The organism is Sulfitobacter maritimus, from assembly GCF_013346665.1.
GTDB lineage: Bacteria > Pseudomonadota > Alphaproteobacteria > Rhodobacterales > Rhodobacteraceae > Sulfitobacter > Sulfitobacter maritimus.
Map to the genome: position 1 here is coordinate 1 of NZ_JABVBB010000021.1, position 56,744 is coordinate 56,744.

The 56,744-nt window shown below is 57.3% G+C and carries 55 protein-coding genes and 1 tRNA gene (1 of these 56 running past the window's edge); 32 read left to right on the forward strand and 24 right to left on the reverse strand.

Translation table 11 applies throughout. The features are described 5' to 3' along the window. Positions 1-38: 38 nt before the first annotated feature. The 3 genes from HTT03_RS01980 to HTT03_RS18955 form a co-directional block, all read right to left on the reverse strand. A protein-coding gene (locus HTT03_RS01980) for an IS3 family transposase (protein WP_174858008.1) occupies positions 39-1,168 on the reverse strand; the annotation gives its coding sequence in 2 pieces (ribosomal slippage) (positions 39-925 and positions 925-1,168; 1,131 coding nt in all). 554 nt (positions 1,169-1,722) lie between these two features. After that, positions 1,723-1,813 (reverse strand) — tRNA-OTHER (locus HTT03_RS01990). 103 nt (positions 1,814-1,916) lie between these two features. Beyond that, positions 1,917-2,105 (reverse strand): antitoxin Xre/MbcA/ParS toxin-binding domain-containing protein, encoded by a 189-nt coding sequence (locus HTT03_RS18955; RefSeq protein WP_174858208.1) that lies wholly within the window; start codon positions 2,103-2,105, stop codon positions 1,917-1,919. Positions 2,106-2,718: 613 nt separating this feature from the next. Between HTT03_RS18955 and HTT03_RS02000 the strand changes: the two genes are divergently transcribed. From HTT03_RS02000 to HTT03_RS02010, 3 genes are read left to right on the forward strand one after another with little or no spacing between them, the layout of a single operon-like run. After that, positions 2,719-5,022, forward strand: a complete 2,304-nt coding sequence (locus HTT03_RS02000; RefSeq protein ID WP_174858209.1) for an N-6 DNA methylase — start codon at positions 2,719-2,721, stop codon at positions 5,020-5,022. Then, entirely contained in the window at positions 5,022-6,332 is a 1,311-nt protein-coding gene (locus HTT03_RS02005) for a restriction endonuclease subunit S (protein ID WP_174858210.1), read from the forward strand. Before HTT03_RS02000 ends, HTT03_RS02005 begins: the two co-directional genes overlap by 1 nt. Continuing rightward, positions 6,329-9,598, forward strand: coding sequence for a type I restriction endonuclease subunit R (locus HTT03_RS02010; RefSeq protein ID WP_174858211.1), 3,270 nt, complete (start codon positions 6,329-6,331; stop codon positions 9,596-9,598). The genes HTT03_RS02005 and HTT03_RS02010 overlap by 4 nt, the downstream gene beginning before the upstream one ends. 630 nt (positions 9,599-10,228) lie before the next feature. On the opposite strand, the gene HTT03_RS02015 is transcribed toward HTT03_RS02010, so the two are convergent. Beyond that, positions 10,229-11,380 (reverse strand): GIY-YIG nuclease family protein, encoded by a 1,152-nt coding sequence (locus HTT03_RS02015; protein WP_174858212.1) that lies wholly within the window; start codon positions 11,378-11,380, stop codon positions 10,229-10,231. An 869-nt stretch (positions 11,381-12,249) separates the two neighbouring features. Here HTT03_RS02015 and HTT03_RS02020 point away from each other — a divergent pair. Beyond that, entirely contained in the window at positions 12,250-12,453 is a 204-nt protein-coding gene (locus tag HTT03_RS02020; RefSeq protein WP_281361039.1) for a helix-turn-helix domain-containing protein, read from the forward strand. A 113-nt stretch (positions 12,454-12,566) separates the two neighbouring features. Here HTT03_RS02020 and HTT03_RS02025 read toward each other — a convergent pair whose 3' ends face one another. The 5 genes from HTT03_RS02025 to HTT03_RS02045 form a co-directional block, all read right to left on the reverse strand. Beyond that, the gene (locus tag HTT03_RS02025; protein ID WP_174858214.1) at positions 12,567-12,998 is read right to left on the reverse strand and encodes a hypothetical protein; all 432 of its coding nucleotides are present in this window, start codon (positions 12,996-12,998) and stop codon (positions 12,567-12,569) included. Position 12,999: 1 nt separating this feature from the next. Continuing rightward, complete coding sequence (locus HTT03_RS02030) at positions 13,000-15,147, reverse strand: hypothetical protein (protein WP_174858215.1); 2,148 nt, start codon at positions 15,145-15,147, stop codon at positions 13,000-13,002. Beyond that, positions 15,140-16,702 (reverse strand): site-specific integrase, encoded by a 1,563-nt coding sequence (locus tag HTT03_RS18635; protein WP_174858216.1) that lies wholly within the window; start codon positions 16,700-16,702, stop codon positions 15,140-15,142. The genes HTT03_RS02030 and HTT03_RS18635 overlap by 8 nt, the downstream gene beginning before the upstream one ends. Next, a complete protein-coding gene (locus tag HTT03_RS18870; protein ID WP_174858217.1) occupies positions 16,699-17,991 on the reverse strand; it encodes a tyrosine-type recombinase/integrase in 1,293 nt (430 codons plus the stop codon). Before HTT03_RS18870 ends, HTT03_RS18635 begins: the two co-directional genes overlap by 4 nt. Before the next feature lie 152 nt (positions 17,992-18,143). Continuing rightward, a complete protein-coding gene (locus tag HTT03_RS02045) occupies positions 18,144-18,665 on the reverse strand; it encodes a single-stranded DNA-binding protein (RefSeq protein WP_174858218.1) in 522 nt (173 codons plus the stop codon). A 192-nt stretch (positions 18,666-18,857) separates the two neighbouring features. Between HTT03_RS02045 and HTT03_RS02050 the strand changes: the two genes are divergently transcribed. Both HTT03_RS02050 and HTT03_RS02055 read left to right on the forward strand, forming a co-directional pair. Beyond that, entirely contained in the window at positions 18,858-19,454 is a 597-nt protein-coding gene (locus tag HTT03_RS02050) for a lytic transglycosylase domain-containing protein (RefSeq protein WP_174858219.1), read from the forward strand. Positions 19,455-19,601: 147 nt separating this feature from the next. Further along, positions 19,602-20,129: a hypothetical protein gene (locus HTT03_RS02055; protein ID WP_174858220.1), complete on the forward strand. Its 528-nt coding sequence runs from the start codon at positions 19,602-19,604 to the stop codon at positions 20,127-20,129. A 105-nt stretch (positions 20,130-20,234) separates the two neighbouring features. On the opposite strand, the gene miaA is transcribed toward HTT03_RS02055, so the two are convergent. Next, a complete protein-coding gene (gene miaA, locus HTT03_RS02060; protein WP_174858221.1) occupies positions 20,235-21,125 on the reverse strand; it encodes a tRNA (adenosine(37)-N6)-dimethylallyltransferase MiaA in 891 nt (296 codons plus the stop codon). Positions 21,126-21,256: 131 nt separating this feature from the next. Here miaA and pyrH point away from each other — a divergent pair, with 131 nt between their 5' ends. The 13 genes from pyrH (at position 21,257) to lpxB (ending at position 33,510) form a co-directional block, all read left to right on the forward strand. Then, positions 21,257-21,997 carry a UMP kinase gene (gene pyrH / locus HTT03_RS02065; protein ID WP_174858222.1) on the forward strand — a complete coding sequence of 247 codons (741 nt, stop codon included), beginning with the start codon at positions 21,257-21,259 and terminating at the stop codon, positions 21,995-21,997. A 137-nt stretch (positions 21,998-22,134) separates the two neighbouring features. Further along, positions 22,135-22,701: a ribosome recycling factor gene (gene frr, locus HTT03_RS02070; RefSeq protein WP_174858223.1), complete on the forward strand. Its 567-nt coding sequence runs from the start codon at positions 22,135-22,137 to the stop codon at positions 22,699-22,701. A gap of 54 nt (positions 22,702-22,755) precedes the next feature. Beyond that, entirely contained in the window at positions 22,756-23,493 is a 738-nt protein-coding gene (gene uppS, locus HTT03_RS02075) for a polyprenyl diphosphate synthase (protein WP_174858224.1), read from the forward strand. 11 nt (positions 23,494-23,504) lie between these two features. Continuing rightward, positions 23,505-24,296: a phosphatidate cytidylyltransferase gene (locus tag HTT03_RS02080; RefSeq protein ID WP_174858225.1), complete on the forward strand. Its 792-nt coding sequence runs from the start codon at positions 23,505-23,507 to the stop codon at positions 24,294-24,296. Between the two features lie 6 nt (positions 24,297-24,302). Further along, complete coding sequence (gene dxr, locus HTT03_RS02085; protein WP_174858226.1) at positions 24,303-25,484, forward strand: 1-deoxy-D-xylulose-5-phosphate reductoisomerase; 1,182 nt, start codon at positions 24,303-24,305, stop codon at positions 25,482-25,484. 4 nt (positions 25,485-25,488) lie between these two features. Beyond that, complete coding sequence (gene rseP, locus HTT03_RS02090) at positions 25,489-26,841, forward strand: RIP metalloprotease RseP (RefSeq protein ID WP_174858227.1); 1,353 nt, start codon at positions 25,489-25,491, stop codon at positions 26,839-26,841. A gap of 141 nt (positions 26,842-26,982) precedes the next feature. Beyond that, positions 26,983-27,108 carry a hypothetical protein gene (locus HTT03_RS18805; protein WP_281361036.1) on the forward strand — a complete coding sequence of 42 codons (126 nt, stop codon included), beginning with the start codon at positions 26,983-26,985 and terminating at the stop codon, positions 27,106-27,108. A gap of 160 nt (positions 27,109-27,268) precedes the next feature. After that, entirely contained in the window at positions 27,269-29,653 is a 2,385-nt protein-coding gene (bamA, locus tag HTT03_RS02095; RefSeq protein ID WP_174858228.1) for an outer membrane protein assembly factor BamA, read from the forward strand. Next, positions 29,625-30,233: an OmpH/Skp family outer membrane protein gene (locus HTT03_RS02100; RefSeq protein WP_246253330.1), complete on the forward strand. Its 609-nt coding sequence runs from the start codon at positions 29,625-29,627 to the stop codon at positions 30,231-30,233. The genes bamA and HTT03_RS02100 overlap by 29 nt, the downstream gene beginning before the upstream one ends. A gap of 85 nt (positions 30,234-30,318) precedes the next feature. Beyond that, the gene (fabZ, locus tag HTT03_RS02105) at positions 30,319-30,789 is read left to right on the forward strand and encodes a 3-hydroxyacyl-ACP dehydratase FabZ (protein ID WP_174858229.1); all 471 of its coding nucleotides are present in this window, start codon (positions 30,319-30,321) and stop codon (positions 30,787-30,789) included. Then, positions 30,786-31,568 (forward strand): acyl-ACP--UDP-N-acetylglucosamine O-acyltransferase, encoded by a 783-nt coding sequence (gene lpxA / locus HTT03_RS02110; protein ID WP_174858230.1) that lies wholly within the window; start codon positions 30,786-30,788, stop codon positions 31,566-31,568. The genes fabZ and lpxA overlap by 4 nt, the downstream gene beginning before the upstream one ends. Next, positions 31,565-32,362: an LpxI family protein gene (locus HTT03_RS02115; protein ID WP_174858231.1), complete on the forward strand. Its 798-nt coding sequence runs from the start codon at positions 31,565-31,567 to the stop codon at positions 32,360-32,362. The genes lpxA and HTT03_RS02115 overlap by 4 nt, the downstream gene beginning before the upstream one ends. Beyond that, on the forward strand, positions 32,359-33,510 hold the full coding sequence (lpxB, locus tag HTT03_RS02120) for a lipid-A-disaccharide synthase (RefSeq protein ID WP_174858232.1): 1,152 nt from the start codon (positions 32,359-32,361) through the stop codon (positions 33,508-33,510). Before HTT03_RS02115 ends, lpxB begins: the two co-directional genes overlap by 4 nt. Before the next feature lie 6 nt (positions 33,511-33,516). Here the strand turns inward: lpxB and mnmA are convergent, their stop codons facing one another. Beyond that, the gene (gene mnmA, locus HTT03_RS02125; RefSeq protein WP_174858233.1) at positions 33,517-34,659 is read right to left on the reverse strand and encodes a tRNA 2-thiouridine(34) synthase MnmA; all 1,143 of its coding nucleotides are present in this window, start codon (positions 34,657-34,659) and stop codon (positions 33,517-33,519) included. A 120-nt stretch (positions 34,660-34,779) separates the two neighbouring features. On the opposite strand from mnmA, the gene sciP reads away from it, so the two are divergent. The 5 genes from sciP (at position 34,780) to HTT03_RS18810 (ending at position 40,370) form a co-directional block, all read left to right on the forward strand. Then, positions 34,780-35,058 carry a CtrA inhibitor SciP gene (sciP, locus tag HTT03_RS02130; RefSeq protein ID WP_174858234.1) on the forward strand — a complete coding sequence of 93 codons (279 nt, stop codon included), beginning with the start codon at positions 34,780-34,782 and terminating at the stop codon, positions 35,056-35,058. Between the two features lie 94 nt (positions 35,059-35,152). Next, positions 35,153-35,860, forward strand: coding sequence for a response regulator transcription factor CtrA (ctrA, locus tag HTT03_RS02135; RefSeq protein ID WP_174858235.1), 708 nt, complete (start codon positions 35,153-35,155; stop codon positions 35,858-35,860). A gap of 75 nt (positions 35,861-35,935) precedes the next feature. Continuing rightward, positions 35,936-38,056, forward strand: a complete 2,121-nt coding sequence (gene ligA, locus HTT03_RS02140; RefSeq protein ID WP_174858236.1) for an NAD-dependent DNA ligase LigA — start codon at positions 35,936-35,938, stop codon at positions 38,054-38,056. Beyond that, positions 38,053-40,143, forward strand: coding sequence for an ATP-dependent DNA helicase RecG (gene recG / locus HTT03_RS02145; RefSeq protein WP_174858237.1), 2,091 nt, complete (start codon positions 38,053-38,055; stop codon positions 40,141-40,143). Before ligA ends, recG begins: the two co-directional genes overlap by 4 nt. A gap of 98 nt (positions 40,144-40,241) precedes the next feature. Beyond that, positions 40,242-40,370, forward strand: a complete 129-nt coding sequence (locus tag HTT03_RS18810) for a hypothetical protein (protein WP_281361037.1) — start codon at positions 40,242-40,244, stop codon at positions 40,368-40,370. A gap of 212 nt (positions 40,371-40,582) precedes the next feature. Here the strand turns inward: HTT03_RS18810 and HTT03_RS02150 are convergent, their stop codons facing one another. Then, the gene (locus tag HTT03_RS02150) at positions 40,583-41,026 is read right to left on the reverse strand and encodes an iron-sulfur cluster assembly scaffold protein (protein WP_174858238.1); all 444 of its coding nucleotides are present in this window, start codon (positions 41,024-41,026) and stop codon (positions 40,583-40,585) included. Positions 41,027-41,101: 75 nt separating this feature from the next. Between HTT03_RS02150 and hisI the strand changes: the two genes are divergently transcribed. After that, positions 41,102-41,461: a phosphoribosyl-AMP cyclohydrolase gene (gene hisI, locus HTT03_RS02155; RefSeq protein WP_174858239.1), complete on the forward strand. Its 360-nt coding sequence runs from the start codon at positions 41,102-41,104 to the stop codon at positions 41,459-41,461. A gap of 9 nt (positions 41,462-41,470) precedes the next feature. Here hisI and gluQRS read toward each other — a convergent pair whose 3' ends face one another. The 4 genes from gluQRS to HTT03_RS02175 form a co-directional block, all read right to left on the reverse strand. Further along, complete coding sequence (gene gluQRS / locus HTT03_RS02160) at positions 41,471-42,328, reverse strand: tRNA glutamyl-Q(34) synthetase GluQRS (protein ID WP_174858240.1); 858 nt, start codon at positions 42,326-42,328, stop codon at positions 41,471-41,473. Next, positions 42,325-42,939, reverse strand: a complete 615-nt coding sequence (locus HTT03_RS02165) for a class I SAM-dependent DNA methyltransferase (RefSeq protein WP_174858241.1) — start codon at positions 42,937-42,939, stop codon at positions 42,325-42,327. Before HTT03_RS02165 ends, gluQRS begins: the two co-directional genes overlap by 4 nt. A 38-nt stretch (positions 42,940-42,977) precedes the next feature. Further along, complete coding sequence (trmFO, locus tag HTT03_RS02170; RefSeq protein ID WP_174858242.1) at positions 42,978-44,318, reverse strand: methylenetetrahydrofolate--tRNA-(uracil(54)-C(5))-methyltransferase (FADH(2)-oxidizing) TrmFO; 1,341 nt, start codon at positions 44,316-44,318, stop codon at positions 42,978-42,980. A 240-nt stretch (positions 44,319-44,558) separates the two neighbouring features. Further along, positions 44,559-45,344, reverse strand: a complete 786-nt coding sequence (locus HTT03_RS02175; protein ID WP_174858243.1) for an enoyl-CoA hydratase — start codon at positions 45,342-45,344, stop codon at positions 44,559-44,561. A 58-nt stretch (positions 45,345-45,402) separates the two neighbouring features. Here HTT03_RS02175 and HTT03_RS02180 point away from each other — a divergent pair, with 58 nt between their 5' ends. Continuing rightward, positions 45,403-45,828, forward strand: coding sequence for a PaaI family thioesterase (locus HTT03_RS02180; protein ID WP_174858244.1), 426 nt, complete (start codon positions 45,403-45,405; stop codon positions 45,826-45,828). Positions 45,829-46,067: 239 nt separating this feature from the next. On the opposite strand, the gene HTT03_RS02185 is transcribed toward HTT03_RS02180, so the two are convergent. Then, positions 46,068-46,298 carry a YjiS-like domain-containing protein gene (locus HTT03_RS02185; protein ID WP_174858245.1) on the reverse strand — a complete coding sequence of 77 codons (231 nt, stop codon included), beginning with the start codon at positions 46,296-46,298 and terminating at the stop codon, positions 46,068-46,070. A 93-nt stretch (positions 46,299-46,391) separates the two neighbouring features. Between HTT03_RS02185 and HTT03_RS02190 the strand changes: the two genes are divergently transcribed. The 5 genes from HTT03_RS02190 to HTT03_RS02210 all read left to right on the forward strand — a co-directional run bounded on the left by HTT03_RS02190 (position 46,392) and on the right by HTT03_RS02210 (position 49,910). Then, entirely contained in the window at positions 46,392-47,807 is a 1,416-nt protein-coding gene (locus HTT03_RS02190) for an aminotransferase-like domain-containing protein (RefSeq protein ID WP_174858246.1), read from the forward strand. Positions 47,808-47,967: 160 nt separating this feature from the next. Next, the gene (gene rplM, locus HTT03_RS02195) at positions 47,968-48,429 is read left to right on the forward strand and encodes a 50S ribosomal protein L13 (RefSeq protein ID WP_174858247.1); all 462 of its coding nucleotides are present in this window, start codon (positions 47,968-47,970) and stop codon (positions 48,427-48,429) included. Positions 48,430-48,431: 2 nt separating this feature from the next. Further along, entirely contained in the window at positions 48,432-48,932 is a 501-nt protein-coding gene (gene rpsI, locus HTT03_RS02200) for a 30S ribosomal protein S9 (RefSeq protein WP_174858248.1), read from the forward strand. Between the two features lie 178 nt (positions 48,933-49,110). Further along, entirely contained in the window at positions 49,111-49,446 is a 336-nt protein-coding gene (locus tag HTT03_RS02205) for an ArsR/SmtB family transcription factor (protein ID WP_174858249.1), read from the forward strand. Then, on the forward strand, positions 49,443-49,910 hold the full coding sequence (locus HTT03_RS02210; RefSeq protein WP_174858250.1) for an SRPBCC family protein: 468 nt from the start codon (positions 49,443-49,445) through the stop codon (positions 49,908-49,910). The genes HTT03_RS02205 and HTT03_RS02210 overlap by 4 nt, the downstream gene beginning before the upstream one ends. A gap of 107 nt (positions 49,911-50,017) precedes the next feature. Here the strand turns inward: HTT03_RS02210 and HTT03_RS02215 are convergent, their stop codons facing one another. Further along, on the reverse strand, positions 50,018-50,692 hold the full coding sequence (locus tag HTT03_RS02215; RefSeq protein ID WP_174858251.1) for a TorF family putative porin: 675 nt from the start codon (positions 50,690-50,692) through the stop codon (positions 50,018-50,020). 227 nt (positions 50,693-50,919) lie between these two features. On the opposite strand from HTT03_RS02215, the gene HTT03_RS02220 reads away from it, so the two are divergent. Further along, entirely contained in the window at positions 50,920-51,915 is a 996-nt protein-coding gene (locus HTT03_RS02220; RefSeq protein ID WP_174858252.1) for an LLM class flavin-dependent oxidoreductase, read from the forward strand. 306 nt (positions 51,916-52,221) lie between these two features. Here the strand turns inward: HTT03_RS02220 and HTT03_RS02225 are convergent, their stop codons facing one another. The 6 genes in view from HTT03_RS02225 to HTT03_RS02250 are tightly spaced (at most 55 nt apart) and all read right to left on the reverse strand, a layout consistent with a single transcriptional unit that may run on beyond the window. Continuing rightward, on the reverse strand, positions 52,222-52,839 hold the full coding sequence (locus tag HTT03_RS02225; protein WP_174858253.1) for a TetR/AcrR family transcriptional regulator: 618 nt from the start codon (positions 52,837-52,839) through the stop codon (positions 52,222-52,224). Continuing rightward, entirely contained in the window at positions 52,832-53,701 is an 870-nt protein-coding gene (ppk2, locus tag HTT03_RS02230; RefSeq protein WP_174858254.1) for a polyphosphate kinase 2, read from the reverse strand. The genes HTT03_RS02225 and ppk2 overlap by 8 nt, the downstream gene beginning before the upstream one ends. 49 nt (positions 53,702-53,750) lie before the next feature. Further along, a complete protein-coding gene (locus HTT03_RS02235; protein ID WP_343035643.1) occupies positions 53,751-54,689 on the reverse strand; it encodes an alpha/beta fold hydrolase in 939 nt (312 codons plus the stop codon). A gap of 25 nt (positions 54,690-54,714) precedes the next feature. Further along, positions 54,715-55,632, reverse strand: a complete 918-nt coding sequence (gene metA, locus HTT03_RS02240) for a homoserine O-acetyltransferase MetA (protein WP_174858256.1) — start codon at positions 55,630-55,632, stop codon at positions 54,715-54,717. 55 nt (positions 55,633-55,687) lie between these two features. After that, the gene (locus HTT03_RS02245; protein ID WP_174858257.1) at positions 55,688-56,548 is read right to left on the reverse strand and encodes an ATPase; all 861 of its coding nucleotides are present in this window, start codon (positions 56,546-56,548) and stop codon (positions 55,688-55,690) included. A gap of 13 nt (positions 56,549-56,561) precedes the next feature. Continuing rightward, positions 56,562-56,744: the 3' portion of a DMT family transporter gene (locus HTT03_RS02250; RefSeq protein ID WP_174858258.1), read on the reverse strand. Its footprint extends 750 nt past the window's final position; the window shows 183 of its 933 coding nt (coding positions 751-933); its start codon lies beyond the right edge, outside the window; its stop codon occupies positions 56,562-56,564.

Genomic DNA, 56,744 nt, shown 5'->3' on the forward strand with positions numbered 1-56,744 from the left:
TGGACCTGTCCCGCTTTCGTGCCGCCCCAAGTGCTCGTTTAAGCCACTTTCCGTTCGAAGGCGACGGGGCTTTTCCAGCCCAGTGCTGAGTGGCGTCGCCGTGGGTTGTAGAAGCCGTTGATGTATTCAAAGATCGCCATCTCAGCTTGCCGCCGTGTTTCCCATGACCTGCGCCAAATGAGTTCAGCTTTGATGGTTTTGAAGAAGGTCTCGACGACAGCATTGTCGTAACAATTGCCCTTGCCAGACATCGACACCTTGAAGCCTTGCTGGCGCAGAAGTTTCTGGTAGTCGTGCGAACAATATTGCGACCCGCGATCCGTATGGTGGATGCAGCTCTTGGGCGGTGCCCTGAACGCAATTGCCATCTTCAAAGCCCGTATTGCCAAGTCTCGTTTCATACGGTTGCTGACCGCCCAGCCGATCACGCGCCTTGAATGCAGGTCGAGGATGACAGCCAAATACAGCCATCCCTCACGCGTCCAGACATAGCTGATGTCACCGGCCCATTTCTGGTTCGGTTGGTCAGCCATAAAATCCCGGTCCAGCAGGTTTGGCGCAATATTGAACTTGTGATCACTGTCTGTCGTCACCTTGTGTTTACGGGTTCGCACCACGGATATGCCGTTCTGGCGCATCAAACGACCCACACGGCGGTGACCGATATTCAGGCCGATCTCCTTCAGTTCTTCTGTCATGCGCGGCCTGCCATAGCTGCCCAGGCTGAGACGGGATTGTTCTTTGATGTGCGCCAAGGTGACCAGATCAGACCGCTGTCTGCGGCTGGCAGGACGGCTTCGGAATGCTCGCAAACCGCGCGAACTGACACCGACAACGTGACACAAGCGGTTCACGGGGAAGTGGCTCCGGTGTTCCTCGACAAACCTAAATCTCATTGCTTTAGGCCCGCAAAGAACTGGGTGGCCTTTTTTAGGATTTCCCTCTCCTCCTTGAGAAGACGGTTCTCGCGCCGAAGTCGCTCATTCTCTTGGGCGAGGCTCAAATCCTCTTTCGACACCACGTCTGTGCCTCGGTGCGCGGTGATCCATTTGTTAAGCGTCGACATGCCAACACCCAGATCGTCAGCCACCTGCTTGCGCGTCAGCCCACTCGTCAGTGCGATACGCACCGCATCCTGGCGGAATTCGTCCGTCCGTTTCAGTCCCATAGTTCATCTCCTTTGTTGCAGTAAATGCTATCAAAGGAGCGGCATCAAACTGCGACAGGTCCACTCTTATGCTGACCTACTCTATGGTTCTGCATTTTGTGCAGGAGAATGGAGCCCAATGAAGGGGCTGCTTAGGATTCATAGTCGTTATCAGGTCGGCCGCTAGGAAGTAACGTAGGCGAGGCGCGGTACGGCTCGCTACAGAACGGAGTAGCCGCTTGTGACTGTTTATCGAAATTCTAGCTCAGGCAACGCGCTTGGCAGTCAGACAGGCAACGCGCTTGGCAGTCAGAAAGGAGCCGAGCGGTGGCTAACAGAACCTACCATGGGTCTCGATATTCGGCGTCCGATTGGCCTCTTATCCACGCCAGCCGTCGAATCTGAAAGTGATGGACGCCTGAATAGCAGCTAGAGCGATGACTCTACAATCTACGATGATCCGGCTTTCAAGTTGAATAAGTCCAATTCCCGCTAGTCCTGAAAGAAGACAAAGTAGGAGTTACGACTAACTTAGGAATGTGAGGGCCATCGTCTAAGGGAGGCTCTTCTTTTGGTGGTAGGAGCGGGCGGACTCGAACCGCCGCGCCAACAGTAATCTGCTGTCTGAAAGGGTTTATAAGTCCCGTTGCACACCATGTCGCTCCCAAGAATCCGGCTGAAAGGTCAGCTGGATATTCGGGAGCTCAGCAATATTGGTGCAGCATAGAACATGTGGTTACCGTCCATGATTTTTGCACCGGCGTCAATATCAGACCGGAAAGCCAGCTTGTGCTTCTCGCAACATCCTCTCAATCTTCAAGCGTCCTTCTGCCGTGCCTGTGAGGTCGATTGGCCGCCGCCCTGCCAACAGGGGCGACTTGCGCGTCATCCACTCTACCGCCTTTTCGGCTGAGCCCATAACCTCAACGCAAAACGCCATCAATTCCGCTTCACCCATCCATCACCTCCGACATTGATCTTAGGTTTCTAGAGCGCAGCCGCAAAGGGTTCAGAACTATGATCTCGGAATGCCTACGGGTCTGCACGCTAGGCCTCTTCACGAGATCCTTAACGCGAGATCTCGATAACCTGCGCGTGGCTCGGATCCTGATCGAACGATGGAGGAACCACTGCAACACAAGCCGACCACACAGCGTCCTGCGCTACCCTCCATCGATTCCGGAAGCAGTCGTTTCGATGGATCAGCAGCCTTAACTGCACTAGCATTGAAACTGGGCCACCCCGGGGTGGGGCTCCACAACCTTAAGGGCTGAGTTCAAAGAGTTAACTCCTCAGCCCCCGCCACACACTAGCTCTCAGGTGGTGAGCTGCTGCTGGTTCAAGCTGAAGCGATAGACCTAACCCGGCTTTGGGTGCAAGATCGCAAACGGCTCAAGCCGGAGTTTCGGTTGGGCGTTTTCTACCCTCCCTCAGCTTTTTTTGCGAAGTCATTGGAAGAGGTCTGATCCATTCCCAACGTCATCATAGATGCTGGGTGGTGCGGTCGTCTGTACAATAATTCAGCATCCATCTACGGTCATCAAAAGATAAAAAACAGGCGGACGGAAGAAGTGTCTCAATCTACCAATAACCTAGCCTCTTACATCTGGTCCCTCGCTGATCTCCTTCGCGGGGATTTCAGGCAGAGCCAGTATGGGCGAATAATCCTACCCTTTACTCTTCTGCGGCGCCTGGAGTGTGTATTGAAGGAAACTAAAGGCAAGGTTCTTGCAGAAGCTGAGCGGATTGAAACACTTGGATTGCCGGAGGAGGCCAAGGAGAAGCTGCTGTTGAGAGCCGCTGGGCTGTCTTTCTACAACACCTCTAAGATGGACCTCACGAGCCTTGGTGCAAATGGCATAAAGGACAACCTTGAAAGCTACATTCAGGCTTTTTCAAAGGACGCCCGAGAAATCTTTGAGCACTTCAAATTTGGAGAGTTCACCGCCCAACTTGCTGATGCAAACCTCCTTTATAAGGCAGTGCAGCAAGTCAAAGGTGCAGACCTCAGCCCAGACGTCATTTCTAACCACGATATGGGTCTGGTTTTTGAAGAGCTCATCCGGCGATTTGCCGAAAGCTCCAATGATACGGCAGGGGAACACTTCACTCCGCGTGACATTGTCGATCTGACTACCTCACTGGTCTTCATGGAGGATGATGAGGCTTTAACGAAAGAAGGCGTCATCCGCACCATATACGACCCCACCGCAGGCACTGGTGGCTTTCTATCAGCTGGCATGGAGTATGTGCTTAAGCTCAACCCCGCTGCGGTCATGCGTGCCTTTGGACAAGAACTGAACCCCGAGAGTTACGCGATCTGCAAGGCTGACATGCTCATCAAGGGTCAGGACGTGACTAACATCAAATTGGGCAACACGCTTTCTCAGGATCAGCTGGCAGCTGAGCGGTTTGACTACATGCTCGCCAACCCGCCGTTTGGAGTTGATTGGAAGAAGATCGAGAAAGACATTAAGGACGAGCATACGATCAAAGGCCATGATGGGCGCTTTGGGCCGGGCCTGCCACGAGTCTCTGACGGTTCGCTCCTCTTCCTGATGCACCTCATTTCGAAGCTTCGAGACATCGACAAGGGGGGTGGCCGTATTGGCATCATCCTGAATGGCTCGCCTCTCTTTACAGGGGGCGCAGGTTCAGGCGAAAGTGAGATCCGCCGCTACATCCTTGAGACTGACCTTCTTGAGGCTATCGTCGCCCTGCCAACCGATATGTTCTACAACACGGGCATCGCGACCTACGTCTGGATTTTGACAAACAAGAAAGAACCTAGCCGCAAGGGAAAAGTACAGCTGATCAACGGAACCGAACTCTACAGCAAAATGCGTAAATCCCTCGGGTCCAAACGCAAGTGGATGGACGACAGTGACATTGCTACGATCACGCGCTGCTTTGGTGGTTTCGAGGCTATTGAAGCCAGACCACTCGATAAGCCTGCCGAAGGGAAAAAGAATCGAGGACGTCGGCCTGCAAGCCCCAAGGCTGAAATAGTCAGAACCTTCGCTGCGAAGATTTTTGACACCTATGAGTTCGGCTACCGCCGTCTGACAATCGAACGACCCTTGCGGGAGAGCTTTCAGTTCAGCGACGAACGAATTGAAACCCTGCGCTTTGCCCCCAAACCGCTGCACGCCATTACACAGTGGATATACGAAACATATGGCAGGTCTTGGGATGAAGATGGCGCGAACTATGGCGTCTTAGAGGCGGACGAAATTGAAATCCGAGCTCACATTAAAGCCGATTTCCCCGAACTGAAAGAAAAGCAGGTTAAGGAGGCGCTAGACCCGAGAACTTGGCGCAACCAGCTGGCCGTTCTGCAAAAGGCCCGTGCGTTGCAGGCGAACATTGGGAGAGACCAGTTCGACGATATGAATGGGTATGAAAAGATATTGAAGGCTACAGGCGTAGCGTTGGATGCATCGGCCAAGAAGCAGATAACTGCCGCCGTCAGCTGGAGGAACCCCGAGGCCGAGAAGGTTATCAAGAAGGTTCACAAGGAAGCTTCTGCCAATCCTCTTTACGGGCTCTTTGCGGTGGACGGGCAAACGATTGAATACAAACCGGATGGTGATTTGCGTGACAATGAGAACGTACCGCTGGACCCATCGCAGCCCGTAAATGCGGTGAACGAAGCCTACTTCAAGGCCGAGGTTCTACCCCATGTGCCCGACGCGTGGATCGACGCCCGCAAGGTAGATGCGATTGACGGAGAAATCGGCATCGTCGGCTATGAAATCGCGTTCAATAGGCATTTCTATACTTATCAACCACCCCGCGATCTGGCCGAGATTGATGCGGAGCTTGATGCCGTCAGCGCAGAGATCATGGCGCTACTGCAAAAGGTGCACGTGTGATGGGGGGGCGTTACCGGCGCCTTTCCGGATGCCAGTCCACAGGTGTCGAATGGCTCGGCAACATCCCGAAATCCTGGCAGGTAAAGCGCCTAAAACATCTTGCAAAAATCAGGAACGGGCAAGACTATAAAAACGTGGAAACTGAGGAAGGCATACCTGTCTATGGGTCAGGCGGTCCATTCACCTTCGCATCTACATATTTGTATGACAAAGAATCGGTTTTGCTAGGCCGAAAAGGAACAATCAATAAGCCTCTTTTTGTTGACCACCCTTTTTGGACAGTCGACACGATGTACTACACCGAGATCGACGAAGAGACACCTGCTAAGTTCTTATACTACTTGGCGACAACTATTCAATTTGGAAGGTACTCCACCAGCACCGCTCTGCCGAGTATGACGCAAGAGCACCTAGCAAATCACTCCTTTGCGCTTCCCAAAGATAAAAACGAACAAGCACAGATCGCGGCATTCCTGGATCACGAGACAGCCAAAATTGATGAGCTAATTGCTAAGCAAGAGCGACTAATCGCGCTACTAGAGGAAAAGCGCCGAGCAGTGCTGCGCCATGCGGTGACCCGGGGCCTGAACCCAGACGCTCCCCTGCGTCCTTCTGGCATTGACTGGCTCGGTGATGTTCCGGCGCATTGGGAAATGAAGCCGCTGAAATACCTTTGCAGCTTCACCGGAGGTGGAACACCAAGCAAGGACGTGAAGATGTACTGGACCGACGGTTTGGTTCCTTGGGTTTCACCGAAAGACATGAAGACCTTTTACTTATCAGATACTCAAGACCGAATTACACCAGCCGCTGTAGGCGGTTCATCGACCAACTATATTGAAGAAGGGGCTTTATTAATGGTCGTTCGCTCCGGAATTCTCCAGAGGACGATACCAATTGCGATCAATAAGGTCCGGGTGACACTCAACCAAGATATGAAGGCGCTAAGGTTTAGCGGCTTAGTAGATGTTGAGTATGCTGCCAACTACATCTTGGGGCACCAGGAAGTGCTGTTGCATGAATGGTCAAAGGAGGGTGCCACCGTAGAGAGCATTGAGCACGAGTATCTTTGCAATCACCTTTTTCCAGTACCTCCCATTGAGGAGCAAACTCAAATAAGAAAATTTCTGGATCAACAGAAAGTGGACATGGACTCCCTTCTGGCGAAATCCAGATCTGCCATCACCCTACTCAAAGAACGTCGTACGGCCCTCATCTCAGCCGCTGTCACCGGTAAGATCGACATTCGCGGCTGGCAGCCTCCAAAAGATATTTTAGATCAAGACACCGCACAGAAAGCATTTGCATGAGTATTTCGACAGGCAAGGCAAAAGAGGATATCTTTCAGGACGAAATGATTGACCAAATGGTGGCGGCGGGCTGGCGGCTTGGCACCCCTGCCGGATATGACCGCGAACGGGCGATATACACCGAAGACCTGATCGGATTTGTTAGAGATACCCAGGACGCGGCATGGCAAAAGCACTGCAAGAACTATCCCGGCAACCCTGAACAAAAGTTGTTGGAAAGGGTGACCACCCAACTGAACAAGGCCGACCCTAACGCGACAGGCACCCAGCTGCGCACCTTCGGCACGTTGGGTGTCCTCCGACACGGTGTGAAAGATCGCAACGCAAAGTTCTATCTCTGCCAGTTTAAGCCCGAACACGATCTCAACCCGGACACGCTTGCTCGCTACAAGAAAAACCGCCTGCGCATCGTGCCAGAACTGACTTATAGCCCCCATGCCACCGCTGCTCAACTGGCGGAAACAGGCGTTCAGGCTAAGAGGTGGCGCATTGATTTAGTGCTATTCGTAAACGGTTTGCCCGTCGCAACGCTGGAATTGAAGTCTGAGTTTAAACAGTCGGTCCAGAACGCGATCAATCAATACAAGACGACGCGTCTGCCGATTGATCCCGCGACCAAAAAGCCAGAGCCGCTACTGACCTTCAAGCGAGGTGCCTTGGTGCATTTCGCGGTGAGCCAGTACGAGGTCTATATGGCCACCAAGCTGGCTGGCGCGGACACTTACTTTCTGCCGTTCAACAAGGGCACAAAGGAAGGTGGCGCAGGGAATGACGTGCCCGAGGATGAAACCGTCTATGCCACGAGCTACCTCTGGCAGGAAGCGCTGCAACCTGATGCGCTGTTAAGTATCTTGGCCCGCTACATGCATCTTGAGATCGTTGAGAAAGAAGACTGGCAGGGCCGAAAGATAAAAAAAGAGACCATGATCTTTCCCCGATATCACCAATGGGATGTGGTCGAGAAGCTCGTAAGGGCTGCCAAAGATGAAGGACCGGGCAATAGGTATTTGATTCAGCATAGTGCTGGGTCCGGTAAGTCGAACTCAATCGCATGGACCGCGCATCAGCTGTCATCGCTTTTTGACACTGACGGCGATAAGATCTTTCATTCGGTAATCATTGTGACTGACCGCACGGTGCTCGACGATCAGTTGCAGGATACGATCTATCAATTCGAGCACCAAGACGGTGTAGTCGGGCGTATCAATCGCAATGAAGGTGAGGGTTCGAAGTCTGAAAAGCTGGCCTCTGCACTTGAACAATCACAGCCTATTATCATCGTCACCATTCAGACCTTCCCGCACGTCCTGAAGGCGATTGAGGACAGCACTAGCTTGAAAGGGCGGAACTATGCGATCATCGCAGATGAGGCCCATTCCTCGCAGACGGGCTCAACAGCTCGAAAGCTGAAAGAAGTGCTTATGCTCGATGGTCGTGAGGAGGGGGAGGAGTTGACATCTGAGGACATCCTTGATGCCGCTGTAGCGTCCAGACGCGTGTCCCCAAACCTCAGTTTTTTTGCATTCACTGCTACGCCAAAGACTAAGACGCTGGAACTGTTCGGGCGTCCACCGAATCCAGCTGAACCGCCGTCAAAAACGAACCTACCGGAAGCTTATCACGTATATTCAATGCGCCAGGCCATCGAAGAGGGGTTCATCCTCGATGTTCTAAAAAACTACACCAGCTATAAGGTCGCCTATAATCTTGCGCTCAAAATGCGGGAAGCAGACACAGAGGTAGATAGCAAAAAGGCTAAGCTAAAACTGAACCAGTGGGTGCGTTTGCACGACTACAATATTTCCCAGAAAGTTCAGGTGATTGTGGAGCACTTCAGGAACAACATTATGGGCCTGTTAGGCGGTCAAGCTAAGGCGATGGTTGTCACGAGTTCCCGCAAAGAAGCTGTTCGGTATAAGCTATCCTTTGACAAATATATCGCTGGAAAAGGCTATGATAAGCTTCACGCGATGATAGCTTTCTCAGGTGAAGTCGAGTTTGGCGCGAGCGACCCGAACTCTGAGGGTTTGCTTGGCGAAAAGTTCACGGAATTGGGCATGAACCCTGGCCTCAAAGGTCGCGAGATGCGCAAGGCGTTCGATACTGAGGATTATCAGGTGATGATCGTCGCCAATAAGTTCCAGACCGGATTTGACCAGCCAAAGCTGTGTGCCATGTACGTGGACAAGAAGCTGGCAGGGGTGGAATGCGTCCAAACCCTGTCACGGCTCAACCGCACATACCCCGGCAAGGAAATCAGCGGGACCTACGTTCTCGACTTCTTCAATGAGCCAGAAGAAGTCTTGAATGCCTTTCAGGAATACTATCAGACTGCCGAACTGATCGACGTGTCTGATCCAAACATCATCTATGATCTTTCTGAAAAGCTGCGCGCGTTTGGTGTTTTTCAGTGGTCGGAGGTCGAGCGATTTTGCGAAGCGTATTTGCAGAAGGATAAAAGTAATGCCGCTATTTCGAATATCTGTAAGCCAGCGGTCCAGCGTTGGACGGTCAGGTATAAATCGGCACTAGAGGCTCACCAAACAGCGTTCCAGATGTTTGAGCGTGCTAAAAAAAGTGGTGACCCAGTTCTGATCGCGAATACTGAGAAAACCTTCAAGGACTGCAAGAAAGAGAAGGATTCACTTGAACTCTTCAAGAAAGATCTTGGAACCTTCGTCCGCTTCTACGAATTTATCTCCCAGATTGTGGACTATGATAACAAAGAACTCGAAAAACTGAGCTTATTCGCCCGCCATCTGGGTCCATTACTGCGTGAGGCGGCCGTCAATGACGACGTCATTGACTTAGACCACGTCGCTCTGAGCCATTACCGGCTATCCAAAATCAAACAACAAAATTTGGGCTTGTCTGTTAAAGGTGGTGAAGGGCTAAAGCCAGGTATCGGTCTCGGTAGTGGTGTTGCGAAGGACAAGTCGGAAGAATTTCTTTCGCAAATCATTCAAAAATTGAATGACCTGTTCGCGGGAGATGGTCTAACAGAATCAGATATGGTGAATTATGCTGAGACAATTACCGCGAAGGTTCGGGAAAATGCGCGGGTGATGACGCAAATAGCTAACAACACCCGCGAACAAGCCATGTTGGGTGATTTTCAGAAGGCAGTCGAAGACGCTATCCTCGACAGCAGCCAAGCGCATCAAAAGCAAATGCTGAAGCTGCTTTCCATGCCTGAGCAGAGCAGTGTTTTCGCCCATATCATCTACGAAATGTTGAATCGACATCCGATGACGAAAAAACCGTGACGTGCTGCGAAGCAGCTAATTGCTAAATTTAACTTGCTATGAATTTTGGGCGGGGGTGTTCAAGGCACTAAAGAACTGGCCTTCGCGGAGACTACCGTCCGCGTCTCGCGCCCGGTGGGAAAAGGTGAAACCGCTTCTTCTAGGTCCTATAGCGAGATGACGCGCCACGGATTGAGGGTTGATATTCAGGACGGCTTTGACGGCCTTAATGAACCATCTTCGTCGCATGCGCCTTCGACTGCTAGTTAAACCGCTCCAGCTGGGTCATCGTCTGGGAACCTGTGTAACATAAGGGCAAGGCTGCTAGGACGCTCTTTGTGCTGGAAGGTTCTGCTGAAACCCCGTTCAATTATTGCCACGGTAGTGGCGTAGCTGTGGAGTTTATAGCTTGCTATTGGGGTTTCTGACTAGTTCCGATTGAAGCCCAAGTCGCCGCACCATATTTGAGTGGCTCTGCGCCCTGAAAAAAGGGGCGGGTCAGGCCGTATGAAGCTGGATTTTGCGGCTACTCTTTCTTGGCTGGGAGAGGAGTGGAAACGCACGAAAGCAACGAAATTCATGGAGGCTCAGAAGATTCTCACTGAGTGCCCTCTCTGGGGCGAGAGCCAGATACGCTGAGACGCAAGAAAATCAGTTCGATCTTCCTGCACGATCTCGCCGACGTGCATAGCCGGTACTAAAGTAGTACTCGGTTGCCTCTTCCGCAAAGGATCGACGCTCAGAAGCATTCTCAAAATCCAATCCTTGGCAGGCAATCCTCTCTAAAACACTTCGAGCAGGCAGCTTTCTTGACTGTTGTATTCTCTCAAAAATATTCTCACATGCCCATTCTAGATTTTGGTAATGAAAATCCCGCCTGCACTTTTCCAGATGGCTCTTGTATCCGTATATTTTGGGCTTCGGAACCGGAGCCATTAACCTTCTGATACTCCCTTGCCCGGCTCTGTCAGCCTCAAATTTTGACCTAATATCTTCTGCCCAAGAATTATACTTGAGATACTTTCCCATACGCAAATCCACGATAAATGGTTCTGCGAATTCAGCCCACTTGTTCGGCTGCTGCAAAAGTGGCTTAACCGTTCTTGGGTTGCCGAATAAGCCCTTTCTCCAACGCTCAGCGTAGAATCCTGTTGCACATTTGACTGCGTGGATCGCGTCCTTTGGGGGGCATTCGAAAGCTTCTCCTGCATATAGCTTTTCCTGTAATATCGCGTGCGCATCGTATTCGATCATTTCGTTCGCGGGATGCGCGATTGCGAAAACAATTTGATAGGGTAGGTGAACCGTATAAAAGCGATCTGTCATAAGATCCCTAACGCGCCGCGTTAGGTCGTTCGTCATACCTACCTTGCACAGTTCAGGGGTCGAAGGGCTACGAACCACATACACATACCCCGCTTTCTTCTCACGGAGCTTCTTCTTTTCCGCCTTTTTCCGTAGGGCGGTTGTGCCGTTACTATCCTCTATCTTGCAGATCGCATCTTCAACTGCTTGGAGGCGGTTGTTTAACGGTACAATCTTGAGGTTCAACTCGGAGATCTGATCGGTAGTCCGGTTGCTCCTGGCAGGGCTTTGCGTTTTTTTTAGTTCGTATAGTTCGCTTCGTCTTGCTCTTAACAACTTCAATTTTGCAGACAGTTCATCTCTTTCTGCCCTGAGCTTTCCCTCAATTCGTTGGTCGGGTATGATCTCCTCCTTGCCGACATTCAACACGCCTTGGATGCCAACTGTATTATTGAGTGTGCTAGGACTATTATCGTTCTTAAAAAAACGTTTGAACAATTTTGTCCCCTTTCTAGCTCGTCTTCCTGTGAGGTCGCCACCTAGAGCGTTTCTGTGTGACGCCATTCTACAGCTTAGGCTCAGCACACATATCCAATAGGTAGCGGTAGCGGCAAGAGCGATTGCTGAGAGGGAACACCTCCAAGCATAGGTCGTATCGGGCCACAACGCGACGCCCGTCCTATGTAGATCACCTTAGCTTACTACTAGCGCGATATCACTTTGATAGGTTTTCCCAGAGAAAGCTATAAGGCTCACCGCTTTCATAGCCGTATGGTCGTGAGCAGTACAACTCTGGCTGTCTTTTAGCTTCCAGCCGAGAGACTACAACTAAATTTGAGCCAAGGATCCTAAACGTGCTGTTCAGCCCGCCTTCCGCTTACTGGTTCTCAACACATGATTATCCAGAGGATGCGTTCCAAGTCTCTGACAAAGGTGAATTCCCGTAGACGTAATAACGTTCTTCTGTGACCAGCCCCCATTTCTCTAGAAGCAATGCATAGACACGGGGAACATGGGGCTCCTCCAAATAAAAAATGGATTGAGACCCGCGTCGTCCTCGCTTGGTCAGATACACAACGCGGCCAGAGAAAGAGGCGCTTTTCAACGATCCAGGAACAATCAGGCCTTTTCGGAGGGCTAACGCTCCTTGCTTTTCTGACAATCTACCATACCACATTAAGTGAAAGGGAAGGAAAACGCCTGGGCGCGTGCTCTGTCGCGTCTGAAGAATAGCCTGCTCGGTCACGAATCGCTCCTGTTTTGGGAGCATCTTGTGACTCAGCTAAGGGTGCTTGTCGAGAGGTTTAGGGGCGAGCACATTGGCAGGCGCAGTTCATACAGATGCATACCGATTGCTACGGCAGGAATTGGTCGGGCTGCGACAGGCGGCGGGCATGTCGCAGGCTAAACTTGCGGAAGAACTCGGAAAGCCAGCATCCTATGTCGCGAAGTATGAACTCGGCGAGCGGCGGCTCGACGCTGTCGAACTCTGCGTTATACTAAGATTAACTCGTGCTGACCCTCGTCAATTCTTCGTCAAGCTATACGACGCATCACCAGACAAATTGTGACAACGGTAGTAAGCCGCGCGTGATTGTCGTGCTACGCAGGGTTGGATTCCCTTGCTTCCTATCAACTCTACGAGGGGCGTAGATTGATACACCTGTCGATTTCAAGCTACCTTTCACCTTCTTGCGCGGTTAGATCTAGGGAGCGGCTTATTCAGCTGCTTGTTCAGGGCAACCATGTCGACATTGGGCATCATGTAGAGATTGTATTGCCACCGCGCGAATTGCTCGACGTACAGTTCCCGTTCGCGCTCCAAACGAGCGACTTGCGCTTTAAGCTTCTCAACTTCGGACAGGGCAGCTTCTAGAGTGTAATCGACGCTATAGGCGGAGTTCGTTGCCTTTGCGGACTTCAGTTCCGCTTTTCGAGCACGGACTGCCTGAACAAGTTGAGGATAGCTTAGAAGCGTGTGCCTGGAGATGCTCGGTACGCCGATGATTTGAGCTACCATTTTGCCAACAAGTGGCCAAGTTAACTTACCTTGCCAACCATCTAACTCTAGGAGGATACGAGACATTGCGTCTTCATTGATGAGTTTGGTCTTCATCTTATGTTCCTAACAGCCCCCGCAAATAGTCATCGGATAGCTTCTCATCCGACAGATCAGCGGTGTCGGTTTCATACCCGGCGTTTTGGAGCGCCCTTTTAGTTTGGCTCGTATCGTATTCTTTGGGTACCCGGATTAATGTTCCCTTTGGCGTTTCTGGGTCTTCCAACTTCAGGCGCTGCGTTCTAATTAGCGCCAATCGATAACCGAAGTGATCAACCCAGCGAGATGCCCCAAAATAATCTAAGCCCTCCGCCTCACGGGCTCGATTGAACTCGGCCTCGACCAGTTTTTCTTCGACCCGAATTTTTTCGAGATTGTCGGTCAGGCCCTTGATTACGCAGTGCTCTTTACATGTTAGACAGTTCCCGCCCTTAGTGCAGGGCTCCATAGCAAAGTCATGTTCGCAAAAGCCCCACTTGGTTATTTCAGCGACTCCAAGCCTGCCTTTGTATCCAAGCGCTTCGTAGGACACTGGGCCATGCAGTTGTGCTTGCTGTAGAGCGTTTTGCGAAACTCGGGATAATTCGAGAACCTCTCGCTCTCTTTGTTCTCTCTCCGCTGGCGTTCTCAGATCATAGTGGCGGTTATCGTCGACCCGAAGCCTCCCAGCCCACTGAGCAAGTTCGAAGCTGTCCATGTTCCCGCGTTCTGCGTTTGTCGAAAGCCAAACTCTAAGTTGATGACTGGTCAACCTAATTTCAGATCCGTCTTCATTTTTCAGGCCGAAAGTACTAAAGATAGACGCGGTTCGACCTCCGCTTTTGTTTGGGCGGCTTGCTAGTGCATGGTTGACCAGTTCAGTACCCAGTGTTGGTACGGCTAGCTTATATGGCCTCGTATTAAATTGACGGTTGGCAGCGAACTCCCAAGTGAGGACCAGAGAATCTTGCAGTTTTATCTCCGTTCCTAAAACATTTGGAAAATTTTTTGGTAGTACCCGTCTGGCGAAATCACCAAGGTCATTATACGTAATGGTCTCTTTTCCATCGACGTGATCCCAAAATCTCTTGTTTAGCTCCGGTGAGCCCACATTTATTCCGAGAGCAATCCTTTTGGTGATACCTCTAGTGATTTTGAGCTGAGCATCAGAGGCCTTTGGATTTGCCGTGAGGCCGAGGGCAGCGTGAATCTGATATCCGTTCAGGGGGGCGGTTTGCTCGAAACCCTCGGCAGTACAGCACCCTTGATGTACATAAAAGCCATCTTTTCTGTCATGGTAGAAAGCTGCTGCTCTCCTTGGCTCCTCGCTTATATCCCGAAGTCGCTTTACCGCTTCTTCAACTACGGGCTCCATAACTTTTGGCACCCATTTTATTGTTTCGCTAAAGCCTTTTGCTGAATGCCAACGGACACCCATGCGGCGCTTAGTTTCTCCACCGTCTTCGTACTCTTCCTCTGTTAAGCAGTCACGAGTTAGATAATTAAGTTCGGACACCCGACCGGGCGCAAAGATCAGCATGATAATCAAACTGGTCACATATCTATCCGGGGTTGTTTCTGCGCGATTGAAAGCGTCCATGATACACAACATTTCGTGCATGGAAGGGCATCGTTCTTCCTGCCATTTCTTATCTTTCTCTGAGGTGCCCATGGAGCGCTCGCGGGGCCGGTTCCAAGGGTTTCGCCATATCGGTAGGTCAATCAGGATCTTCTTATCTCTGATTTCATCGTACAATTTTTCAAGTGCTTGGCCAAATCGATACAGAACGGCTGGGCTCATTCTGCCAGTCGTTTCGACGAGCTCGCGAACTTTGCCTTGAACGATGCCGTCCAATTCAAGAATGTCTGGCTTACCGTACACTTCAATTAATGCGGCATATACATAGCGCAGCCCATTGAGGGGTTTGCCAACCGTCGACGTCAACTTTCTTGTAAGATGTGTTCGAATATAGGCTTTAGCAAAATCCATAAATGGTTGCTCAAATGGTGTATGCTGTCGCTGACTTTGGTTGCGTCCTTGAAACTTCAATTGCGAAAACAAGACCACGGTTTTCGTAGAGCTAACTGAATACTCCCAACGATCCACTGAAAACCCACCTTGGTCTTCAAATAGTGTCAAGTTATCGCGAGCAAAGCTGATGAAGTCGCGGAGGTTGCGGACACCATCAGTCTCATGCTGGGGTTGAAAGACGACAGTATTAACCATTTTCAGACCTTAGCTGTTCGGCAGCAGTTTTGATCGCGAACGAACGGCTGATTTGCAAGTCGTACGATTGGAGTACGCCGTTACCGACATTATATTGCCTTAGTTCGTCACGCTCATCCAAGAGCTCAGTCAGCAGCTCGTCCCACGGCGCGTCTATCCAAGGTTGGAACTGAGTGCAGACAAGGCAAGACTTGATGCCGCCAGCACAGAAACCTTCGTTTCCGCAGTTTCCCATAGATGCCCCCCCGGCTTTATGGATCCGGCTGTTCGGATCGTTGGCGCGGATCGCATCTCTTTCGGAATCGATAAGCATGCCTCTCGCTGCCATTGCTAGTGGGGCGAGGGCAGGGAGCATCGCTTCATCGATCCGCTCGGCTACGTTGGGAGTGTTTTCAGTGTAAACTCCGATTTGCTGAGTATCGGAGTGGTCTAAAAGGTAAGCTAACTCTGTGCCGCCGATACCTTTTCGCCTGAGGTTAGTGGCCCGACTCCGTCTCATCCTTGTCTGGGTGATATGGATCGTGTCGCCAGTGCGTTCTGAAATAGCAGTGCACATGTGCGACAGTTTTCCGACGATGGCGGCTGTCTGGCTGCTAGTGGCATGCAGAAAGTCCGGTGTTTCTCTAAGTATTTTGCTCAGAGCTTCAAGCGACCCCAGTTGTTGAACGCGTGTGCGATCAGCAAAAATTGGCAGTTCTTGTAAAATTCCGACGGGCACAGCATCGGGGATGCATTCCTCAACCATGTTGGAAACGATTAGACTTAGGTTCTTTAGAATAAGGTATAAATCTTCGCTAATTAGTACTTCACGAAACTGACTACGATAGGTTGCTGCACGTTGCTTTGATCGAGGTACGGCAAGCCAAAACTGACGAGCAGCAGTCTCGTTAGACGTTTTGAGGTCCTTTGCACGTAGAGCGCGAAGGTTTACGGAGCGCCTTCCGGTAACAAACGAACAGTAAAACCAAGCATACTCCATAAGTGAGATATTTTCTTTATCAAACTCATTCGTTGCCCAATTCAATACTGCGGCCTGTTCGGTCGTGGTGTATGGGCCGCTGTGTGGGCAGCGGTGTGCTACTGCCGCACCCTTCCTGTTCCCCCGGAGGCTGAGGGTATCAAGATAGGGGATGACATCGTTTTCTAGCCCTTTCTGTCCGTAGTCAGATAAGGTACGCAAGAACCCCCTGAGATGCCCAAGTCGGTATTCGTTTTGACGATTGAGTGAAGAGCGAAAATTTTGGAGCTGAGTGGTTGTAATTGGTTCGCCCGTGAAATGCGGTGATCCAAGGAAACGCAGTGAATTATATAGGCAGCCGGAAGTGTAGCTAGAGGATGCTTCTACAGCCAATCTTCCGAGAGTGTATCTAATCGCTTCGCATAATTCGCCTTCATCCTCGAATATGTTTCCCAACGCAGAGAGATTCAGGCGATATCCGCCATCCAGCTGCCAGATATCCTTCGCAAAATCAAATTCATAACCAGCCTTCGATCGTAAAAATTTCGAAGGCCTGGATTTTCTTGCGGCGTCTTGCTGGTTTTTCGACGACTTCACAACTTCTGCCGCTTGTTTATGGAGATTTCATCCAACTGAACTTGCATTAGACGATCAGCCTTCTCTTTGATATGTCGCAAATTGTACGTTTCTGAGGTTCTTTCTGAGCGCCAGCGATTCAGATTCATACGTATTTGCATTTCTTCTTTTTGCGAGATTTGATTTGCCGAAGGGTCCTTGGCCGCACGGGCATTGTGCTCGTCAAACTTCTTTGAGAGTCGATAGTTGAAGTTGTGCCGAAAGCCGTGGCGTGTGATCTCGTTGAAAATTTCCGGTGTCTGATTAGATGCTGGTTTGGCAATTCTGGTTTTGAAGGTCGCGATGCCGACTGGCTGGCCATATCCAACTCCCTTCCGATGGTTCACGAATACATATGGATGAGATCTTGCTGCCTGAATTTGAGAACGGTCTTCCATGATGTATCGGCGTAAGTCACGAGCCAGAGTTTCCGTAATGTAGACCTCACCTTCTTCAGTTTTCACCACGGGTTGATGTTTTCGGCTGTCGTGAACGTCATCATGGCGTCGAATGATTTTCAGCACCCGGCGAGACCAATCGACGTCCTCAATCCGAAGACCGAGAACTTCTCCTCCCCGGGCACCTGTCTCGTACATGATGTCGAACATCACTTGGTTGCGCAGTCTCACATTTTTGCGGAATGGATTATCCGGATTATCGACCCGGACCAAGCGAATGGCCTCAGAGTAAACTTCCGGTGGAGCGGAGCGGTAGTTTGGATCGCCTTGTAATCCCGAATTCCGAGCTACTCTTGGCGCCTTCGCTTTCATGAATTCAGCCATTTCATCGAAACGCGCATACAGTTCTGTACGATTGGCGGTACCACGGTGTATGGTCTTTCCGACAAAAACCAAAAAAGATGCAGCTACACTCATTCGGTATTTTTGAAGCCCGGCGCTAACTGTCTCAAGGGGCGACAGACTATGCGGGTGATGGACTTGCAACGAGACCACATCTTTAAATTTCTTGATTTTCTGCGTTCTTTCGACTTCAGCACGCTTAAGTGTGAAGTGGTCGTATAGCGCATCGATGTCTGAGGAGGACAAGAGCTTTTTCGCTCCGAACTCCGAGATTAAATCTCTATCGTTCACTTGCTCCCAGAGTTTCAAGTGACGAAGTGCCGTGAGAACACTTAGGATCGTATTCTGAGTAGACTTGTAACGCAGTTCAACTGTGACAAAGAGTGTTGACCAATAATCTGGTAATCCATCCGTCTCAAGGTAGCTGAATCGTTCGCCGCTGGCAAAGATAACATTGCGTTGGGTTAGCACACGATTCCTCAACCAGTCAAAAATCTACACTTTTGATTAGTTTCGAAACCGTGTGCCTGTGTCAACCTCAAAAATCTACACTAGAGGGGCACATCTATCTTATTTTTAAAGAGTTGAGGTAGATAAATCGACTCTCTTATATTTTGTTACTCTCAGAACGGAATCTCATCATCAAGATCACGGCTGCCGCCACCACCGCCGCCGTAGTTGCCGCCGCCGCCTTGGGAGGAGGGGCCGCTGTCATAGCCGCCGCCGTAGTCATTGCCACCGCCGCCGCCGCCATAGCCGCCTTGGCCACCGCCACCACCGCCGGAGCCGCCACCGGGGCCGTCAAGCATGGTCAGCGTGCCGCCGAAGCCTTGCAGCACGACTTCAGTCGAATAGCGGTCTGCGCCGGATTGGTCTTGCCATTTGCGGGTCTGCAACTGGCCTTCGATGTAAACCTTAGAGCCCTTTTTTAGGTACTGTTCGGCCACCCGCACCAGACCTTCTTGGAAGATCGCCACCGAATGCCATTCGGTCTTTTCGCGGCGCTCGCCGGTGTTGCGGTCTTTCCAGGTCTCCGAGGTGGCAATGCGCAAGTTGCACACTTTGCCGCCGTTCTGGAACGACCGCACCTCGGGGTCGCGCCCGAGGTTGCCGATTAGGATCACTTTGTTCACTGAGCCGGCCATCTTGCCCCCTCGTTTGTCATTTCATGTCAGGTCGGGGCGCGAATCCGATCGCACCCGGTCCGGCAGGTTATACCGCGCTTGGCTGGCAGAGAACACCGACTTTCCCACCCAAAAGGCCGCGTAAATCATCGCTGGCTTGGGCGGCGCAGTTTGGTATAGTCGCGCCAATGCAACGGCACGGGGCAGGGACAGATGCAAAGAACGAAAGTTGTGGCCGGTCTGGCCGCGGTCGGCTTGATTGTAGCGCTTACGCCCCCAGCGGCGGCTGAAATGTTTTCCTCGAAAAACCGGCGCGCCTTGTTTTCTTCGCAAAAGAACATCCTCGATAACCGGGCGGCCAAGCAGTATTCGGCCTCTGTCGGTTTGCAGCCGCCCAAGGTTGTGACCCCGACGAAATGGGACGTGCCGAAATACGGCGGTTCTTACAAAGGGGCCTATCTGACCATTGCGCGGGAGGCCGCGACGCGCCATGGCATCCCGGTTGATCTGTTTTTGCGGCTGGTGCAGCAGGAAAGCGGCTGGAATCCCAAGGCTGTGTCGCACAAAGGGGCGTTGGGGTTGGCGCAGTTGATGCCGCAGACTGCGCGCGTGCTGCGTGTTGATCCCACCGATCCGGCACAGAACCTCGAAGGCGGGGCGCGTTATCTTAAGCTGCAATACCGCACCTTTGGCACATGGGAGCTGGCGCTTGCGGCCTATAATGCGGGGCCGGGGGCGGTGAAGAAATACGGCGGCGTGCCTCCCTATAAAGAAACGCGCAATTATGTTAGAGTGATTACCGGCAGCTAAAGCGATGGGTGGATGGGCGACAATCGTCCTATCCGCCGTCTTTGGCATGTGCACACAGGAACCTTATTGGTCCTGATGGTGTTCTTTGTCCAGAACCACCTGCGAAGGATTGGCCTTCAGCGGGGAAAGATAAACTGGAGTTAGAACATGCTCACAACGATCAAAAAACTCGCGCTGGCAGCCGGTGTCAGCACCATTGCATTGACCAGCGCTGCACAGGCTCAGGACGAGCTGCGCATTTCCGAAATCGCAGTTGAATCTTCGGTCGCCGCTGCGGCTGATAGCAATGGTCTTGAATTCTATCCCGATCTGGCCGAGGACATTCGCGCCGAAGTGGCGGAACGTGTCGCATTGAGCAGCGATGGTGCCGATCCGCAAATCCGCATCGACCTGCGCAAGATCGCCTTGAATGGCGCAACCATGCTGCCGGAGTCTAGAGAATTCAACCAGTTAGAAGGCGTTGTTGATATCACCAACCCAACCGGCGAAAATGCTGGCTATAGCTTCCCCGTCAAGGTGACAGCCGAAAGCGGCGACGGCATCGTGCCTGAGGGCTATGTCACCGTGCCGCCGTCGGACCAAGAATTCTATGTAGCACTTGTGTCGACCTTTGCAGATGTTGTTGCCGAAGGTCTGAAGAACGTGAACACAGCCGGCGGTAAAGTTGATCCCTAAGGCTTATTAGACCTCTCTTCGGGCTGTCTTTCCCCGAAATTGCCCGAAGACAGCGGCGCGGATCCTCCCCTGATCCGCGCCATTTTTTTGCGCGACGCGGAGGTGCTAGTTCGGTGTCACGCGCTGCCAATCCGACATCTTGCTGCGCATCCATGTGCGTTGGCGTTTCGCAAAGCGCCGGGTGGCGATGATGGCGGCTTCGCGGGCGTCCTCAAGCGCCCATTCGCGATCGATGTAGCGGATCAATTCCGGCACGCCGATGGCGCGATGCGCGGGCAGGCTGGGATCATAGCGCGGGCGCAGGGCGGCGACCTCGTCCAGCGCGCCCTGTTCCAGCATCAGGTCAAAGCGGCGTTCGATGCGCGCATTAAGCCAATCGCGCTCGACATCGAAGACAACAGGCAGACAGTCCTTAAGCGGCAAAAGCGGCGCACCGGTGTCGCGCTGCCATTCGGATAGACCCCGTCCGGTGGCGGTCCAGACCTCCCATGCCCGCTGGACACGTGCGCGGTTGCGTTGGTCGATCCCTGCGGCAGTCTCGGGGTCGAGTTCCGCCAGCAGCGTTTCCAAGGTCATGTCGTCGCCTGCTGCACGAACCTCTGGCGGCGTAGGCGGAATTTCCGCCAGCCCTTGGGTCAGCGCGGAGAAGTAAAGGCCGGTGCCGCCAGTGATGATCGGGCGTTGGCTCCCATGCAGCAGGGGGGGCACTTCGCGCAGCCAATGGCCGGTGGAATAGGGCGCATCCTCTGGCAGGTGGCCATAAAGCGCATGGGGCGCGCGGGCTTCTTCTTCGGGCGATGGCCGGGCGCTGATGATGCGAAAGCAATCATAGACCTGACTGGCATCAGCATTGACGATCACGCCGCCCTGCGCGTCGGCAATGGCCAGCGCGAGGGCGGATTTGCCGCTGGCGGTCGGCCCGGCGATCAGCACCGGGCGGTCGGGGGCGAGGCCACCGAGCAGCGCGTCCAACTGGGCTTGCGGAATATCCGGCATTTCTTTGCGTCTTCCTCTCGTCCCGCATTGAACCTTGGGCGTATTTGCGACATTTTGGCGCGAAATGAAAACCCTTCCCTTTCTGCGCGAGTCCCTCGCCCCGGAAAGGTGAGCGAAAAAGGTGCTCCCCCATGTCCTTAGACACTCCGCAAGACAGCCCACAAGTGACCTTTAACCGCGTCATGCTCAAGATTTCGGGGGAGGCGCTGATGGGGGATCAAAGCTACGGCCTGCATCCGCCGACCGTGGAACGGATCGCCCGCGAAGTGCAATCGGTACACGACCTAGGCGTTGAGATTTGTATGGTCATCGGTGGCGGCAATATCTTCCGCGGGCTGCAGGGCTCGGCGCAGGGGATGGAGCGGACCACGGCAGACTACATGGGTATGCTCGCTACTGTGATGAACGCGCTGGCGATGCAATCGGCGCTTGAGGGTCTGGGCATCCACACCCGCGTGATCTCAGCCATCACCATGAACGAAGTGGCGGAGCCTTACATTCGCCGCCGCGCCGTGCGCCACCTCGAAAAGAAACGGGTTTGCATCTTTGCCGCGGGCACCGGCAACCCCTATTTTACCACCGACACCGCCGCGACCCTGCGCGCCAATGAGATGTCCTGCGAGGCGATCTTTAAAGGCACCAAGGTGGATGGTGTCTATGACAAAGACCCCGCCAAGTTCCCGGATGCGAAGCGCTATGAGACCGTGAGCTATGATGACGTGCTGCAAAAGCGTTTGGGTGTGATGGACGCCTCGGCCATTGCCTTGGCCCGCGACAACAACCTGCCGATCATCGTCTTCTCGCTGGATGAGCCGGATGGGTTCAAAGGCATCTTGGCCGGTCAAGGCACCCATACGCGGGTGCAGGGCTGAGGTTGCACTTGTGCGGCGCAGGGCATCTTCGCGCCGCGCTTGTCAATGTGCGCTGGTCATTCGACCCGTCGATGTTTTATACCCGCAGCAAAGCCGTGCCTTGGCACGACCACAGTCAGACCACAGGATGAGACCCCATGTCAGATGAATTCATGCTCGATACCGATGATCTTGAACGGCGGATGAACGGCGCGATTGCCTCTTTGCGGACGGAATTCGCCTCTCTGCGCACGGGCCGGGGTTCGGCCTCTATGCTAGAGCCGGTGATGGTGGAAGCCTACGGTCAGATGACACCGGTCAACCAAGTTGGCACCGTAAACGTGCCAGAGCCGCGCATGGTGACGATCAATGTCTGGGACAAAGGTCTTGTCGGCAAAGTCGAAAAGGCGATCCGCGAGAGCGGGTTGGGTATTAACCCGCAGCTGAACGGCACGATCATCATGCTGCCGATCCCTGAACTGAACGAAGAGCGCCGCACGCAGCTGACCAAAGTGGCCGGGCAATATGCCGAAAGCGCCCGCGTTTCGATCCGTAACATCCGCCGTGACGGGATGGACCAGATCAAAAAGGCCAAGAACGACGGTCAGATGTCTGAGGACGACCAGAAAATCTGGGAAGACGAAGTGCAGGCTCTGACCAACCGGTTTATCACAACGATTGATGAGCAGCTTGAGACGAAACAGGCCGAGATCATGCAAGTCTGATGCCTTGCCCGCCACGGCGGGGAGAGGCGCAAACTTGAAGGAGAAGGTCAGACGATGAGCACCGCCGAAATCCAAACAGAAACGATTCCCGGTGGGCCGCGTCATGTCGCGATCATCATGGACGGCAATGGCCGTTGGGCCACCCAACGCGGGCGGCCCCGGCTCTTTGGGCATCACGCTGGCGCCAAACGCGTGCGCGAAATCGTTGAGGCCTGCCCGGATGTCGGGGTCGAATATTTGACGATCTTTGCCTTCTCGACCGAGAATTGGAAACGCACACAGGTCGAAGTGGCAGGGCTTATGTCGCTGTTTCGGCGCTATATTTCCAAGGAAATGCGCAGCTTAAGCGAATATGGCGCGCGCGTGCGCTTTATCGGGGACCGTGACCGGCTGGATAACAAGCTCATCAAACTGATGGGCGAGCTTGAAGCAACGACTGCCCATAACACCCGCATTAACCTGACCATCGCGCTGAACTACGGCGGCCGCGATGAGGTCGCGCGGGCGACGCACCGTTTGGCCCAAGATGTGGCACACGGCAGGCTTGATCCGGACTCAGTGGACGAAGAGACCCTGCCGCGCTACCTCGACACCCATGTCCTGCCGGACCCTGATCTGGTGATCCGCACCAGCGGGGAGGCACGGATTTCGAATTTTCTGCTCTGGCAATCGGCCTATGCGGAATATGAATTTATTGACACGCTCTGGCCGGACTTCACGCGCGAGGAGTTCACCAAGCTCTGCGCCGCTTACGGCGGTCGTGACAGGCGGTTCGGTGCGGTCAAGACCTGAGGAGAGCTGCCATGAAATCACCTGAACAATGGTCCGACCTACGGGCGCGGATGCTCTCAGCCACAGCGATGATCCTTGTGGGGCTCTTGGGTATCTGGTTTGGCGGCGTGGTGTTTCACCTGTTGGTGGCGCTCATTTGCGGCATGATGGTGTGGGAACTCGTCAGCATGTTGCGCGGGCCGGGGCAGGCGGAATCCTGGCAGTTGGGTTTGGTGACTGGCGTGGCTGTTTTGGCGTCGGTCTATTTGCCGGTGGGCTTTGGCCTGCCGTTGTTGCTGGCACCGGCGCTGTTGGGCTTCGCGTTGCTGAGCGGTAACCGCACGATCTACATGAGTTTCACTGCGCTGATCCTGCTTGCCGGTTTTGGTTTGATCCAACTGCGCGATGACATGGGCTTTGGCTGGCTCATGTGGCTGGTGTTGGTGGTGGTCGTGACCGATGTAGTAGGCTATTTCGCGGGCCGTGCGATTGGCGGGCCGAAGTTTTGGCCCAAGGTCAGCCCCAAGAAAACTTGGTCCGGCACGGCGTCGGGCTGGATTGGTGCCGCGCTGGTAGGCCTGATCTTTAGCTTCAACACCGGGTTCGGGATGCAGCTGGTGGGCATTTCCATCGCGCTGTCGATGGCCTCGCAGATGGGCGATATGGCGGAATCAGGCATGAAACGCAAAATGGGCGTCAAGGACAGCTCGGCGCTGATCCCCGGCCACGGCGGGCTGCTAGACCGCTTTGACGGAATGCTGGGGGCGGCAGTGTTCTTGCTGATGGTCGGCCCGATGATCGGCTTTCCGCCGGGGCTGAACTAAGCTCTTATGTCGCGCAAAATCTCGATACTAGGTGCCACCGGGTCCATCGGTCAGAACACGATTGATCTGATCCGTCGTGATCCTGCGGGCTATGATGTGGTGGCGCTGACCGGGGCGGGCAATATCGCGCAGCTGGCTGAGGATGCGATCGCGCTAAAGGCCGATGTGGCCGTAACCGCGCGCGAAGACCTGTTGGACGATCTGCGCGATGCGCTTGCAGGCAGCGGCGTTGAGGCGGCTGCGGGGGCCGAGGCGATCACCGAGGCTTCGACCCGCCCCGCCGATTGGGTCATGTCGGCCATCGTCGGGGCTGCGGGCTTAGCACCCGGACTCGCAGCGCTGCAACAGGGCGGCACACTGGCCTTGGCAAATAAGGAATCTTTGGTCTGCGCAGGTGCCTTGATGCTGGGCGAGGCCGAGCGGCACGGGGCCACGATCCTGCCCGTCGACAGCGAACATTCCGCCGTCTTTCAGGCGCTGGTGGGTGAAGACATAGCCGCTGTTGAGCGCATCATTATCACCGCCAGTGGTGGGGCCTTTCGCGATTGGCCGCTCGAAGACCTGCCGAATGCGACGCTCGATCAGGCGTCGAACCATCCCAATTGGGACATGGGCCAGCGCATTACGATCGACTCGGCGTCGATGTTTAACAAAGCGATGGAAGTCATTGAAACGCGGGAGTTTTTCGGCGTCTCGCCTGAAAGCATCGAAGTGCTGGTGCATCCGCAGTCCATGATCCACGCGCTGGTGGGCTTTTGCGATGGCGGGCTGATGGCCCATGTCGGCCCGCCCGATATGCGCCATGCGATTGGCTATGCGCTGCACCACCCGCAACGCGCGCATTTGCCGGTCGAACGGCTTGATCTGGCCCGCATCGGCCAGTTGGATTTCACCGCGCCGGATGACGCCCGCTGGCCCGCGCTGCGGCTGGCGCGTGAGGTCATGGCGGCGGGTGGTTTGATGGGCGCTGTGTTTAACGCGGCCAAAGAAGTGGCGCTGGACGGGTTCATTGCCGGACAGTTGCGCTTTACCCAGATGGCCGAGATCGTCGAAGAGGTGCTCGACGCCCGCGCTGAAGAGGCCGCACAGGGGCGGGGGCGCGACGCTATGACACTTGATCTGGTGGCGCAGGCAGACCATCTCGCACGCAAGGCCGCTTGGGCCGCAATTCAAAAAAGGGCAGGGTAGTAGCTTGGACATTATGGGGTTTTTGCCGGAGTTCGGCGGGCTGATCTGGACGATACTGGCCTTTGTCGTGGCGCTGTCGGTGATCGTGGCGGTGCATGAGTACGGGCATTATATCGTGGGGCGCTGGACCGGGATCAAGGCCGATGTGTTCAGTCTGGGCTTTGGCCCGGTGCTGTTTTCACGGGTCGACAGGCGCGGCACGCGCTGGCAGTTCGCGCTGCTGCCTTTTGGCGGCTACGTCAAATTTGCAGGCGATTCCAACGCGGCCTCGGGCAAGGATGAAACCGCGATGGAGGCCTTGGCCGAAGACCCTGAAGCGCTGCGCCACACGATGCATGGCGCGCCGCTCTATGCCCGCGCGCTGACCGTGGCGGCGGGGCCGGTGTTTAACTTTGTCATGTCGATCCTAATTTTCTTTGCCGTCGCCATGACGGCAGGCACCGCGCGCGATCCGTTGACCGTGGGCGAGATGCGCGATCTGCCGGGGGCCGCTTTTGAGCTGCAAGAGGGCGACGTGCTGCGCGCAGTCGAAGGCACACCGGTGCCGTCTTTTGCCGAACCGGGCGCCTATGACAGCTTTGTTAGCGCTTTGCCGCAGGAGCCGGTGCTGGAATATGACGTGACCCGCGACGACACTGACCTGACCGTTGATGGCCCCTATCTGCTGCCCGCTTTGGTGAGCAGCGTGGTGCCGCAATCGGCGGCGCAGACGGCAGGGCTGCGCGGGGGCGACGTGATCACGGCCATTGATGGGCGCGAGGTTTTCGCCTTTGGTCAGTTAAAAGAAGCCGTTGAAGCCTCTGACGGCGCGGCTTTGTTGCTCACCGTATGGCGGCAGGGCGAAACGCTGGAGTTTACGCTGATCCCGAAAGCCACGGATGAGCCACAGCCAGATGGCAGCTTTAAGCGCAACCTGCGGATTGGCATCGTGGGCGGCATGGCCTTCACCCCGGCAACGGATACGCCGGGCGTGGGCGAAGCCTTTGGCGCCGGGTTGGACAACACTTGGCGCATCATCACCGGCTCAATCTCGGGTCTGCGTGAGATGATCGTGGGCAATATCAGCACCTGTAACCTGAGCGGCCCGGTGGGCATCGCCCAGACCTCGGGCGCGATGGCGAGCCAAGGGGCGCAGTCGTTCATCTATTTCATCGCGGTGCTGAGCACGGCGGTGGGGCTGTTGAACCTCTTCCCGATCCCGGCGCTGGATGGGGGGCATCTGGTGTTCTATGCCTATGAGGCCGTGACAGGTAAGCCGCCAAGCGATGGGGCGCTACGGGTATTAATGACCATCGGGATCGCTATGGTGCTGACCCTGATGCTCTTTGCCCTTGGGAATGATCTGTTCTGTCCGTAAGGATGAAAACGGGGGGCGTTTGATTGGATCTGACGCCCCCGCCGTGCGCTTGGGGTTGATTGCCCGCAAAAAGCCACATTCTAACAAAATTGCGCCGCATTCATCCCGCATACTGCTGTTTTCTATGGTGAGGAGGCAGTCATGCACGCACTTCAAGGATCATACCGTGGGCTTGGCCTGTTGCTGGACCTGAACTGGGACCGTGGGTTCTTTGTTCTGGCGATTGCAGCGGCGCTGTCTGCCGGAGCGTTCGTCGCTTCCCTCTAAGCTGGTTCGCGGCAAGCTATAGTCAGGCTTGCCGTATCTTGTCATGCTGGCGCCCGTTACCGCATGATATCGTGTAAATTTCCCCCCGTTGCTTTTGACAAACCCTATTAACCTGCGTAGTCAGGTTGGCAATCAATGTCGTAAAAAACGGGTCGGTGTCATGGGACTGAGGAACGAGGGCAGAAAGCCCATCGAGTGGGCGCAGCGCAGCAACGTTAGCAAGACCCTGCGGGGGGCATCGCTGTGTGTGATGCTGTCGGTGGCTTGGCTGGTGCCGGGCAGCGAGACGGTGGCGCAGCAATATCAGTTCAACACGGTGGTCATCGAAGGCAATCAGCGCATCAATGACGGCGCGATCCTGACGCGGGCTGGCATCGGACGGGGGCAGCCGGTTTCGGGCGGTCAGTTGAACGATGCCTATCAGAACCTGCAAAACTCCGGCCTGTTTGAATCCGTGGCGATTGAGCCGCGTGGCGGCACGCTGGTCATCACCGTGGTCGAGCTGCCGACGCTGAACCGGGTGAGCTTTGAGGGCAACCGCCGCATCAAGGACGAGATGCTGGCGGAGTTGATCGGCTCGACTGAACGGCGGGTGTTCAACCCCAACCAAGCCGAGCAAGACGCCGCCGCCATTGCCGAAGCCTATAGCAACGAAGGCCGCCTGTCGGCCCGCGTGCAGCCGCGCATCATTCGGCGCGATCAGAACCGTGTCGATCTGGTGTTTGAAATCTTTGAAGGCGACAACGTTGAAGTTGAGCGTCTGAGCTTCGTCGGCAACCGCGTCTATTCGGACCGCCGTTTGCGCCGTGTGCTTGGCACCAAACAGGCGGGGCTGTTCCGCCGCCTGATCAAGCGCGACACTTTTGTTGAGGGCCGGGTCGAAGCCGACAAGCAGATGCTGCGCGATTTCTACCTGTCCCGCGGCTATATCGACATGCGCACCGAGGCGGTGAACGCCGAGCTGACCCGCGAGCGTGACGGTGTTTTCGTGGCCTATAACATCACCGAAGGCCAACAATTCCGCTTTGGCCAAGTTTCACTGGAATCCCAGATTCCCGGTCTGAACGCAGCGGCTTACCGCGAGATCCTCAAGATCCGTCCGGGGGTGATCTATTCGCCCACGCTGATCGAGAACGACATCGCCCGTCTGGAGCGCCAAGCCATCCGTGACGGCATCGACTTCCTGCGCGTTGAGCCGGTGATCGACCGCAACGAGCGTGATCTGTCGCTGAACGTGACCTATAAGCTGACCCGCGGTGAGCGTATCTTTGTCGAACGGATCGACATTGAGGGCAACACCACCACGCTCGACCGCGTGATCCGGCGCGAGTTCGACAGTGTTGAGGGCGACCCTTTCAACCCGCGTGAAATTCGTCAGGCGGCGGAACGCATCCGCGCCTTGGGCTATTTTGAAACTGCCGAGGTCAATGCCCGCCAAGGGTCGAGCCCGGAGCAGGTCATTGTCGATGTGGATGTGGTCGAACAGCCTACCGGCTCGCTGAACTTTGGTGGCTCGTTCTCCAACAACGATGGCATCGGTGTTGCGGTGAGCTTTCAGGAAAACAACTTCCTTGGGCGCGGGCAGAAGCTGAACCTGTCCATCTCCACCGCTGAGGACGCAACGCGCTACGGGTTGAACTTTGTCGAGCCGCGCTTTTTGGGCCGTGATGTGGCGCTTGGGCTGAAGCTGGACTATGCCGAGACGAACTCCTCCTATTCCAGCTATGACACCGAACGGCTCGTCTTCCAGCCCAGCCTGCGTTTCCCGGTAAGTGAGAATGGCCGGATGGCTGTGCGCTATACGCTCGAAGGCATTGAGATGCTGGAGCGGGATGAGCCTACAGGCACCCCGCCAACCACACCTCAGACCAATAGTGCCACGATCCAGAACGAGATCAACGCCGGCGCGTTGTTCTCCTCTTCCATCGGGTACACCTACACCTATGACACCCGCCGCACCGGGTTGGACCCGACGCAGGGGATGCTGTTTGAATTTGGTCAGGACTTCGCGGGTCTTGGCGGCGACAACAAATTCATCAAGACTTCGGCAAAGATTGCCGGTGAAAAACGCCTGTTCAACGAGGATGTGGTTCTGCGTGCCACGCTTGAGGGCGGGGCACTGGCGTGGAACAGCGGCACCAACCGTGCGGTGGACCGGTTCATACTCAGCCCGTCGATCATGCGCGGCTTTGAGCCGGGCGGCATTGGCCCGCGTGATACGAGCAACGGAGCCGACGACCCGCTGGGCGGCAACTTCTTTGCCGTGGCGCGGTTTGAGGCGGAGTTCCCGCTGGGTCTGCCCGAAGAATACGGGATTTCGGGTGGCGTCTTTTATGACGTAGGCAACCTGTGGGATCTGAGCGATGTGGACACCTCCGGCGGCACCATCGTCGGCGAAGATGGCTCGTTCCGCCACGTGGTTGGCGTCTCGCTCTTCTGGGACACGCCGCTGGGGCCGTTGCAGTTCAACGTCTCTGACGCGCTCAAGAAAGAGAGCTTCGACAAGGAGCAGAGCTTTGAGATCACCCTGCGCACGACGTTCTAAACCAATGCGCGGGACGGTTGCCGCTCTCGCATTTTTGCTGGCCGGGGTCACCCCCGGCCACACCCAGCCCGCTCCTGTTAATGACGGCGCGCCTGCGGCCCCTATGGCGGTGCAGAGCCCGGTCCTGACCATTGATTCTGAACGCATGTTCCGCGAAAGCGCCTTTGGCCAGCGCGTGAACCGCGAGATTGACGCGCAAAGCGCTGAATTGGCGGCAGAAAACCGTGAGATTGAGGCCCGTTTGGAGGCCGAAGAACGCGCTTTGACCGAAAAGCGTGCAACGCTTGAGCCAAAAGAGTTCCGCGCCTTGGCGGATGCCTTTGACCAAAAGGTCCAGCGCACCCGCAGTGAGCAGGCCGCGAAAAACCGCGCGTTGGGCGACCGTCTCGACCGCGCCCGCGAAGATTTTCTCGAAGCGGCGGTTCCGGTTTTGGAACAGTTGATGCGCAACTCTGATGCGGCCGTGATCCTTGAGCGGCGGCGGGTTTTCGTGTCATCCACGGCCATCGAAGTGACGGATGAGGCGATTACCCTGTTGGATGAGACCATCGGCAGTGGTCTGTCGGAAAACGCGGATTGAGCGGCGGGGTGATCTTGTCGCACGCTTGCTCCTTTGCGCGTGAATTGGTAGCCATCCCGTTAGCCCCTGAGACAAAGGACACCCCATGACCGAAGAGTTGCTGCGTGCCGACATTCAACTGATCCAGCGCATTCTGCCGCATCGTTATCCATTTTTGCTGGTGGATAAGGTAGAAGAGATCAACGGCACCACCTCGGCTGTTGGCTATAAAAACGTCACCATGAACGAGCCGCATTTTCAGGGCCACTTCCCCGGCACGCCAATCATGCCGGGGGTGACCATTGTCGAGGCGATGGCCCAGACCGCAGGTGTCATGGTCGGTGCGGCTCTTGGCATGGAAGACCGCAACATGCTGATTTACTTCATGTCGATCGATAAATGTAAGTTCCGCCGCAAGGTCGGCCCCGGCGATGTGCTGCGGATGGATTTGCAAACCCTGCGCGGCAAGCCGGGCGCGAAGATTTGGAAATTTGGCGGTGTTGCCACCGTCGAAGGTGAAATGGCCGCCGAGGCTGAGTTCATGGCGATGATGGACCTACCACAGGACGCGGCATGAGCAATATCCACCCCAGTGCCGTGATCGAAGAGGGGGCGCAGATCGACCCTTCGGCAAAGGTTGGTCCCTTTTGCATGGTCGGGCCGAATGTCGTGCTTGGCGCGGATGTGGAGTTGAAATCGCATGTTGTCGTGACAGGCCGGACCGAGGTCGGCGCAGGCACGGTGATCTTTCCTTTCGCGGTGATTGGCGAAATCCCGCAAGATTTGAAGTTTAAGGGTGAGGCAAGCCGTCTGGTCATCGGACAGCGCAACCGAATCCGCGAGCATGTCACGATGAACTGCGGCACCGAAGGTGGCGGCGGGGTGACCCGTGTGGGCGATGACGGGCTCTTTATGGCCGGCTGTCACATCGCCCATGACGCGATTGTCGGCGACCGGGTGATTGTGGTGAACAATGCCGCCGTGGCAGGGCATTGCGTGCTTGAGGATGATGTCATCATCGGCGGGCTCTCGGGCATTCACCAATGGGTGCGCATCGGGCAGGGCGCGATCATTGGCGCGGTGACCATGGTGACCAATGACGTGATCCCCTACGGTCTTGTGCAGGCGCCCCGGGGGGATCTCGATGGGTTGAACCTTGTCGGCCTCAAACGTGCCGGCGTGTCGCGCAGTGACATCACCGCGCTCCGGGCGGCGTTTCAGATGCTGGCGCAGGGCGAGGGGACATTCTCGGACCGAGCGAAACGTTTGGCGGATGAGACCCAGAGCGATTATGTGCGCCAGATCACCGATTTCGTCATGGCCGACACGGGTCGCCATTTCTTGACGCCGAAATGACCCTCGCGCTGATCGCCGGGCGCGGGTCTTTGCCCGCGCGGGTGGCGGCGGCGCAGGCCGAGCCGCCTTTGGTTTGTGTCTATGAGGGCTGCGCGCCGGAGGGGTTGAAGGCGGATCTGACCTTTCGGCTTGAGACTTTGGGCAGCCTGCTGGCGCATTTGCAGGCGGCGGGGATCGATCAGGTCTGTCTCTGTGGCGCCATCGACCGGCCCGATCTGGACCCGGCGCAGCTGGACTCGCGCACCGCGCCGCTGGTGCCGCAGTTCCAACAGGCGCTGGCGGCGGGCGACAATAGCGCGCTTGAGGTGATCAAGACGATTTTCGAAGAGCATGGGCTCACGGTGATCGGCGCCGATGCGCTGGTGCCGGGGCTGGTGGTCACCGAAGGCGTGCTCTCTGCCACCCAGCCCGACGATCAGATGCGCCGGGACGCCGCCCGCGGGGCGGCGGTGCTGGCCGGGCTGGCGGCGCTCGACATCGGACAGGGCTGTGTGATCGGCGGTGAGCAGGTCTATGGGGTCGAGACCATCGGCGGCACCGATCACCTGTTGGCGAGCCTGCCAGAGCGCGTGCGCGGGGCGCGGGCGGTGCTGTGCAAAGGGCCAAAGACCGGCCAGCTGCGCGAGATTGACCTGCCGACCATCGGGCCGGATACCTTGCAGGCGGCGCATCAGGCCGGGCTTGCCGGGGTGGTGGTCGCCGCCGAGGGGGTCATCGTCTTGGAACAAGAGCGTTGCGCGGCGCTGGCAGATGAATTTGAGCTGGTGCTTTGGGTGCGGGGAGATGACGCATGAAGGTGTTTATCCTTGCCGGGGAGCCTTCGGGCGACCGTTTGGGCGGGGCGCTGATGGCCGGGCTGAAAGCGCTTCGGCCCGATGTGTCCTTCGACGGGATCGGCGGGCCGCAGATGATGGCGCAGGGGCTGCAAAGCCGCTTTGACATGGATGAGTTGAGCGTCATGGGGCTGGCCGAAATCCTGCCCAAATACCGCGCGCTGATGGCCCGGATCAATGAGACCGCGCAGGCGGTGGTGGAGACCGCGCCGGATGTGCTGATCACCATCGACAGCCCCGATTTCTCGCTCCGCGTGGCGCGGAAGGTGAAAGAGAAATCCAACATCAGAACAGTGCATTACGTGGCCCCCACCGTCTGGGCCTGGCGCCCCGGACGGGCGGAGAAAATGGCGCGATGGGTGGACCATGTGCTGGCGCTGTTCCCCTTTGAGCCGCCCTATATGGAAGCTGCGGGCATGGCCTGTGATTTTGTCGGGCATCCGGTGGTGGCTGAACCCTTGGCTGATGATTCCGAGGCTGCGGCCTTTCGCGCTGAGCATCATCTGAGCGACGCGCCCCTGCTGCTGGTCCTGCCGGGATCGCGGCGGGGAGAGGTCACCCGTCTTGCGCCGGTTTTCCAACAGGTCGTGGCGCGTTTGGTGGAGGCCGAGCCTTCGCTGCGTGTGGTGGTGCCTGCCGCAGCACCGGTGGCCGCGCTGGTCAAGCAGGCGACGCGGAATTGGTCAGGCACGCCCGTTGTGCTGGACCCACGCGGACAGGAGGCGGAGGCTTTTGCTGGCAGCAAGCGGGCAGCCTTCCGGGCCGCGGATGTGGCGCTGGCAGCGTCCGGTACGGTTTCGCTGGAACTGGCCGCCGCCAGCACGCCAATGGTCATCGCCTATGACATGAGCTGGATCAGCCGTCAGATCATCGGGCGGATGCTGCGGGTGGATACGGTGACACTGGTCAATCTGGTCTCGGAAAGCCGCACGGTGCCAGAGTTCATCGGCGCGAACTGTCGGCCCGGCCCGATTGCGGAAGGTATTTTGCAAGTGCTGCGCGCGCCTGACGCGCAGAAAGAAGCGATGGCGCTCACGATGGCGCGTTTGGGCAAAGGCGGTGAAGCGCCCGGGCTGCGCGCAGCGCGGGCGGTCTTGGCGCGGATGTAGGCGGGGTTAGCCCCGGTGGATCCAGCCGCCACCGAAAATGCGTGTGCTTTCAGGGTCATAGAACACGCAGGCCTGACCGGGGGAGACGCCTTCTTCCGCGGTCAGCAGTTCGACTTCAGCTTCTGTCTCACTGATCGGACGCAGGATTGCATCGCGGGGCGGACGGGTGGAACGCACGCGCACGGCGATGGGCCATTCGGCCTGTGAGGTTAGCGGCGCGTCGCCCAGCCAGTTGATCTCGCGCACCGGAATTTTGCGGGTGGCGAGCATGGATTTCGGGCCGACGACGACTTCTTTGCGCTCGGCATCCAGTTTCACCACATAAAGCGGATCGGCCAAACCGCCGATGCCCAAACCCCGGCGCTGGCCGATGGTGTAATGAATCACGCCCTCATGCGTCGCCAGCACATTGCCTTGCGTGTCGACGATATTGCCCGGATCAGCGGCCTCAGGGCGCAGTTTGCGGATCACGGCGGCATAGTCACCGTTTGGCACAAAACAGATGTCCTGACTGTCAGGTTTGTCGGCCACGACCAGCCCGTATTTCGCGGCAAGCGCACGGGTGTCGTCTTTGCTCGGCAGATGGCCCAGCGGGAAACGCAGGTAGGAAAGCTGCTCTTCGGTGGTCGAAAAGAGGAAATAGCTCTGATCGCGATTGCCATCGGCAGCGGCATGCAGTTCTGGGCCGTTCTTGCCCATCTTGCGCTGAATGTAGTGGCCCGTCGCCATGCAATCAGCCTCAAGATCCTTGGCGGTCTCCAACAGGTCTTTAAACTTCACACGCTCGTTGCAGCGGATGCAGGGAACGGGGGTCGCGCCACCAAGGTAGCTGTCGGCGAATTCGTCGATCACAGCGTCTTTGAAGACGTTTTCATAGTCCAGCACGTAGTGCGGAAAGCCCATTTCCTCGGCCACGCGGCGCGCGTCTTGAATATCGACACCGGCACAACAGGCACCTTTTTTCGCCAGCGCCGCGCCATGGTCGTAAAGCTGTAGGGTCACGCCCACGACATCATAGCCTTCGTCGGCCAACATCGCAGCCACGACTGAGCTGTCCACACCACCAGACATGGCCACGACCACCCGCGTGTCAGCGGGGGCTTTGGCGAATCCAAGCGAATTGAGCGGCGGGGTCTGGTCGAGGGGCATGGCGGTCTCCGGGGTTTGTGGGGAGATATATGAAAATGTGAGTTATTCACAAGGGTCAGCTTCACCCCCCGTTAAGGCAGATGGGCGCATTTAGACGCCAAAGCAATGGCGGATAATGTGATGTACCTTAAAAAAGTTGACGGCCCTCGGTCCGTTACATTGGCCGATGGAAGCGTCATGTCGCGCGCCGATCTGCCTGATCCTGACACGCGCCGCTGGGTGGCTTCGCGCAAGGCGGCGGTGGTGCGAGGGGTGGTCTATGGGCTGATCACACAGGCTGAAGCGCTGGAGCGGTATGGGATCAGCGAAGACGAATTCTTGGAATGGCTTCAAGCAGTTACCGAACATGGGGAGGCGGCGCTAAAGGCGACAGCCTTGCAAAAGTATAGACAACTTTAGGTTGTTGTGCTATGCGGTCTAGTATCGGTAACGGGTAGTTAACCTTTTTTACGCAGGATTACATCAATCGCCCTCAGGAGCCGGAGAGACAAAGATGCGTGTATTGCTAGTTGAAGATGACCCTACAACCTCGCGCAGCATTGAGCTGATGCTGACCCACGCGAATCTTAACGTCTATGCCACCGACCTTGGGGAAGAGGGGATCGATCTGGCGAAGCTCTATGACTATGATTTGATCCTTTTGGACCTCGATTTGCCCGATATGAATGGGCATGAGGTGCTACGCCAGCTCCGCCTCAGTCGGATTGAGACGCCGATTCTGATCCTGTCGGGCGCGGATGATACCGAAAACAAGATTCGCGGCTTTGGTTTCGGCGCTGATGACTACCTCACCAAGCCGTTCCACCGGGAGGAATTGGTCGCTCGCATCCATGCGATCATTCGTCGTTCCAAAGGCCATTCGCAATCGGTGATCGAGACTGGCCAGATCGCGGTGAACCTTGATGCCAAAACGGTGAGCGTCAACGACAACCCGGTTCATCTGACCGGGAAAGAATATCAGATGTTAGAACTACTGAGTCTGCGCAAAGGGACGACGCTGACCAAGGAAATGTTTCTCAACCATCTTTATGGCGGCATGGATGAGCCGGAGTTGAAGATCATCGATGTCTTTATCTGCAAATTGCGCAAGAAACTAAGCCTCGCCACCGGGGGAGAGAATTATATTGAGACCGTCTGGGGCCGTGGCTATGTGCTGCGCGATCCGGAGCCAGCGACGATGAGCTTGGTCGCCAACGGCTGAACCACCTGAAATCGCTAGACCTGCCCCGGATGGCCACCTATCTAACCCCAAGGTGAGACTATCCGAGGGCAGATCGTGACATCCCAGATCGAAGTGACCGCACTGGACAAAGCGCAGGCCGAAGCGGAGCTGGCCCGGCTGGCTGAGGTGCTGAACGCGGCAAACACCGCCTATCATACCCATGACGCGCCTGAGATGTCGGACGCGGACTATGACGCGCTAAAGCAGCGCAACGCCGCGATAGAGGCGCGCTTTCCCGAGCTCAAGCGTGGCGATAGCCCTAGTGAGCAAGTCGGCGCTGCGGTGGCGGAGGGTTTTTCAAAAATCCGCCATGCCGTGCCCATGCTGTCCTTGGCCAATGCCTTTGAAGTCTCAGAGGTCGCCGAATTTGACGCGCGGATACGCAAATATCTGGGCCTTAGCGCCGATGCTCCGCTAAGCTATACGGCGGAACCCAAGATCGACGGGCTGTCGCTGTCCTTGCGCTATGAGAACGGCCAGTTGGTGCAGGCCGCCACACGCGGTGATGGAGCGGTCGGAGAGAATGTCACCGCGAATGCGCGCACGATTGCTGATGTGCCGCATCAAATTTCCGATGCGCCGGACCTGCTGGAAGTGCGCGGCGAAGTCTATATGAGCCATGCGGATTTCGCGGCACTCAACGCGCGGCAAGCGGCAGCGGGCGGTAAGACTTTTGCCAACCCACGCAATGCCGCCGCCGGATCGCTGCGCCAGTTGGATGCGGAAATCACCCGCGCAAGACCGTTGCGGTTCTTTGCTTATGCATGGGGCGCACTGTCTGCGCCTTTGGCCGAGACGCAAAAAGGGGCGATTGATCGGCTGGACCGCTTCGGTTTTGCGACCAATCCGCTCACTGCGCTTTGCGATGGCCCTGATGAGATGATCGCACAGTACCAAAAGATTGAAGAGCAACGCGCTACTTTGGGCTATGACATCGACGGCGTGGTTTACAAAGTGAATGACCTCGCGCTGCAAGACCGGCTTGGGTTTCGATCCACCACACCGCGATGGGCGATGGCCCATAAATTTGCCGCCGAACTGGCTTGGACCCGGTTGGAGGCGATCGACATTCAGGTGGGGCGGACCGGGGCGCTGTCTCCGGTCGCGCGGTTGCAGCCGGTGACTGTGGGCGGGGTCGTGGTCTCGAACGCAACACTGCATAATGAAGACTACATTAAAGGGCTAGATAGCAGGGGCGCTGAAATTCGCGGCGGCAAGGATATTCGCGTCGGGGATTGGGTGCAGATTTACCGCGCGGGCGATGTGATCCCGAAAGTCGCGGATGTGGACCTTTCCAAACGGCCTAATGACGCGCAACCCTTTGTTTTCCCGACCACTTGTCCGGAATGTGGCTCTGACGCGATTCGCGAGCCGGGTGATGCCGTGCGGCGCTGTAGTGGCGGTTTGATCTGTCCTGCGCAGGCTGTTGAAAAGCTGAAACATTTCGTCGCGCGGGGGGCGTTCGACATCGAAGGGCTCGGCGCCAAACAGGTTGAACAGTTCTATCAAGATGGCTGGATCGCGGAACCTGCGGATATTTTCACGCTTAAGGACCGCTATGGAACCGGCGTTCAACAATTGAAAAACCGCGAAGGCTGGGGAACTAAATCGGCGGAGAAACTGTTTCAAGCGATCGACGAAAAACGCGAAATTCCCTTGGCGCGGCTGATCTTTGCATTGGGTATTCGGCATGTGGGCGAGGCCGCATCGAACCTGATTGCTTCGCATTACGGCGATTGGCAGAGTTTTGAGGCCGCGATGGCGCAGGCGCGCGGCCAATCGGGGCCAGCATGGGAGGATCTGCTGGGCGTCGATGGGGTTGGCACAGTTATGGCGGGCTCGCTGGTATCGGCCTTTGCGCAGGAGGCGGAGCGGGCTTCAATTGACCGGTTGGCCGCGCATTTGACGGTTCTGCCTGCAGAGCGGCCCGATACGAAAGACAGCCCCGTCGCGGGAAAAACCGTTGTTTTTACAGGCACTTTGGAAAAGATGAGCCGTGCGGAAGCCAAGGCTCGCGCCGAACGGCTGGGGGCAAAGGTGTCCGGCTCGGTCAGTGCCAAGACCGATCTGCTGGTCGCCGGACCGGGCGCAGGCTCGAAAGCCAAGAAAGCGGCCGAACTCGGCATCGAAACCTTGGATGAAGATGGCTGGCTGGCCCTGATCAACGACATATGAGCGGCCGTCCTGAACAACTCTTTCCGCTTTTCGCGGGGTTGGAGACCTTAGAAGGCATAGGGCCAAAGAGCGCACAGCTGCTGGCCCAGATGGGCATTCAGACGCCGCGCGATCTGATCTTTACCCTTCCACATTCGGGGATCGACCGGCAACTGCGTGAGACGATTAAGGACGCGGTATTGCCCGCTACGTTAACCGTAGCAGTCACCATCGGGCCGCATCGCCACGCCAAGAACCGTGGTGGCGCGTACCGTATCAATGTGGAGGACGCTCAGACCAGCTTTCAACTCGTATTCTTCCACGCGCGCGGCGATTACTGGCAAAAGCTGTTGCCCGAGGGCAGCCGTCGCATCGTGTCAGGTCGGGTCGAACTGTTTGATAGCATGGCACAAATGGTGCATCCGGATTTCGCGTTGCCAGAGGAGCAGGCAGCCGACATTCCCAGCTTTGAGCCTGTCTATCCGCTAACGGCAGGGGTGACGCAAAAGCTCATGTACAAGGCCACACGTGGCGCATTGATGCGGCTGCCGGTGATGGCGGAATGGGCTGATCCGGGGCAGGTGGCGCAGGCAGGCTGGCCAGATTTTGCGGCGGCGGCACAGGCGGCGCATGATCCGAAATCGGCAGCAGACCTGACCGCCACCGCACCTGCCCGCGAACGGCTGGCCTATGACGAACTCTTTGCCCATCAGGTGACATTGGCCCTGGCGCGGCAGCACGAGCGGCGCAAAAAGGGGCGGCCCAGCCTTGGTGACGGGTGGTTGCAGAAAAAGGTGCTAGACGCTTTGCCCTACAGCCCCACCGGCGCGCAGCGCCGCGCAATCGAAGAGATCACCGCCGATATGGCGCAGGAAACTCGGATGAACCGGTTGCTGCAGGGCGATGTAGGTGCGGGCAAGACGCTGGTGGCCTTCATGGCGCTGCTACGCGCGGTGGAAGCGGGCGGGCAGGCGGTGCTGATGGCCCCCACGGAAATCCTTGCCCGTCAACACCTTATGGGGCTGCAACCCTTGGCCGAACAGGCCGGGGTCGTGCTCGAAATCCTCACCGGGCGTGACAAAGGCAAAGAGCGGCGGGACAAGCTCGCGGCGCTGGAGCGCGGCGACATTCAACTTCTCGTTGGTACCCATGCGGTGTTTCAGGCCGATGTGGCCTTCCAAGATTTACGGCTGGCCGTGGTGGATGAGCAGCACCGGTTCGGCGTGCGCCAAAGGCTGGAACTGGGCCGCAAGGGGCGGCTTGCTGATGTCTTGGTGATGACCGCCACGCCGATCCCGCGCAGTCTCGCGCTAGCACAATATGGCGATATGGATGTCTCGGTCTTGGACGAGAAACCGCCAGGCCGGCAGCCCATTCGCACTGCGCTGGTATCGACGGGGCGGATGGATGAGGTTATCGACAGGATGCGCCATGCTATCGCTGAGGGGCGGCAGTGCTATTGGGTCTGTCCATTGGTGGAGGAGAGCGAGGTCAGCGATCTGACCGCCGCCGAAGACCGCTTCAAACGCCTGCGCGCCACGCTCGGAGAGGGGGTGGTCGGGCTGGTTCACGGACAGATGCCCCCGGCCGAAAAAGACGCGGCAATGCGTGCCTTTCAGGCGGGCGAGACCAAGGTTCTTGTTGCCACGACGGTAATCGAAGTCGGCGTGGATGTGCCCAATGCGACGATTATGGTGGTGGAGCGGGCCGAGATTTTTGGGCTGGCCCAGTTGCACCAGCTGCGCGGACGCGTGGGGCGCGGCGCTGGTGCGTCGACTTGTTTGCTGATGTATCAGGCCCCCTTAAGCGAGACCGGGCGGCAGCGTTTGGAAGTGCTGCGCGAATCTGAAGATGGCTTTGTCATTGCCGAAACCGATCTGAAAATGCGCGGCACCGGCGATCTGATTGGCACTGCGCAGTCTGGGGTGCCGCGATTCCGCGTGGCTGATCTGGAGCGACAGGCGGGATTGATGGCCATCGCGCAATCCGATGCGCGTAAGCTGTTGAGCGATGATCCAGCGTTGGAAGGGCCGCGCGGACGGGCGGTGCGGCTGCTGCTCTGGCTCATGCGGCAGGATGAAGCGATCCGTTTGATATCAGTGGGTTAGCGATTTTCCCGCCTTTTTGTTCGCTAATGTTCTCAAAAAGTTCTTTACTTGAAGCGCTGTAAGTGAGAACAAAGGAGCAACAAAGAAGAGGAGGGTTGATGATGACATATCGCACATTCAAGTCCATCGCGGCACGGTCGCAAGATACATTGCTTCAAGACGCCGCCGGTGCGGCAGCTTTGATTGTGATGCTGGTTGTGGGATTACATCTGCCCGCCTTCGTCTGAGTTGCCTCAGGCTCTCATGCCGCGCTGTTGGATGCATCCGTCCCAATTTGATGCAGTGACTGACATGCCTGTCCGCTGGTCTTGCCAGCAGCGCGGGTCCCACATGAGTTACGCCGACTGACGCCGCCATCCTGTTGGATGTGCGGCGTTTTTTTTATGGGGGGGAGAGAGTTGGGGGCCGATGTCACTTCGATACAGCGGCGTGCAACCTGCTACTGGGTTTCAGCCTGCTGCATGGCTTCTTGCAACGCATCAAGGCTTAGCATGATGGAAGCATGGCGATTTTTATAAGCGGTCGCCGGGGTAAGCACTTCAAGCCCGTCAAAAGGCGCCTCGGGGGGCGGACCGTCTTCTTTCAACATGGCCCGCAGTTGATCGCGTGCGCGGGTAACCTCTTCGACGGTGCTGCCCAAGGCCGCTGCACCAACCACTGCCGCTGCGGCTTGGCCCAACGCGCAAGCTTTCACATCTTGCTTCATCTCGGACAGTTGCCCGTTTGCCATGCGCACGTCCACAGTGATGGTCGAGCCACATAGGGGCGAGCGGCGTTTCACGCTGGCTTGCGGATTCTCCAGACGGCCCAGATGCGGAATATCCGCCGCCAGGGCCAGAATGCGGGCGGAGTAGAGCTTGATGAGGTCCGTCTCATCCGACATGGCTGTTCCTTTTTTTATCAAAGCCCTACATAAGCGCCGCAGACGCAGATGCAAATCTTTCCATTGAGGTGCCTGATGACATTCGATCCAGCAAGTCTTGAATTCAACGACGCGGGCCTTGTTCCGGCTATTGCGCAGGATGCCAAGACCCATGAGGTGCTCATGTTGGCTTGGATGAGCGCAGAAAGCATCGCGCGGACATTGCAAAGCGGCAAGGTCACCTATTGGAGCCGGTCGCGGCAGGCGTTCTGGGTCAAGGGCGAGACCAGCGGCAATGTGCAGGAACTGGTCGAAATGCGGGTCGATTGCGACCGCGATTGCCTGCTGCTGTTGGTGAACCAGTCTGGGCCCGCCTGCCACACAGGGCGGCGAAGCTGTTTCTACACGGGGGTCGAGGGCGGCGAAGAAGTGGAATTGATGGAGCCACAGCTTTAAGAGAACCGTCTAAAGCCCTACCATCGCTCGTAAATCCTCAGGTGAGACTCCATTCTCGCGGTAGAGCGCAATGGCCCGTGCGTCGTCGCGTTTTGCCAGTCGCTTGCCTGCATCATCGCGGATCAGGCGGTGGTGGTGGTAGCGCGGTACGGGCAGGTCGAGCAGCGCTTGCAGGAGGCGGTGAATATAGGTGGCCTCGAAAAGATCGCGGCCCCTAACCACATGGCTTACCGATTGCGCCGCATCGTCCAAGACGACGGCCAGATGATACGACGTTCCCATGTCGCGGCGGGCGAGGACCACATCCCCTACATGCCGGGTGAGATACGCAGGCTGCACAGCAATTTCGCCGGTTTCATTCTCTGGCCCGATCCCATCTTCGAAAAAGGACAGGGGCGGATATCCGAGCCATTGCAACGCTTTAGACATATCCAACCGCAAGGCGCCCGCATCGCGCGCATGGCCCGCGTGGCGGCAGGTGCCGGGGTAGATAATACCGTCAGGCCCAATGGGAGGTTCAGCGCCTTCCTGCGGTGCGGCGGTAGCGGCGAGGATATCGCGGCGGTTGCACGTGCAGGCATAGAGCAAGCCTTGGTGCCAAAGCCGGTCTAAGGTCTGCTGATAGTGCGCAAACCGGTCGGACTGTCGCATCACCGGCTCAGGCCAGCTAAGGCCCAACCATGCAAGATCGCGGTAAATCTGTGCCTCCCAGCGAGGACGCGCACGGGATTGGTCTATATCCTCTATCCGAAGCAAAAATTGACCGCCCTGCGCCTGCGCCATGTCATAGGCCAGTGCTGCAGAATAGGCGTGGCCTAGGTGCAGAGGGCCGGTTGGGGATGGGGCAAATCGGGTCGTGAAGGTCAAGACTTTTCAATAAGATATAGGGTGGCGTTCAAGTCCAGCCCCGGCAGGTGGGGGCCATCCTCGGCCATGAGCAAGACGGCTGCGCCGCAGTCAGTCCATTCATGGATCATGCCCAGAGTGCCGCTGTCAACGACGGCATGATCATTTAGCGAAAACAGAAGCTTACCGCCCTTATTTAATTTATGCATCACCGCGTCGAACAAAGAAATTGGCGCAGCACCCGGACCGATAACACCAATCGCTGTAATCGTCTGATAAGCACCGCTGGAAAACGGCAGTTCCGCATGAGGATCGATCTTTAACAGGTTGCGATATATGTCCTTTTTCCGCGTTTCCTCCAGCATTGCTTCAGAGGGGTCGGCCCCGTCAATCGTGGTGAAGCCCGCCGCTTTGAACGCGGCGCCGGAAAGCCCGGTGCCGCAGCCGATGTCCAAGATTGGTTGGTCTTTGTCCGATATGAATTCGGTCAAGGCCACTGCCGCGCGTTCGGGTGTGGCATAGCCCTGTTCTTGGACATCTTTTTCGTAGGTTGATGCCCATTCGTCGTAGATCTGGCGGATCTCATCAGGATCACGCGCCGCGTAGGCTCTGTCGATATGTCGCTCTGTCATGTTTCCAGCCTATGTGGGTTAGAAAGGAGCGTCCAGCATTAACCCTGGTTAAGCCAGTCCTGCCATGCTGCCTTGGCGCGGTCGGTATAAGCTTTGTAACGATCCTTGCGGCCCCGACGACCGGATTTCAGCCCCTCCACCGGGGGAAATAGGCCAAAGTTCACGTTCATCGGTTGAAAAGTCTTAGCCTCTGCGCCGCCGGTGATGTGGGTGATCAGCGCGCCGGTGGCGGTGCTGTCGGGCGGGGTGGGCAGGCTGCCGCCTTTGATCTCTGCGGCGGCCATGCGTCCAGCGAGCAGGCCCATGGCGGCGCTTTCGACATAGCCTTCGACGCCGGTGATCTGTCCCGCAAAGCGGATATTGTCGCGGCTGCGCAGGCGCATTTGATCGTCAAGCAGTGTCGGTGAGTTGATAAAGGAGTTGCGGTGGATGCCGCCAAGACGCGCAAATCGTGCGTTCTCGAGGCCAGGAATGCGTTTGAAAACATCGGTTTGTGCGCCGTACTTCATCTTGGTTTGGAAGCCGACGATGTTATAGAGCGTGCCAAGCTTGTTGTCGCGGCGCAGTTGTACCACGGCGTGGGCTTTGACAGCCGGCTGGTGCGGATTGGTCAGGCCCACGGGTTTCATTGGCCCGTGGCGCAGGGTCTCGCGGCCGCGTTCGGCCATGACTTCGATGGGCAGGCAGCCGTCAAAGTAGCCTGCGGTTTCGCCCTCGCGGAACTCGGTTTTCTCGGCTTCCAACAGCGCGTCGATGAAATCGTCGTATTGCTGTTTGTCCATCGGGCAGTTGAGGTAGGCGGTGCGCTCCTCCTCGGTCTCGCCCTTGTCGTAACGCGACTGCATCCACGCTTTCGACATGTCGATGCTGTCGAAATAGACGATGGGGGCGATGGCGTCGAAAAAGGCGAGCGCTTCGGCGCCGGTTTCCGCTGCAATCGCTTCGGCCAGCGCGCCAGAGGTGAGCGGGCCGGTGGCGATGATCCACTTGCCCTCGCGGGGAAGCTCGGTGATCTCGCCATATTCAACGGAGACGTTGGGGTGGGCGAGAAGCGTATCAGTGACGGTCTGTGCGAAGGGATCGCGGTCCACCGCCAATGCGCCACCAGCAGGCAGGCGGTTTTTGTCGGCGCTGGCCATGATGAGGCCGTTCGCTGCACGCATTTCCCAATGGAGCAGGCCCACGGCGTTTTGCTCGTCATCGTCCGAACGGAAGGAGTTGGAGCAAACCATCTCGCCCAGAAGCCCGGTTTGATGGGCGAAGGTCTCGACCTTGGGGCGCATTTCGTGGATGACCACTTGGACGCCCGCGTTTGCGGCCTGCCAAGCAGCCTCTGATCCGGCCATGCCGCCGCCGATGATGTGCAATGTATCTGTCATGGGGGCGATGTAGGACAGGGCAGCCCGGCGCGCAACCGGCAAGAGCGGACGGTATGTGGGAGAATGGTTTTGGGGTCGCCGCTGCGGGGATGGTCGGTCAGTGAGAGGCTGACCCGGAGGGACCTTCCGCCCACGGCGACCCAAAAGCATCAAGCCTGTGGCCTTGTCCTATCTTTGCCCCAATTATGCCAGAATTGCCAGTAGTCAATTTGCAACAGTGCGCTGCTTTTTTGGAAACAATCACTGGGACCAATCTGGGGGACGCTTTTGCAAGAAGGCGTCGATCCCCTCGCGGGTGTTGGCGTCGAGCATATTGCGGACCATGACATCGCCGGTGAAGGCATAGGCGTCAGCCGTGGGCAGGGATAGTTGCTTATAGAAAGCGGCTTTGCCGTGGGTGACGGCAGAACCGAGTTTGGCGGCGATCTTTTCGGCGAGGGCTTGGGTTTCAGTTTCGAGTTGGTCGGACGGCACCGCGCGATTGATGAGGCCCAGCTCAGCCGCGCGGGGGGCGGGGATGAACTCCCCGGTGGTGAGCATCTCAAGCGCCTGTTTGCGCGGGATGTTGCGGGTGAGCGCGACCATGGGGGTCGAGCAAAAGAGGCCAATGTTCACGCCGTTGACGCCGAAGCGCGTATCCTCGGCGGCGATGGCCAGATCGCAGGTGGCGACCAATTGGCAGCCTGCGGCGGTGGCGATGCCGTGGACTTGGGCGATGACAGGCTGCGGCAGGCTTTGGATGCGGGCCATGAGGGCGGCGCAGCGGTCGAAGAGGTCTTTGAAGGCAGCGGCTCCGCCGTCTTCGGCTTGGCGCATGGCGGTCATCTGGCGCAGGTCGTGGCCAGCGCAGAAGGCTTTGCCGGCGCCGGATAGGATGATGACGCGGGTATCGCGGTCTTCGGCGAGCGCGTCGAGTTGGCTGTGCAAGGCGGCGATCATTTCGTCTGACAGCGCGTTTAGCCGTTCGGGCGCGTTCATGCGCAGATGGGTGATCGGCCCCTGTGCCGTAACGTCAAGAATTGTCACCTTGCCCTCCCAAGCTGGTCACGCCAACGTTACGCCGAGGCAAGCAGGGAGAACAAGTATGGCCGTCAAGATGGATGCTAAGGCATTGGAAGCGTTCATGCGCGAGGTCTTTGATCAGGTGGCGGATGATTTCGCGGTGGATCATGTGGCGGAGAATGAGATCACCATGCGTTTGTTGACGGGTCGGCGACATCTGCGGCCGGGGGGGACGGTGTCGGGTCCGTCGATGTTCGCGCTGGCGGATGTGGCGGCTTATCTCGTGACGCTGGCGATGATCGGGCCGCAGGCCTTGGCGGTGACGACGAATTGCTCGATTGATTTCATGCGCAAGCCGCTGGCGGATGTGCATTTGATTGCCAAGGCGAAGCTGCTGAAGCTGGGGCGGCAATTGTCGGTGACGGATGTGCTGATCTATTCGGAAGGGTCGGATAAGCCGGTGGCGCGGGCGAGCCTGACCTATGCGATTCCGCCGGTGAAGGGGTAGGACTCAGGGCCATCGGCTGCCCGTGGGGTGGCGATCGCAACGGTGATCTGTGCCACTTTATGGTGCAGCGCATACACGACCCCTAAAGCTTGCGTTCAGCCTCACCAAATCGCCAGCCCGCCGGGACGGGCAGGCGATGGCCCGGCGCCTGCGGCTTGATTCCGGGCGCAAGAAAGCCACAAAAAAAGGGCCGGGGAAAACCCGGCCCAGGAAGAGGTCTGGCCTACGCCACAGGGAAGCTACGCCTGCCAGAACACACGGGACGCCTCCTCAGAGGCCTGTTCCGGTGTTAGTCCCGCGTCCTGCAACTGCCACGGCTCAAGCGATGCGAGCGTGCGGCGGGTGCGACGGCGGGTCGCCCATGTCGTCATGACAGCCGCAAAGCGCAGCGCGATCACCGCAGGGACCGGCAGGGCGCGGTATGTCATCAATGTCATCGCATCGGCGCTCAAGGGGCGTGCCTGTGTCATGGGGAATCTCCTAATTGTATTGACACAATGTGTAGAATGTCTACAGTTACTAAGGTACAAAGAGCGATACAATTTGACCATAGGAATATTGTAATGGGTACAATCTGGCAGCCAAAGCTCGCCGAAGGGCAGGGGCCGAAGTATAAATTGGTCGCTCAGACGATCCGGGACGGGATCGCTTCTGACGCGCTGGCCGTGGGGGACAAGCTGCCTCCGGTCCGGGAATTGGCCTATCAGTTGGGCATCACGCCCGGCACGGTGGCGCGGGCCTATACGATCCTCACCGACGAAGGGCTGTTAGAGGCCGAAGTAGGGCGCGGCACCTTTGTTGCGCCGCCTCAGATCGCTATCCGTGAAGATGTCTGGAATCGCGAACAGGGCAACTGGATTAAAGAGTTAGAAGTCGCTGAGACCAATGCCGTAAGTCTGTTTAGCCCGCGACTGCCGGACATGGGGCAGATCGCGGTGATCCGCAACGCGCTGCGGCAGGTGGCGGATGGGCCGGGCGAAGACTTTATGAACTACCCGACACGCGACGCCTATGCCCCGGTGCGGCAAGCGGTGATCGACTGGTTGGCGCATCTGTCGTTAGGTCCGGTGCATGAGCGCGACGTTGTGCTGTCGCATGGCGGGCAAAGCGGAATTGTATTGGTCCTGCAAGCCATCCTTTCAGGGCCAAAACCCGTGATGTTGGTTGAAGACCTGTCCTACGCCGGGTTTCGCCGGGCGGCGGAGGTCTTGCGCGCTGAGGTGGTCGGCGTGGCAATGGACGAAGAAGGCGTGATCCCCGAAGCGTTGGACAAGGCCGCGCGGGACAGTGGCGCTCAGGTCTTTTGCACCACGCCTGAGGTTCACAATCCAACCGGCAGCCACACCAGCCTTGCCCGGCGCCGCGATCTGCTAGAGGTGGCCCGGCGGCACGGGTTGGAGATACTGGAGGACGATTGCTACCGCATGGGCACGGCCCGCGCGCCGAGTTACCGCTCGCTGTGGCCTGAGCATGTCTGGCATGTGTCTTCGATTTCAAAAGAGCTAACACCTGCGCTGCGGGTGGGCTTTGCACTTGCCCCGGTGGGACGTTCGGCGGACCTGCGGAGAGTGGCGGAATATGGCTACTTTGGCCTTGCCCGCCCCTTGGCCGAAGCCACGCGTATCCTGCTGACCGATCCGCGTATGAAAACGATCTGCGCCGAGATCCGCGAACGGTTGGCGGAATATGTGCAGATCGCGGTGAATCACCTTGGCGGGCATGACCTGCGCTACTCGCGTGATGTGCCGTTTCTGTGGCTGCACTTGCCGCCGGGGTGGCGCGCCGCAGGCTTTTGCCGCGCGGCAGAAGCACAAGGGGTGCAAATCCGCTCCGCCGATGAATTCGCCCTGCGCGATGGCCGCGCCCCCCATGCGGTGCGGATTGCGGTGAACGCGCATGTCTCGCTCAAGTCCTTTGAAGCGGCGATGCAGCGGCTGCGCTGCTTATTGGACAACCCGCCCGAGCAAATCAGCGTGTAAATTTGTGGGGTATTATTATACCTAAATCACAAGGCGTTGTTTTCGCCCGATTAATCCTATCTTGCTGCGCTTGACCCGGCATTGCGCATCTATATAACCCCTCCATCAGATAGCGGGCGGGGGAATCCTCGTTCGACCAACCTCAAACGGGAATTCATCCATGAAAACCTTTTCTGCGACACCGGCAGATATCGAAAAGAAATGGATCATCATTGACGCCGAAGGCGTCGTGCTGGGCCGTCTCGCCTCGATCATCGCCACGCGCCTGCGCGGCAAACACAAGCCGTCCTTCACACCGCATATGGATTGCGGTGACAATGTGATCGTCATCAACGCCGAGAAGGTGCAGATGACCGGCAAGAAGCGCGAAGAGCACTTCTACTGGCACACCGGCCACCCCGGCGGGATCAAATCGCGCACCAAGGAGCAGATCCTTGAAGGCGCGCATCCTAAGCGTGTTGTGACCCAAGCGGTCAAGCGCATGCTGCCCGGCAACCGCCTGAGCCGCCAGATCATGACCAACCTGCGCGTCTATGCAGGTAGCGAACACCCCCATGAGGCGCAGAGCCCCGAAGTTCTGGACGTTAAGTCCATGAACAAGAAAAACACGCGGAGTGCATGAGCATGGCTGACGAAATCAAAACACTTGAAGGTCTCGAAGCTGCTGTGACCGAGAACATCGGCGGCGTGCAGGGCACCGAAACCGAAATGACCCCACGTGAGCCGGTTCGTGACGAACTGGGCCGCGCCTATGCCACCGGCAAACGTAAAGACGCGGTCGCCCGCGTTTGGATCAAGCCCGGTTCCGGCAAGGTTGTCGTCAACGGCAAGCCGCAGAACGAATACTTTGCACGCCCCGTGCAGCAGTTGATCCTCGCCCAGCCTTTCGGCATCACCAACACCGAAGGCCAGTTCGACGTCTTCGCAACGGTCAAAGGCGGCGGTCTGTCTGGTCAAGCGGGTGCGGTTAAGCACGGTATCTCCAAGGCCCTGCAGCTTTACGATCCCTCCCTGCGCGGTGCGCTGAAAGCGGCAGGCTTCCTGACCCGCGACAGCCGCGTCGTAGAGCGGAAGAAATACGGTAAGGCCAAAGCGCGTCGGAGCTTCCAGTTCTCCAAGCGTTAAGCTTACCAAGAGAGTTTGCGAAAGGGCCGCCCGATTGGGTGGCCCTTTTTCGTTTGGGAGCCGTGTCCGGCGCATCGCCCTGCCTATTCTGAAAAGCACAGCGCAGGGCGGCTTTGGCATTGCTTAGGTATTTGCCTAACTAAGTTGACCGATCGAGCTTTGCAGGTTAGTTAGGAGCATGTCTAAGTTTCACCTGGATCTTTGCTTTTCGGCCCTCGGCGACCCAACGCGGCGGCTCATCCTTCAGCGCCTCGCACGTGGGGAGGCGACAACGAGTGAACTGGCGGAACCGCATGATATGGCTCTGCCATCCTTCATGGCGCATTTACAAAAGCTTGAAGCGGCCGGATTCATCTCAACTGAGAAAAAAGGTCGAACCCGCATCTGCCGCTTGGCGCCGGACGCATTCAAACCCGTGCAAGATTGGCTGTCAGAACAAAACGCCATCTGGGAAGGTCGGCTTGACCAGTTTGACGACTATATCACCAACCTCATGCAGGAGCGCGATAAATGAACCTTGATCCGAAAACTGATCTTACGTTTACCCGAACGATCCATGCACCTCGTTCAGTCTTGTGGGAATGCTGGACCACCCCCGAGCACATCAAGCACTTCTTTGTGCCTAAGCCGCATAGGATTGAGACATGCGAGATCGACCTGCGTGTGGGCGGCAAGTTCAACACCACGATGAATGTCGAAGGCAATTTGATGGAGAATGAGGGCGTATATCTGGAGATTGTGGACGGCAAGAAGCTCGTATTTACGGACACTTACCGCGAGGGCTGGAAGCCTGCCGCTGATCCGTTCATGACCGCTATCATCGAATTTGAAGACGATGGAAATGGCGGCACGACCTATACTGTAACCGCGCGACATCGCTCGCCAGAAGCCCGGCAGAGCCATGAAGACATGGGCTTTTTTGACGGTTGGGGGACTGTCGCGACGCAATTGGAAGCATACGCCCAATCTATCACCTGATCGAAAGCGGGCGCTGCGTGTCGAAATGCCCGCAGCGTAGCACACCCTACAAGAAAGGCCGCAGCGGGTAATCCGCAACGGCCCTGTGTTTCGCTTGTAAGGTTAGCTTAGTTGCCGATCTCGTAGCTGACGGTCAGGCCCAGCACGCCGTCGCTGTCGTTGGTGTCTTCATAGATCGCCTCAAACGCCATACCGTTGCCCATGTCATAGACAACGCCGGCCTCGGCATAGAGGTTGTCGTCGCGGTCAGAGTTGCCAACCAGACCGACAAGGGACCACTGCTCGGTCAGAGGCGCCGCAAAGGCGAACTCCTGATCGCTGTCGCCGGTGTCGGGGTCGAGGATCACTGCCACAGCACCTGTTACGTCGCGGCCGATGGGGAAGCCCAACGTGCCGGTGATCTCTTCGCTGTGGTCTTTGGAGCCGTCGAGCCATGCATAGGAATAGCTCAGGTCCCAGCTCATGTCTTGGCCGAAGTCTTCGCCGTAGCCGAGATCGAGTTCAAGCTCTACATCGTTGACCGGGTCGTCATGGATCGACGTCGCGCTGAACCCGCTGTGAAACCCGCCAAAGGACATTTCCACATAGGCTTCGACTTCATGGTCAAGGTGGTGGAACCTGTCGGGGTCAATGTCCACCGAGCTGGACACGCCCGCAGACCAACCCATCGGCGCGGTCTCAAGCACCGGGTCAAAGCCAGTGGCGATATTGTCCTGCGCAGAGGCGGCGGTGGAAAGAAGCGCAGCCGAAAGGCTAACCCCCAGAAGAATTTTAGATGTCATGGCCGTTGCCTTGATTGCGACCCGACACAACTGCCGGGTAGGATTGAAAACGCTTTGCGGATAGGCCTGCAATCAAGGGGCATCAATGGTTTAATGCGCATAGCGGCCATGCATCCGCGCATTTTTATGTTATGCAAGAAACGGTGCGAACGTATCTCTTTTTCGTTCCTGTGCGGTTCCGAAGTGCCGCCCCTGCGCTTATATGTGACAGAACACAGGAGACCCCCATGCAGTATTCCGTTCTTGACCTCGCCCCGGTGCCTGAAGGGGCCGATGCCAGCACAGCGATCCGCAATTCCGTGGCCTTAGCCCAATTGGCCGAAGCTAAGAGCTATCACCGGTTTTGGATGGCGGAACATCATAATATGCCGGGGATCGCATCGGCCGCGACCTCAGTGCTTTTGGGCCATGTGGCGGATCACACCAAACATATTCGCGTTGGCGCGGGCGGGGTCATGCTGCCCAACCACGCGCCGCTGGCGATTGCCGAACAATTTGGCACGCTGGCCGCGATCCATGGGGACCGGATTGATCTGGGGCTGGGCCGTGCGCCGGGGGGCGACCAAGCGGTGATGCGGGCGCTCCGGCGCGGGATGAGCGGTGCGGATCACTTCCCCGATGATGTGGCAGAACTGATGTCCTATCTCGGTGCGCCGAACCCAAGCGCACCGGTGCGGGCGCATCCCGGGGAGGGGACGCATGTGCCGATCTGGATACTGGGCTCTTCGCTTTACGGCGCGCAACTCGCGGCGCATTTTGGGCTGCCCTATGCCTTTGCTTCGCATTTCGCGCCGGATGCGTTGGAGGAAGCGACCGCGATCTACCGCCGTGATTTTAAGCCGTCCGAAGCCTGCGCCGCCCCGCGCTTTATGTTGGCTGTGAACGTCTTTGCGGCAGAGACTGACGCACAAGGCGCATACCTGCGCACCTCTATGCAGCAAGCCTTTGCCCGCCTGCGCACGGGCCGCCCCGGCAAACTCCCGCGCCCGGTGGATGACATCGACGCTGAAATCGGGGCCGCACTGCGGCAAGGGGTCGATCATGCGCTGCGCGTCACCGCGGTGGGCAGCCCGGAGACGGTGAAACGTCAGCTTGAGACGCTGATCGCGCAGTACCGACCAGATGAGCTGATCTTGACCGGCCAAATCCACGATCACGGGGCGCGGTTGCGCTCGTTTGAGATTGCGGCGGATGTTTTGCAGGCCATGAAGCTGGCGGTGTAAAGAAACGGGCCGGAAATATCATCCGGCCCTCAGACAGCTACAGTAAGACGTGCCAATCTCCATCGATCCTTATTATTTCAGGGTCTTCTGCGTGATCAAACGCATCATAGCTTAAGGTAATGTGGTCAACTATGGTTATCCGCTTGCCGCAGTTCATCAGTGTGATCTCCGTTCCAGCCCTCAAGCTTTGTCCGAACGATAACTCGGACGGTGACTGCAATTTGGTTAAGATCCGCATTTCTTATCTTCCTATGGGTGAGGGCAGGAGATTAGAGATGTGGACAATACCTATGCGGCGAAACTGTCTCACTCGTCCGGGCTAACCAGCCCCAATCCGCGCAGGTAAATCCCGATTCCCGTCTCTAGCAGATCATCTGCCGGAAAAGGCGAGGCGCGGCCCGGTGAGTTGCGTGCGAAAAGCTCAACCACGCCGTGGCTCATCGCCCAGATATGGGCCGAGAACATGGAGGCAGGCGGACGTTTGTCTGCGGGGATGTGTTGGCTCAGGTCTGCTGCGGCACGTTCCAACACGCCATTGGCACGGTTGGCGGCATGGGCCAGTTCCGGCGTGCGGTTGACCGAGATGCCGGATTCGAACATGGCGATGTAATGACCGGGATGTTTGCGCGCAAAGGCGAGGTAGGCGCGGCCTGTGGCTTCAAATGCCTTCAGCGCCGAGGGTTGGCCCGATTCATAGGCGACCTCCATCAACTCCGCAAAGATATCATAGCCCTGATGCGCGGCCTCTGCGATGAGATCTTCGCGGCCCTCAAAGTGACGGTACACGGCAGCCGGGGTCACGCCCGCGCGTTTGGCGGCCTCTGACAGGGTAAACCCGGTCGGCCCGCGCTGCTCGATCAACTCAAGCGCGGCGTCAATCAGCGCTTGGCGCAGGTTGCCGTGATGATAGCCGCGTTTAGGCATCCCAAAGATCCGGCCCGCCACAGATCGTGGGGTCAATCGCGCCGATCGCCTTTGCATCCTTTTGTGGGTAGTCAAAGGAATGGAGCACATGGCGCATCGCGGCCAAACGGGCGCGGCGTTTGTCGTCAGAGCGAATGATGGTCCAAGGCGTCTCAGCGGTGTGGCTGCGGGCCAGTGTGTCGGCGATGGCTGCGGAATATTCGTCCCATTTGGACAGTCCCTGCACGTCGATCTTGCTCAGTTTCCACTGCTTCAGCGGATCGTGTTCACGCGACAGCATCCGGCGGAGCTGCTCGGCCCGTCCGACGTTGAGCCAGAATTTGAACAGGTGGATGCCGTCTTCGACCAGCATCTGCTCGAAGGGCGTGACTTGTTGGAAAAAATGTTCACGCTGGCCGGGGGTGCAAAAGCCAAAAACCGGCTCGACCACGCCGCGGTTGTACCACGAACGGTCATAGAACACCATTTCGCCTGCGGTAGGCAGGTGTTTGATATAACGCTGAAAATACCACTCACCGCGCTCTTTCTCGGTGGGTTTGGAGAGGGCCACAACCCGCGCTGCACGCTGGTTAAGATTGTCGCGCATCCGGCGGATTGTGCCGCCTTTGCCTGCGGCATCGCGGCCTTCGAACACCAGCGCCACGCGCGCGCCACTTTCGCGTACCCAAGATTGCAGCTTCACCATTTCGATCTGCAAACGGTCATAGTCGCGCTCATAGGTCTTGCGCGACAGGCGTTCGGCGTGCGGGTAGGACGGCGACAGGATATCGTCCCTGTCAGCACGGCGGATTGCTTGGCGGACATCCTCAGGGGCGTCATTCTCGAAAAAGGCGCTGATTGCGCCGTTAAAAGGCAGATCCATGGGCGCTCCTGTCGGGCTGTTCTTGTTGTAATATGGGATGTTAAGCGCCTTAACGCAAACCCGCACGTGCGGCGGCGCGGTCAATGGCGTCCACCACCGCCTGTGGGTCGGCATGATGGGGCATATGGCCCATGCCATGCAAACGGGTGAGGGTGCCATTGGGGAGGTCTTTGACCAATTCTTCGGCGTGAATATGCATCGGGACGATGGTGTCGGCATCACCGTGGATGATCTCTACCGGAAGGGTGAGACGATTATATTGCGTCGCCATTTCAACCACATGCGGGCGCAACTGGTGCACCTGCTGCGCATTGGCGCGGCTGCTGCGGCGGCGCAGGGTGAGGCCCGCGCCGATGTGCTCGGCGTAACCTTCCGGCGGGGTTTGCGGGGCGAAGATGGCCTCAATGCTGCCGTCGACGACGCGTTCGGGTACAAAGGCGGTCACGGCGGGGATAAACAGCGCACCGCCAAGCCGCGAGGCGGTGACATTGTAAAGCCAGCCCAAGCCGCCGGGCCAAGGCTCGGACACGGCAGAGACCAGCACCAGTGCGGCGGTCTGATCGGGTCGCGCCAAGCCCCATGCCAGCGCCACGGCACCGCCGAAGCTATGGCCCATGACGATAGGGTTTTCGACGCCCAGTTGATCGGCGGCCTGTTGCAGCAAAGCAGCCTGTTCCTGTGGCGATTCTCCCAGCGGGTTCCATGCGCCGCGCTTGCCGGGCAGGCGCGCGGTATAGCCCATGCCGGGGCGGTCAAACAGGATGACGCGGTAGCGGTCGCTCAGACGTTCGGCGAAACCCATGGTAAAATCGCGCAGGTTGCCGCTGGCGCCGTGGATCAGCACCAGATCAGGGCCGCTGCCGATGATCTTGGCATGGACCGCAAGGCCATCCACGTCGATGATCTGGCCCTCGGGCGGATGGCGGGCTTCGGCTGCGGCCTCCTGCGTCCGCGCCCGCCATTGGGTGACGCCAACGAGAAGCACCACGGCTACTGTTAGGAATATCAAAAGCTTAACGGCCAATCTCGTTCATATCGAAGGGGGTCGTCTGATAGATCTCATTGATCCAATTGCCATAGAGCAGATGGGCATGGCTGCGCCAACGGTTGACCGGGGTGCGGCTGGGATCGTCGTCGGGGTAGTAGTTGCAAGGCACGTTGATTGGCACGCCGTTTTCGACATCGCGGTCATACTCTTGCTTGAGCGTGTCGCGGTCATACTCAAAGTGATTAAACACATAGAGTGCGCGGTGCGCCGGATCTTCGATCAAACAGGGGCCGACTTCGTCACTGCCCAAGAGGGTGGTTAGGTCGGAGTGCGCGTCAACTTCCTCCTGCCGGATTTCGGTCCAGCGCGAGACAGGCACGGTGCAATCATCCGAAAAGCCGCGCAGATAGGGCGAGGCGGGCGCGAGGTTTTGGTGGCGGAAGCACCCGAAGGCTTTTTCGGAAAGCATGTGTTTCTTGACGCCGTGGAAGTGGTTGATCATCGCCATCCCACCCCAGCAGACGCCAAAGGTGGAATGAACATTGGTCTGCGTCCATTCCATGACCTCACGCAGTTCCTGCCAATAGGTCACCTCGTCAAAGTTGAGGTGCTCAATCGGTGCGCCGGTGATGATGAGACCGTCGAATTTCTCGTCCTTCATCTCCTCAAATGGTCGGTAAAAGCTTTCCATATGTTCAGCGGCCGTATTGCGGGCTTGGTGGTCGGACATGCGGATGAGGCTCAACTCAATCTGCAAAGGCGTTGCGCCGATCAGACGGGCGAATTGGTTCTCCGTCTGAATCTTTTTCGGCATCAGGTTCAGCAGTGCGATGCGCAGAGGCCGGATGTCCTGCCGTGCGGCCAGTTCCTCGTCCAGCACCATGACACCTTCGTTGCGCAGAACGTCAAAGGCAGGCAGGCGGGCGGGGATTTTAATGGGCATGGGACAGGTCTTTCTGGCGGACTAGAGCAGTCAGATAATATCAGGCCGGCGCGGTTCAACCACCACCGGGCAGACGCTGGGCGACGAGGTCGGTGAAGTCTTGCGGCGCGTGCAACGCGTCAATGTCGGCGGGCGTGATGGTGACACCCCATTTCGCCATCGCCGCGTAGCGCGGCTGGCGGTGCGACAGGGCGGCGGCATAGGTCCAGCGGATGAAGTCGTCAGGGTTCACGGCGTCTTCGGTGAGGTTCTTTTCCGCAAGGTAATCGGCCCAAGCGCGGGCGAGGAAGTCAGGCTGATAGGCCATCGGTTTGGGCGCTTTGTCAAAGCGGCGGATGAGTTCTTGGGTATGGGCCTCGTCGCCTTTGATCCAGACCAGCAGACATTCCTCCGCAAGCTGGCGCAGCAGCGGGTCATCTGGGTCTTCTGGATCGACCCATTCGCAGATCGAGCCGCCAGTGTCGCAGATGAAATGCGGGTAGCCATAAAGCTGCTCGGCCCGGTTGGCGAAATAGGCGGTGTCTTGCAGCGCGTTGATCTCGGCCCGGCGAAAAGCCTCTTGGCGTTTGGCGTATTCGGCCATGGGCAAGCCGCCCCGGTCAGGGTCACCGGGTTTGCCGAGCCATGTGGCGACGGGCGAGAGATTGTCGAAGGTGATATTGGAGCCGATGTAGATGCTGTCACTCAGCAGCAGGTCGCGCAGGAACGGCACTTTCATCGCCTCTGCCTTGGCATTATCGGCAATGAGCTCGCCCAGATAGCGGGTGCCGATGCGGTAATCGATGGAGTAGTGGAACCAGTCACCGCTGTCGCGCAACATGCTGGCCAGATGGGTCTTGCCCAGACCCGACATGCCAAAGATCAGCACCTTGCGGCGCGGGGCAGCGCGCCAGTCTTCAGCCGTAGGATAGAGCATAGATCACCGAGGGTTACGAGGTTCGTTTCCCCTGATTACCCCAGCCTTTCACCAGACGCCAGATGCGGCCATCAAGCACCAGCAGACCAAGCGCCAGCAGCACAAAGCCGGCATAGGCGGCGGGGCGCAGGGTTTCATCGCGCAGCCATGCGCCAAGCAGGATCGCCACGGGGGCAACCAGCAACGTGACCAGCAT

Coding starts and splice junctions, on each gene's coding strand:
- HTT03_RS18955 (WP_174858208.1), bottom strand. CDS start 2,105: ATGGGTGAAGCGGAATTGATGGCGTTTTGCGTTGAGGTTATGGGCTCA.
- HTT03_RS02005 (WP_174858210.1), top strand. CDS start 5,022: ATGGGGGGGCGTTACCGGCGCCTTTCCGGATGCCAGTCCACAGGTGTC.
- HTT03_RS02010 (WP_174858211.1), top strand. CDS start 6,329: ATGAGTATTTCGACAGGCAAGGCAAAAGAGGATATCTTTCAGGACGAA.
- HTT03_RS02025 (WP_174858214.1), bottom strand. CDS start 12,998: ATGAAGACCAAACTCATCAATGAAGACGCAATGTCTCGTATCCTCCTA.
- HTT03_RS02030 (WP_174858215.1), bottom strand. CDS start 15,147: ATGGTTAATACTGTCGTCTTTCAACCCCAGCATGAGACTGATGGTGTC.
- HTT03_RS02045 (WP_174858218.1), bottom strand. CDS start 18,665: ATGGCCGGCTCAGTGAACAAAGTGATCCTAATCGGCAACCTCGGGCGC.
- HTT03_RS02050 (WP_174858219.1), top strand. CDS start 18,858: ATGCAAAGAACGAAAGTTGTGGCCGGTCTGGCCGCGGTCGGCTTGATT.
- HTT03_RS02055 (WP_174858220.1), top strand. CDS start 19,602: ATGCTCACAACGATCAAAAAACTCGCGCTGGCAGCCGGTGTCAGCACC.
- miaA (WP_174858221.1), bottom strand. CDS start 21,125: ATGCCGGATATTCCGCAAGCCCAGTTGGACGCGCTGCTCGGTGGCCTC.
- pyrH (WP_174858222.1), top strand. CDS start 21,257: ATGTCCTTAGACACTCCGCAAGACAGCCCACAAGTGACCTTTAACCGC.
- frr (WP_174858223.1), top strand. CDS start 22,135: ATGTCAGATGAATTCATGCTCGATACCGATGATCTTGAACGGCGGATG.
- uppS (WP_174858224.1), top strand. CDS start 22,756: ATGAGCACCGCCGAAATCCAAACAGAAACGATTCCCGGTGGGCCGCGT.
- HTT03_RS02080 (WP_174858225.1), top strand. CDS start 23,505: ATGAAATCACCTGAACAATGGTCCGACCTACGGGCGCGGATGCTCTCA.
- dxr (WP_174858226.1), top strand. CDS start 24,303: ATGTCGCGCAAAATCTCGATACTAGGTGCCACCGGGTCCATCGGTCAG.
- HTT03_RS18805 (WP_281361036.1), top strand. CDS start 26,983: ATGCACGCACTTCAAGGATCATACCGTGGGCTTGGCCTGTTGCTGGAC.
- bamA (WP_174858228.1), top strand. CDS start 27,269: ATGGGACTGAGGAACGAGGGCAGAAAGCCCATCGAGTGGGCGCAGCGC.
- fabZ (WP_174858229.1), top strand. CDS start 30,319: ATGACCGAAGAGTTGCTGCGTGCCGACATTCAACTGATCCAGCGCATT.
- lpxA (WP_174858230.1), top strand. CDS start 30,786: ATGAGCAATATCCACCCCAGTGCCGTGATCGAAGAGGGGGCGCAGATC.
- HTT03_RS02115 (WP_174858231.1), top strand. CDS start 31,565: ATGACCCTCGCGCTGATCGCCGGGCGCGGGTCTTTGCCCGCGCGGGTG.
- lpxB (WP_174858232.1), top strand. CDS start 32,359: ATGAAGGTGTTTATCCTTGCCGGGGAGCCTTCGGGCGACCGTTTGGGC.
- mnmA (WP_174858233.1), bottom strand. CDS start 34,659: ATGCCCCTCGACCAGACCCCGCCGCTCAATTCGCTTGGATTCGCCAAA.
- sciP (WP_174858234.1), top strand. CDS start 34,780: ATGTACCTTAAAAAAGTTGACGGCCCTCGGTCCGTTACATTGGCCGAT.
- ctrA (WP_174858235.1), top strand. CDS start 35,153: ATGCGTGTATTGCTAGTTGAAGATGACCCTACAACCTCGCGCAGCATT.
- recG (WP_174858237.1), top strand. CDS start 38,053: ATGAGCGGCCGTCCTGAACAACTCTTTCCGCTTTTCGCGGGGTTGGAG.
- HTT03_RS18810 (WP_281361037.1), top strand. CDS start 40,242: ATGATGACATATCGCACATTCAAGTCCATCGCGGCACGGTCGCAAGAT.
- HTT03_RS02150 (WP_174858238.1), bottom strand. CDS start 41,026: ATGTCGGATGAGACGGACCTCATCAAGCTCTACTCCGCCCGCATTCTG.
- hisI (WP_174858239.1), top strand. CDS start 41,102: ATGACATTCGATCCAGCAAGTCTTGAATTCAACGACGCGGGCCTTGTT.
- HTT03_RS02165 (WP_174858241.1), bottom strand. CDS start 42,939: ATGACAGAGCGACATATCGACAGAGCCTACGCGGCGCGTGATCCTGAT.
- trmFO (WP_174858242.1), bottom strand. CDS start 44,318: ATGACAGATACATTGCACATCATCGGCGGCGGCATGGCCGGATCAGAG.
- HTT03_RS02180 (WP_174858244.1), top strand. CDS start 45,403: ATGGCCGTCAAGATGGATGCTAAGGCATTGGAAGCGTTCATGCGCGAG.
- HTT03_RS02185 (WP_174858245.1), bottom strand. CDS start 46,298: ATGACACAGGCACGCCCCTTGAGCGCCGATGCGATGACATTGATGACA.
- HTT03_RS02190 (WP_174858246.1), top strand. CDS start 46,392: ATGGGTACAATCTGGCAGCCAAAGCTCGCCGAAGGGCAGGGGCCGAAG.
- rplM (WP_174858247.1), top strand. CDS start 47,968: ATGAAAACCTTTTCTGCGACACCGGCAGATATCGAAAAGAAATGGATC.
- rpsI (WP_174858248.1), top strand. CDS start 48,432: ATGGCTGACGAAATCAAAACACTTGAAGGTCTCGAAGCTGCTGTGACC.
- HTT03_RS02205 (WP_174858249.1), top strand. CDS start 49,111: ATGTCTAAGTTTCACCTGGATCTTTGCTTTTCGGCCCTCGGCGACCCA.
- HTT03_RS02210 (WP_174858250.1), top strand. CDS start 49,443: ATGAACCTTGATCCGAAAACTGATCTTACGTTTACCCGAACGATCCAT.
- HTT03_RS02215 (WP_174858251.1), bottom strand. CDS start 50,692: ATGACATCTAAAATTCTTCTGGGGGTTAGCCTTTCGGCTGCGCTTCTT.
- HTT03_RS02220 (WP_174858252.1), top strand. CDS start 50,920: ATGCAGTATTCCGTTCTTGACCTCGCCCCGGTGCCTGAAGGGGCCGAT.
- HTT03_RS02225 (WP_174858253.1), bottom strand. CDS start 52,839: ATGCCTAAACGCGGCTATCATCACGGCAACCTGCGCCAAGCGCTGATT.
- ppk2 (WP_174858254.1), bottom strand. CDS start 53,701: ATGGATCTGCCTTTTAACGGCGCAATCAGCGCCTTTTTCGAGAATGAC.
- metA (WP_174858256.1), bottom strand. CDS start 55,632: ATGCCCATTAAAATCCCCGCCCGCCTGCCTGCCTTTGACGTTCTGCGC.
- HTT03_RS02245 (WP_174858257.1), bottom strand. CDS start 56,548: ATGCTCTATCCTACGGCTGAAGACTGGCGCGCTGCCCCGCGCCGCAAG.